Raw genomic sequence first — 57,671 nt, 5'->3', positions numbered from 1 at the left:
TTCAGCCAAGTTTGTTTATGATGGGGATAAATTGTTGGATACCCAAGTTGATTTCTATGAATAAAGGAGAAAGCAGATGCTACTAATCAAAAATGGTCGTGTAATGGATCCCAAGTCTGGTTTGGATCAAGTGTGTGATGTCTTAGTTCAAGATGGGAAAATTATAAAAATTGCGCCTGAGATCACGGAAGAAGGAGCAGAAATCTTAGATGCTAGTGGTCTTGTAGTTGCTCCTGGCTTGGTCGATATTCATGTTCATTTCCGTGAACCGGGTCAAACACATAAAGAAGATATTCATACTGGTGCCCTAGCAGCCGCTGCAGGTGGTTTTACAACTGTTGTCATGATGGCTAATACTAGTCCAACCATTTCGGATGTGGAAACTTTGCAAGAAGTTCTCCAGTCAGCTGCCAAAGAGAAGATTCATGTCAAGACGGTTGCGACCATTACTAAAAACTTTAATGGCCAAGATTTGACAGACTTCAAGGCACTCTTAGAAGCTGGTGCGGTTGGTTTTTCTGATGACGGCATTCCGCTTGAAAGCAGTAAAGTTGTAAAGGAAGCCATGGAGGAAGCTAAAAAGCTTAATACCTTTATTAGTCTTCATGAGGAAGATCCAGGTTTGAACGGTGTTCTTGGCTTTAACGAAAATATTGCTAAAGAACATTTCCATATCTGCGGTGCGACTGGAGTAGCTGAGTATGCTATGATGGCGCGTGATGTCATGATTGCCTATGCAACCAAGGCCCATGTTCATATTCAGCATTTGTCTAAGGAAGAAAGTGTTAAAGTAGTTGAGTTTGCTCAGGGATTGGGTGCGAAAGTCACAGCAGAAGTAGCGCCACAGCATTTCTCTAAGACAGAAGCACTTCTTTTGACACAAGGTAGCAATGCTAAGATGAATCCGCCGCTTCGTTTGGAATCAGACCGTCGTGCTGTTATCGAAGGTCTTAAGTCAGGTGTCATCACAGTTATTGCGACAGACCATGCGCCTCACCATGCGGATGAAAAAAATGTCGAGGATATTACCAAAGCGCCATCTGGTATGACTGGCTTAGAAACATCTCTATCTCTTGGATTGACTTATTTGGTCGAAGCTGGTGAGTTAAGCTTGATGGAATTACTCGAAAAAATGACATACAACCCATCCAAGCTTTACAACTTTGAAGCAGGTTACTTGGCTGAGAATGGTCCAGCTGACATCACTATTTTTGATGCTAAGGCTGACCGCCTTGTGGACTCCCATTTTGCTTCGAAAGCAGCTAATTCACCATTCATCGGTGAAACCTTAAAAGGGCAGGTTAAATATACCATCTGTAAGGGACAAATTGTCTATCAAAACTAGGTGGGAGTCTGCTCTGTAAACAAAAAGAATAGAGAGCTTATATGTACCAGACCCATCATTTTAAAGACAAGTTTATCTTATTTTTAAAGATATTTTTCCCTATCCTGATTTATCAATTTGCCAACTATTCTGCATCCTTTGTTGATACGACTATGACTGGCCAATACAATACCATGGACTTGGCTGGTGTGTCTATGGCAACCAGTATCTGGAATCCTTTCTTTACCTTTCTAACAGGTATTGTTTCAGCCTTGGTGCCCATCATTGGTCACCATCTTGGTCGAGGTAAAAAGGAAGAAGTTGCGTCAGATTTTTACCAGTTCATCTATCTGGCCTTGGGCCTATCTGTGGTCTTGCTGGGGATGGTACTTTTCTTGGCACCGCCAATCTTGAATCATATTGGACTAGAAGCACCGGTGGCGGCAGTAGCGGTTCGCTATCTCTGGTTTTTATCTATCGGGATTATCCCCTTGTTGCTCTTTAGTGTCATTCGTTCCTTGCTGGATTCGCTAGGCTTGACCAAATTGTCCATGTACCTCATGCTTTTGTTACTTCCTCTCAATAGTGGATTTAACTATCTCTTGATTTACGGTGCCTTTGGTGTTCCAGAACTGGGAGGGGCTGGTGCTGGTTTAGGTACTTCCTTGGCCTACTGGGTCTTGCTGGGGATTTCTGTTTTGGTTCTATTTAAACAGGAGAAGCTCAAAGCCTTGCATTTTGAGAAACGCATTCCGCTTAATATGGATAAAATCAAGGAAGGAGTTCGTTTAGGTCTACCTATTGGGGGAACTGTCTTTGCCGAAGTGGCTATCTTTTCCGTGGTTGGCTTGATTATGGCTAAGTTCTCGTCCTTGATTATCGCTAGTTACCAGTCAGCCATGAACTTTTCAAGTCTTATGTACGCCTTTCCTATGAGTATCTCATCGGCTATGGCTATTGTCGTTTCCTATGAAGTGGGAGCCAAGCGATTTGATGATGCGAAAACTTATATTGGTTTAGGAAGAGGGACCGCCCTCATTTTTGCGGCCTTCACCTTATCTTTCCTTTACATTTTTAGAGGAAATGTGGCCAGTCTTTATGGTAACGACCCAGAATTTATCGATTTGACAGCGCGTTTTTTGACTTACAGCCTCTTCTTTCAGTTAGCAGATACCTTTGCGGCACCGCTTCAGGGAATTTTACGGGGGTATAAGGATACAGTTATTCCTTTTTACCTTGGTTTGGTTGGTTATTGGGGCGTAGCAATCCCAGTGGCTATGGTATTTGATTCCCTAACAGATTTTGGAGCTTATTCATACTGGATTGGTTTGATTATTAGTCTAATCGTGAGTGGCGTTCTCTACCGTTGGCGTTTGACAGTGATTATGAAAAGATTTGAATCTTTAGCAAAATCTAAACGATAAAAAGTTTGTGAAAAAATATTCTTAATGAGAAAATCCCTTGTTTTCATGGGGTTTTCTTTTTTATTTTGTGAAATTTACTTGAGAAAAACTTTGACAGTCTTTACCAAAAACGGTAGAATAGTAAGGTAAGAAGAAAGTTAGAAAGGCAAGAAGATGTCAACTTTAGATAAAAATCTTTTGCTAGAAATGTTCCGTAAGATGGAAGAAATCCGTCGCATGGACTTAAAAATTGCGCAATTAGTAAAGAAAGGAAAAGTGCCAGGAATGACGCACTTTTCTGTTGGTGAAGAGGCAGCTAACGTGGGGGCTATGTTAGCTCTCAATCCAGATGATCTGATTACCTCAAACCACCGTGGTCATGGACAAGCTATTGCCAAAGGGATTGACCTCAACGGAATGATGGCTGAAATCCTTGGTAAATACACTGGAACCTGTAAAGGAAAAGGTGGATCTATGCATATCGCCGACCTTGATGCTGGTAACCTTGGTGCCAATGGTATCGTAGGTGGTGGTATGGGGATTGCTGTCGGTGCAGCTCTTAGTCAGCAAATGCAAAATACCGGTAAAATCGTTGTCTGCTTCTTTGGAGATGGTGCGACCAATGAAGGTGTTTTCCACGAAGCAGTGAACATGGCTTCTATCTGGAACCTGCCAGTCATTTTCTATTGCATTAACAACGGTTACGGTATCTCTGCGAATATCAAGAAAATGACCAATGTAGAACATATCCATCAACGTAGCGCCGCTTATGGAATTCCTGGAATGTTCATCGAAGATGGAAACAATGTCATCGATGTTTATGAAGGGTTCAAGAAAGCTGTAGATCATGTTCGCAGTGGCAATGGACCAGTCTTGATTGAAAGTGTAACTTATCGCTGGCTTGGTCACTCATCATCTGACCCTGGTAAATATCGTACACGTGAAGAAGTGGAATTGTGGAAACAAAAAGACCCGATCGAAAACCTTCGCAAGTACCTCATTGAAAACACTATTGCAAGTGCCGAAGAATTGGAAGAAATCCAAGCGCAAGTAAAGGAAGCAGTAGAAGCTTCTGTTAAATTTGCAGAGGAAAGTCCATTCCCACCGCTTGAATCAGCATTTGAAGATATTTACGCAGACTAAGGAGAAAGAGATAAAATGGAAACAAAAACAATGTCCTTCCGTGACACCATTATCCTTGCTATGTCTGAGGAAATGCGTCGCGATGAAAATGTGTTCTTGATGGGAGAAGACGTTGGTGTCTTCGGAGGAGACTTCGGAACTTCTGTTGGAATGCTTGAAGAATTTGGTCCAGAACGTGTTCGTGACTGTCCAATTTCTGAAGCAGCCATCTCAGGGGCAGCAGCAGGAGCAGCCATGACAGGACTTCGTCCAATTGTCGATATGACCTTTATGGACTTCTCGGTCATTGCCATGGACAATATCGTCAACCAAGCTGCTAAAACACGTTATATGTTTGGTGGTAAAGGTCAGGTTCCAATGACTGTTCGTTGTGCAGCAGGTAACGGAGTTGGTTCTGCAGCCCAGCACTCGCAATCTCTAGAGTCTTGGTTTACTCACATTCCAGGACTTAAGGTTGTAGCGCCAGGTACACCTGCGGACATGAAAGGATTACTTAAGTCTTCTATCCGTGATAATAACCCTGTTATCATTCTTGAGTACAAGTCAGAATTTAACCAAAAAGGGGAAGTGCCAGTTGATCCAGACTACACAATCCCACTTGGAGTTGGGGAAATTAAACGTGAAGGAACGGATGTAACAGTTGTTACTTACGGGAAAATGCTTCGCCGTGTGGTTCAAGCAGCTGAAGAATTAGCAGAAGAAGGAATTTCAGTTGAAATTGTGGATCCTCGTACCCTTGTTCCACTTGATAAGGATATCATCATCAACTCAGTGAAGAAGACTGGTAAGGTTGTTCTGGTCAACGATGCCCATAAAACAAGTGGCTATATCGGAGAGATTTCAGCTATTATTTCAGAATCAGAAGCATTTGATTATTTAGATGCACCAATCCGCCGCTGTGCAGGAGAAGATGTGCCAATGCCTTACGCACAAAACCTGGAAAATGCAATGATTCCAACCGTTGAAAGCATCAAAGATGCCATCCGAAAAACATATAACAAAGAATAGAATTGCATAAGATAAATTATGTAAAATAACGGTTGTTTTTAACTTTAGTAACTTGAGATATGTATTGTACCCAAGTTATTTGCAAATTTGCGACAGGAGAGAGTCGAATCGATAATATTCGACGAATGAATTAGTAAGTCTACTAGGTTGATCGCCTAATAGCGGCAACCGTAGCAACTTGAGATACGTGTTGTATCCAAGTTGTTTCTAAAGTTGCGACATGAGAGAGTCGAATCAGTAATATTCGACGAATGAATTAGTAAGTCTACTAGGTTGACCGCCTGATAGCGGCAACCGTAGTAACTTGAGACACGTTCCGTGTCCAAGTTACTTGTAGAGTTGAATTCGGACGGAGGTCTGTGAAAAAAAGATAGATTTCCTTGTGTTCATCGAACACATCGTCAATCTCCTATTTTTTCATTGCCCTCTGCGTCCTTAATATCTTAGTATAGAATTGGAGAGGTCATGGCTGATGACAAGCTAAGAGCGACTCCTGCAGCTAGAAAGTTAGCGGATGATTTAGGAATCAACCTCTACGACGTTTCTGGCTCAGGTGCAAACGGTCGTGTCCACAAAGAAGACGTGGAAACTTATAAAGACACAAACGTGGTTCGCATTTCGCCACTTGCAAAACGAATTGCCCTCGAACATAATATTGCTTGGCAGGAAATCCAAGGAACTGGTCATCGTGGTAAAATCATGAAGAAGGATGTTTTGGCCTTGCTTCCTGAAAATATCGAAAACGATACCATCAAGTCTCCTGCTCAGATTGAAAAAGTGGAAGAAGTTCCTGATAACGTAACACCATACGGTGAAATTGAACGTATTCCAATGACACCAATGCGTAAGGTTATTGCCCAACGTATGGTTGAATCTTACCTAACTGCGCCAACCTTCACGCTCAACTATGAAGTTGATATGACTGAAATGTTGGCTCTTCGTAAGAAGGTGCTTGAACCAATCATGGGAGCAACCGGGAAGAAGACTACTGTAACAGATCTTCTTTCACTTGCTGTTGTGAAAACCTTGATGAAGCATCCTTATATCAACGCTTCATTGACAGAAGATGGCAAGACCATTATCACTCATAACTATGTCAACCTTGCCATGGCAGTTGGTATGGATAATGGATTGATGACACCTGTTGTTTACAATGCTGAGAAGATGAGTCTTTCAGAACTGGTTGTAGCCTTTAAGGATGTTATTGGCCGTACCTTGGATGGTAAATTGGCTCCAAGCGAACTGCAAAATTCAACATTTACTATCAGTAACTTGGGAATGTTTGGCGTTCAGTCCTTTGGTCCGATCATCAACCAACCAAACTCAGCTATCCTTGGTGTGAGTTCGACAATTGAGAAGCCGGTTGTCGTCAATGGTGAAATTGTGATTCGCCCAATCATGAGTCTTGGTTTAACAATTGACCACCGTGTCGTAGATGGTATGGCTGGTGCTAAGTTCATGAAAGACTTGAAAGAATTGATAGAAAATCCAATCTCAATGTTGATTTAAGAACAAGAGTATTCATTTTAAAGATATAGATAAAGGAAGGAAGACATGGCCTTAGAAGTAATTATGCCAAAAGCCGGCGTGGATATGACAGAAGGACAAATCGTCCAATGGAATAAAAAAGTCGGAGAATTTGTAAAAGAAGGAGAAATCCTTTTGGAAATCATGACTGACAAAGTCAGCATGGAATTGGAAGCCGAAGAAGATGGGTACTTGATTGCCATTCTCAAAGGAGATGGTGAAACTGTCCCTGTAACGGAAGTTATCGGTTACCTTGGTGAAGAAGGGGAAAACATCCCAACAGCTGGAGCAGCAGCCCCAGAAGCTAGCCCTGCACCTGCAGCAAGTGCCTCAAACGATGATGGTAAGAGCGATGATGCTTTTGATATCGTTGTGATTGGTGGAGGTCCTGCTGGTTATGTTGCAGCCATCAAAGCTGCCCAACTCGGCGGTAAGGTTGCCCTTGTTGAGAAATCTGAACTTGGTGGAACCTGCTTGAACCGTGGCTGTATCCCAACTAAGACCTACCTTCATAACGCTGAAATTATCGAAAACATCGGTCATGCCGCAAACCGTGGTATCGTAATCGAAAATCCAAACTTCACTGTAGATATGGACAAACTTTTAGAAACTAAATCTAAAGTTGTTAATACTCTTGTTGGTGGTGTTGCAGGACTTCTTCGTAGCTACGGAGTTACTGTTCATAAGGGTATCGGTACTATTACTAAAGACAAGAATGTCTTGGTAAATGGTTCAGAATTGCTTGAAACCAAGAAAATTATCCTTGCTGGTGGTTCAAAAGTCAGCAAGATCAACGTTCCTGGTATGGAATCGTCACTTGTCATGACCAGTGACGATATTCTTGAAATGAACGAAGTTCCAGAAAGTCTCGTTATCATTGGTGGTGGGGTTGTCGGTATCGAGCTTGGTCAAGCCTTCATGACATTCGGTTCAAAAGTAACTGTTATCGAAATGATGGATCGCATTGTCCCAGCAATGGATGCGGAAGTATCTAAGAACCTTCGCTTGATCCTTGAGCGTAAAGGAATGACCATCTTGACTGGTACTAAACTGCAAGAAATCATCGAGGAAAATGGTCAACTTCGTATCAAGGTTGAAGGAAAAGACGATATTATCGCAAGCAAAGCTCTCCTTTCAATCGGTCGTGTTCCGGATCTTGAAGGTATTGGTGATGTTGAGTTTGAATTGGATCGTGGTCGCATCAAGGTCAACGAATACATGGAAACTTCTGTTCCAGGTATCTACGCACCAGGTGACATCAACGGTACTAAGATGTTGGCTCACGCAGCCTTCCGCATGGGTGAAGTTGCTGCTGAAAACGCCCTTAAAGGAAACCATGCTGTTGCCAAGTTGAATTTGACTCCTGCAGCTATCTACACACTTCCAGAAGTAGCGGCAGTTGGTTTGACTGAAGAACAAGCCCGTGAGAAATATGATGTCCAAATCGGTAAATTCAACTTTGCTGCTAATGGTCGTGCCATTGCTTCTGATGCTGCTCAAGGTTTCGTAAAAGTCATTGCAGATAAGAAATACGGGGAAATTCTTGGTGTTCACATCATTGGTCCTGCAGCTGCAGAATTGATCAATGAGGCGTCAAGCATTATCGAAATGGAAATTACTGTTGAAGAAATGCTGAAGACTATCCACGGACACCCAACCTACTCTGAAGTGATGTACGAAGCATTTGCGGATGTTCTAGGAATGGCTATCCATTCACCTAAGAAAAAATAAAAGAAAGATAGATTAGACTGGAAGGTTATTTCCAGTCTCTATCGTATAAAGGGATATCATGAAATATATTATTAATCATTCAAACGACACTGCTTTTAATATCGCCTTGGAAGAATATGCCTTTAAACATCTTTTGGATGAGGATCAAATCTTCCTTCTTTGGATCAATAAACCATCTATCATTGTTGGTCGTCACCAGAACACTATCGAAGAAATTAACCGTGATTATGTTCGAGAAAATGGTATTGAGGTGGTCCGCCGTATCAGCGGTGGTGGAGCTGTTTACCACGATTTAAATAACCTCAACTACACGATCATTTCAAAAGAAGATGAAAATAAGGCATTTGACTTCAAGAGCTTCTCGACTCCAGTCATCAATACACTAGCTCAACTTGGGGTTAAAGCTGAGTTCACAGGCCGTAATGACTTAGAAATTGACGGTAAGAAATTCTGTGGCAATGCCCAAGCTTATATTAATGGCCGTATCATGCACCATGGTTGCTTGCTCTTTGACGTTGATTTGTCAGTCCTTGCTAACGCCCTCAAGGTTTCAAAGGACAAATTTGAGTCAAAAGGTGTGAAATCCGTCCGTGCTCGTGTAACCAATATTGTCAATGAATTGCCAGAAAAAATCACGGTTGAAGAATTCCGTGATTTACTCTTGGAATACATGAAAAAAGAGTACCCAGAGATGACTGAATACGTTTTTTCTGAGGAACAATTGGATGAAATCAATCGCATCAAGGATACTAAGTTTGGTACTTGGGACTGGAACTACGGTAAATCACCTGAATTTAACGTCCGTCGTGGAACAAAATTCACTAGTGGTAAGGTTGAAGTTTTTGCTAATGTCGTCGAATCAAAAATCCAAGACATCAAGATTTATGGTGACTTCTTTGGTATCGAGGACGTTGTAGCTGTAGAAGATGTCCTTCGTGGAGTGAAATACGAACGCGAAGACGTCCTTAAAGCCCTAGAAACTATTGATATCACACGCTACTTTGCTGGTATTAGCCGCGAAGAAATCGCTGAAGCGGTAGTAGAGTAAAGAAAAGCTATTTGTTAGTCATTGTGGGTTGCAGAAAAGATATTATCTGGATAGGACAAGTCTTAAAACCTGCTGAACGAGAATCAAAAAGAACTCACTTCCAGTGCTTAATAAAAAAACTCGGAAGTTTGTTCTGAGTCAACTAAATACGACTATTTGCAATTGAATATAGAGATGAGAAGGTCAGTAGTAGATTGTCTGCAAGGTGACACAGACATGAGTTGTTTTTGATTTCCGCATAGTATTAACACCCCAAAAGACTATTATCTCTTATAGTTGAACGATACCTCAAAAGTTAGATAGAGAAAATCTAATTTTTGGGGTATTTTGCAGTTCTTAATTTAGGCTTTTTTAGTATCAAAAGATGTTTCATAAAATATGGACTCAACCTTTCAACTTAATCCTATTTATTACTTACTATCTCCAATAAAAGTGAAAAGGATGGAAAAAAGGTTGCATTTATGATATAATTTATTTTAAAGACCTTATTAGAAATCTTGAAAGAGTATTAAAAACTTAGAATGAGAAAAATTGTTATCAATGGTGGATTACCACTACAAGGTGAAATCACTATTAGTGGTGCTAAAAATAGCGTTGTGGCCTTAATTCCAGCTATTATATTGGCTGATGATGTGGTGACTTTGGATTGCGTTCCAGATATTTCGGATGTAGCAAGTCTTGTCGAAATTATGGAATTGATGGGAGCTACTGTTAAGCGTTATGACGATGTCTTGGAGATTGATCCAAGAGGTGTTCAAAATATTCCAATGCCTTATGGTAAAATTAACAGTCTTCGTGCATCTTACTATTTTTATGGGAGCCTCTTAGGCCGTTTTGGTGAAGCGACAGTTGGTCTACCGGGAGGATGCGATCTAGGTCCTCGTCCGATCGACTTACACCTTAAGGCATTTGAAGCCATAGGTGCCACTGTTAGCTACGAGGGAGATAACATGAAGTTATCTGCTAAAGATACAGGACTTCATGGTGCAAGTATTTACATGGACACGGTTAGTGTAGGGGCAACGATCAATACGATGATTGCTGCGGTTAAAGCGAATGGTCGTACTATTATTGAAAATGCAGCCCGTGAACCTGAAATTATTGATGTAGCTACCCTCTTGAATAATATGGGAGCCCATATCCGCGGTGCAGGAACTAATATCATCATTATTGATGGTGTTGAAAGATTACATGGAACCCGTCATCAGGTGATTCCAGACCGTATCGAAGCTGGAACATATATTTCTTTAGCTGCTGCAGTCGGCAAGGGGATTCGTATAAATAATGTTCTTTACGAACACCTAGAAGGATTTATTGCTAAGCTGGAAGAAATGGGAGTGAGAATGACTGTATCTGAAGACAGCATTTTTGTCGAAGAGCAGTCTAATTTGAAAGCAATCAATATTAAGACAGCTCCTTACCCAGGCTTTGCAACTGATTTGCAACAACCGATTACTCCACTTTTACTAAGAGCGAATGGTCGTGGTACAATTGTCGATACGATTTACGAAAAACGTGTAAATCATGTTTTTGAACTAGCAAAGATGGATGCGGACATTTCGACAACAAATGGTCATATTTTGTACACAGGTGGACGTGATTTGCGTGGGGCCAGTGTTAAAGCGACTGACCTACGAGCTGGGGCTGCACTAGTCATTGCTGGGCTTATGGCTGAAGGTAAAACTGAAATTACCAATATCGAGTTTATCTTACGTGGTTATTCTGATATTATTGAAAAATTACGTAATCTAGGAGCGGATATTACACTTGTTGAGGATTAAACCGTAGAGGTGTTTATGAATATTTGGACCAAATTAGCAATGTTTTCTTTTTTTGAAACGGATCGCTTGTATTTGCGTCCTTTCTTTTTTAGTGATAGTCAAGACTTCCATGAGATAGCCTCAAATCCTGAAAATCTTCAATTTATTTTCCCAACTCAGGCAAGTCTGGAAGAAAGTCAATATGCATTAGCAAATTACTTTATGAAGTCCCCTTTGGGAGTGTGGGCAATTTGTGACCAGAAAACTGAAAAAATGATTGGTTCTGTTAAGTTTGAAAAGTTAGATGAAATTAAAAAAGAAGCAGAACTTGGCTATTTTTTGAGAAAAGATGCTTGGTCTCAAGGATTTATGACAGAGGTTGTTAGAAAAATTTGTCAACTTTCTTTTGAGGAATTTGGTTTAAAACAATTGTCCATTATTACCCACCTTGAAAATGAAGCTAGCCAAAGAGTTGCTCTTAAGTCTGGATTTCGTTTGTTCCGTCAGTTTAAGGGAAGTGATCGCTACACAAGAAAAATGCGGGATTATCTTGAATTTCGGTATGTAAAAGGAGAATTCAATGAGTAAGCATCAGGAAATTCTAAGCTATTTGGAGGAATTACCAGTAGGTAAAAGGGTCAGTGTTCGTAGCATTTCCAACCATCTGGGAGTCAGTGATGGAACGGCCTATCGTGCTATCAAAGAAGCTGAAAATCGTGGAATTGTGGAGACCCGCCCAAGAAGTGGTACTATCCGTGTTAAATCCCAGAAAGTTGCGATTGAAAGATTAACTTTTGCTGAAATTGCAGAAGTGACTTCTTCTGAGGTTTTGGCTGGGCAAGAAGGTTTAGAGAGAGAATTTAGTAAGTTTTCAATTGGTGCCATGACTGAACAAAATATCTTGTCTTACCTTCACGATGGGGGACTCTTGATTGTCGGAGACCGTACCCGTATCCAACTGTTAGCACTTGAAAATGAAAATGCTGTTCTTGTGACAGGAGGATTTCATGTTCATGATGATGTGCTTAAACTGGCCAATCAAAAAGGAATTCCTGTTCTGAGAAGCAAGCATGATACTTTCACTGTCGCGACCATGATTAATAAAGCCTTGTCAAATGTTCAAATCAAGACTGATATTCTGACAGTTGAGAAACTTTATCGTCCGAGTCATGAGTATGGTTTTCTGAGAGAGACCGACACCGTTAAAGATTATTTGGATTTGGTTCGTAAGAATCGTAGCAGTCGTTTCCCTGTTATCAATCAACATCAGGTCGTTGTTGGGGTTGTTACTATGAGAGATGCGGGTGATAAGTCACCAAGTACCACAATTGATAAGGTCATGTCTCGTAGTCTATTTTTAGTTGGATTATCGACAAATATTGCCAATGTGAGTCAACGGATGATTGCTGAAGACTTTGAAATGGTACCGGTTGTCCGGAATAATCAAACCTTGCTTGGAGTTGTGACACGGCGAGATGTCATGGAGAAGATGAGTCGTTCTCAAGTTTCGGCTCTACCAACTTTTTCTGAGCAGATTGGTCAAAAACTCGCTTATCACCATGATGAAGTAGTGATTACAGTGGAACCCTTTATGCTTGAGAAAAACGGTGTTTTAGCTAACGGTGTATTGGCAGAGATACTGACTCATATGACCCAAGATTTAGTTGTGAATAGTGGTCGCAATCTCATCATCGAGCAAATGCTGATCTACTTTTTGCAGGCTGTTCAGATAGATGATATACTGCGCATTCAAGCACGCATTATCCACCATACTAGACGATCAGCTATTATTGATTACGATATTTATCATGGTCATCAGATTGTTTCAAAGGCAAATGTGACTGTTAAAATTAATTAGAAACTAGGAGAAAAAATGATAACATTAAAATCAGCTCGTGAAATCGAAGCTATGGACAAGGCCGGTGATTTTTTAGCAAGTATCCATATTGGCTTGCGTGATTTGATTAAGCCAGGCGTAGATATGTGGGAAGTTGAAGAGTATGTCCGACGTCGTTGCAAGGAAGAAAATTTCCTTCCACTTCAGATTGGGGTTGACGGTGCCATGATGGACTATCCTTATGCTACCTGCTGCTCTCTTAACGATGAAGTAGCTCATGCCTTCCCTCGTCACTATATTTTGAAAGATGGTGATTTGCTCAAAGTTGATATGGTTTTGGGAGGTCCTATTGCTAAATCTGACCTGAATGTCTCAAAATTAAACTTCAACAATGTTGAGCAAATGAAGAAATACACTCAGAGCTATTCTGGTGGTCTTGCAGACTCATGTTGGGCTTATGCTGTAGGTACACCGTCCGAAGAAGTGAAAAACTTGATGGATGTAACCAAAGAAGCTATGTACAAGGGGATTGAGCAAGCTGTTGTTGGGAACCGTATCGGGGATATCGGTGCGGCTATTCAAGAATACGCTGAAAGCCGTGGTTACGGTGTAGTGCGTGATTTGGTTGGTCATGGTGTTGGCCCAACTATGCACGAAGAACCAATGGTTCCTAACTATGGTATTGCTGGTCGTGGACTCCGTCTTCGTGAAGGAATGGTCTTAACCATTGAACCGATGATTAATACAGGCGATTGGGAAATTGATACAGATATGAAGACTGGTTGGGCGCATAAGACCATTGACGGTGGCCTATCTTGTCAATATGAACACCAATTTGTCATTACTAAGGATGGTCCGGTAATCTTGACTAGCCAAGGTGAAGAAGGGACTTATTAAAATAAGTAAAAGTAGATTGAAGAAAAAGTGGCTCTTTGGACAATTTTCTTCAATTTTTTCTTTTATCTATAGTGAAATGAAAAAACCGAACAATTTGATTGAGAAATTCAAATCAATTTCTAACAATGTTTTAGAAAACATAGTGTACTATTAAAGGGTTTGTTTCATATAATATAATGACAAAAACAGTTAACCGTAGCAAACTTGATACAAATTTTAATATTTATAGTACAATAGGTTTAAATTCTTAAGAAAGTTGGTTCTTTATTGGAAACGCTAGTATTTTCAATCTCCGTTTTTTTAGCAGGGGTCTTGTCCTTCTTTTCTCCCTGTATTTTTCCTCTTCTGCCAGTTTATGCTGGAATTTTATTGGATGATCAGGAAAGCGCAAAAAGTTTTTCTTTATTTGGGAGAAAGGTTCTCTGGTCAGGTTTGATTCGAACACTTTGCTTTATTGCAGGTATCTCTCTCATTTTCTTTATCTTAGGATTTGGTGCTGGTTACTTTGGTAATATTCTCTATGCAAATTGGTTTCGATATATCATGGGAACAATTATTATCATTTTGGGACTTCACCAGATGGAAATTTTTCATTTTAAGAAATTAGAGATTCAAAAAAGCTTTACCTTCAAGCAATCAGCAGCCAATCGTTATTGGTCAGCCTTTTTACTTGGTATTACCTTTAGCTTTGGTTGGACGCCTTGTATTGGTCCAGTTTTAAGTTCTGTTTTAGCACTTGCGGCTTCTGGAGGCAATGGCGCTTGGCAAGGGGCTATCTATACTCTTATTTACACTCTGGGTATGGCCATTCCTTTCTTGGTCTTGGCCCTAGCTTCAGGAGTAGTGATGCCTTATTTTAGTAAACTCAAGCGCCATATGATGCTACTAAAGAAAATTGGTGGTTTCCTCATTATTTTAATGGGAATTTTGTTACTATTAGGACAAGTAAATGTTCTAGCTGGAATTTTTGAATAAAGGAGAAAAAGATGAAAAAAGTAATGTTTGCTGGTTTAAGCTTTTTATCATTAGTTGTATTGATGGCCTGTGGTGAGGAAGAAACTAAAAAGACTCAAGCAGCACAACAGCCAAAACAACAAACGACTGTACAACAAATTGCTGTTGGAAAAGATGCTCCAGACTTCACCTTGCAATCCATGGATGGTAAAGAAGTTAAGTTATCGGATTATAAGGGTAAAAAAGTCTATTTGAAGTTTTGGGCTTCCTGGTGTGGTCCATGTAAGAAAAGTATGCCTGAGTTGATGGAATTAGCTGCAAAACCAGATCGCGATTTTGAAATTCTTAGTGTCATTGCACCGGGTATTCAAGGTGAAAAAACTGTCGAGCAATTCCCACAATGGTTCCAAGATCAAGGTTATAAGGATATCCCAGTGCTTTATGATACCAAAGCAACCACCTTCCAAGCTTATCAAATTCGAAGCATTCCTACAGAATACCTGATTGACAGTCAAGGAAAGATTGGAAAGATACAATTTGGTGTTATCAGCAACGCGGATGCAGAAGCAGCATTTAAAGAAATGAACTAGCATAGATAAAGAGAATCTGATTACAAATTTCATGGTATAATAGATGGTAACCGTAACGTTGCCGTCTTTTTTGTCGGCCAATAGAAAGAGAAGAGAATGTTAAAGAAAAATGATATTGTAGAAGTTGAAATTGTTGACTTGACCCATGAAGGCGCAGGAGTTGCCAAGGTGGATGGTTTGGTATTTTTTGTAGAGAATGCTTTACCGAGTGAAAAAATCCTTATGCGTGTCCTTAAGGTTAATAAAAAGATTGGTTTTGGTAAAGTTGAAGAATACCTTGTCCAGTCACCACACCGTAATCAAGATTTAGATTTGGCTTACCTGCGTTCAGGAATCGCGGATTTAGGTCATCTTGCCTATCCAGAACAGCTCAAATTTAAAACCAAGCAAGTCAAGGACAGTCTCTACAAAATTGCTGGAATTGCAGATATAGAGGTTGCTGAAACTTTGGATATGGAAAATCCAATCAAGTACCGCAACAAGGCACAGGTGCCTGTTCGTCGTGTTAATGGTGTCTTGGAAACAGGCTTTTTCCGTAAAAATTCGCATGACCTCATGCCTCTTGAAGATTTCTTTATTCAGGATTCTGTCATTGACCAAGTTGTGGTAGTTCTTCGAGATTTGCTTCGTCGTTTTGACTTGAAACCTTATGATGAAAAGGAACAATCTGGCTTGATTCGAAACCTTGTGGTGCGTCGGGGGCACTATTCAGGACAAATCATGGTCATTTTGGTAACAACTCGTCCCAAAGTTTTTCGTGTTGACCAATTGATTGAACAATTAATCAAGCAGTTCCCAGACATTGTGTCTGTTATGCAAAATATCAACGACCAGAACACTAATGCTATTTTTGGCAAGGAATGGCGCACACTTTATGGACAAGATTTTATCACTGACCAGATGTTGGGAAATGACTACCAAATCGCTGGACCCGCTTTTTACCAAGTCAATACTGAAATGGCTGAAAAACTTTATCAAACAGCCATTGATTTTGCGGAATTAAAAGAAGATGACGTGGTTATTGATGCCTATTCTGGTATCGGGACGATTGGCCTCTCTGTTGCGAAACATGTCAAGGAAGTTTATGGTGTTGAGGTAATTCCAGAAGCGGTTGAGAATAGCAAGAAGAATGCCCAACTGAACAATATTTCAAACGCCCACTATGTTTGTGACACAGCTGAAAATGCCATGAAGAATTGGACCAAAGATGGAATTCAACCAACCGTTATTCTAGTGGACCCACCAAGAAAAGGCCTCACAGAAAGCTTTATCAAGGCAAGTAGCCAAACAGGTTCTGACCGCATCGCTTATATCTCATGTAATGTCGCAACTATGGCGCGTGATATCAAACTCTATCAAGAATTGGGATATAAATTGAAGAAAGTCCAGCCGGTGGACTTGTTTCCGCAAACGCATCACGTCGAATGTGTAAGCTTGTTGGAGAAACGTAGTTAATCCTCAAAAGATTCCCCAAACCTTTTGAGTCAAGCAGACGCATCATGTTGAGACAATTGTGTTGCTTTCCAAACTAGATTCTAAGAAATATATTAGTATGGAACTTCCGATGGATATATTGATTTAACGAGTGCTGAAAGCAAGGCAACATATAAACAAATTCAAAACTATGTTTTTGAAACGTTTGGGTTTAAGGTATCGACACTTTATATTGCACAAGTGAAGAAAAAGCATGGTTTAGAGGTTAAGGAACACTATAATATTTCAAAAAATGAGAATCAGAAAGTTCCACAGTATCCAATTGAAAAGGAAGAAGCTATTTTGGATGCGTTTAAGCATTTTAAGATGTTGTAATATTAAAACAATAGGGGGATTATAGACAGTGGCTAATATTGAAAGTATTAAACAAAAAATACTACAACTGGATGCAGGTTCATTTCAAAATCTTTGTGATTCTTATTTATATAAAACGGGCTATCCGAGTATAGTATCTCTTGGTGGAGAAGCGGGTACACGTAAGACTACTTTAGGTACACCTGATACATATTTTATTGCATCAAATGAAAAGTATGTTTTTGTTGAATACACAACTCAAAGGACAAATTTATTTGCAAAAATTAGGGATGACCTTGAAAAATGTCTTGATACAGCAAAGACAGGTGTTCCATATGACAAAATCTCTGAAATTATTTATTGTCATACTTCATCAAACCTTACACCCTTTCAAGATAGTGAAGTAAAAAAACTGTGTGAAGATGTTGGAATTAAGCTTGTAATTATTGGAATTGATAAGCTTGCAGAAGATATATATCTTTTTCATCATAATCTTTCACGTGATTTTTTGGGAATATCAATAAGTACAGATCAAATTCAATCATATGATGAATTTATTAATAGTTACAATGCAAATAGAATGGCTGCTCCAATTGACACTAAATTTCTATTCAGAGAAAAAGAATTTCAAGATATCATCAATGCTTATCTTAAAGTGGATGTTGTTATACTTAGTGGTTCATCAGGTACGGGGAAAACACGTTTAGCTTTGCATTATGTAAAAAATCATGCAGATGCTAAGAATGAAAAGATTTACTGTATTCATAGTAATGCATTACCAATATACGAGGATTTAAAACTTTTTTTAGATAAACCAGGAGATTATTTTCTTTTTATTGATGATGCCAATCAATTGTCAGGACTGCAGCATGTTATCCGATACATTAGTATGAAATCAGAGGGATATAATGTAAAAATACTTATTACAGTAAGGGATTATGCACTTCAAAAAGTGATAAACGATGTTCGAGCAATCACTTCTTATGAAATTGTGAATGTAAATGTATTTTCAGAGAATGAAATTAAGGAATTACTTGAAGCTTCATTGGGCATTTTGAATTCAGAATATCAAGAACGAATTATAAGAATTGCAGAAGGAAATACTCGTATTGCTATACTTGCTGGGAAAGTAGCATGCAGTTCAAATCGTTTGGAGTCTATTGATGATGTGTCACAATTATATGAAGATTATTATGGTTCTAATTTAGAAAATAATCAATTTTTTATAGACAAAAATCTGTGTATAACTTCTGGTATAATTGCTTTTCTTGAAGCAATTCATTTAGATTATATTGATGCACTTTTACCAATTTTACAGGAAAAAGGTTTAAATCGAGATAGTTTTATTGAAAATATCCGTATGCTTCACGAGCGGGAGATTGTCGATATTTGTAATGATAAAGCTGTTCGTTTTTCTGATCAATGCTTGTCTAATTATTTGTTAAAATATATTTTCTTTGACAAAAAATTACTTAGTTTGTCGAAAATGATTAAAGCTTGCTTTTCAAGTTACAGAGAGAGAACTGTATCTTCTGTTAATACGTTACTTAATATTTTTAAAAATAAGGCACTTTTAAATTTTGCTGAGAAAGAAATAAAGTTATTATGGGATGAATTATCAACAGAAAAATCGCCAATCTTCTTTGAATTTGTAAAAGTCTTTTTTCGCATTAATCCTACGGAAACACTTTTGCTCTTGCAAAATGAAATTGAATCTGAAGAAAGAGTGATTTGTGAATGGATCGATATAGATACTGAAAAAAGAAAAAATTATCAACATGTGGAAAATGATATCATTAAAATTCTTGGTGGATTTGCAGATATGACTGATTTGCCAACCGCTTGTGATTTGTTTTTTCAATATTATCTAAAGCGACCAGATTTATTTATGGAATTTTACCATGCAGTTAATATATATTTTGGTATTCAGAGGGCTTCTTTTCGTAATAGTTTTTATACTCAAATAACTTTTTTTGAAAAAATAATAGAATATTCAAATAATTGGAAACAAGAATTTATTGTAATAATTTTTTTGCAGATAGCAGAAAAATTTCTGAAGTTAAATTTTTCTCCAGCGGAGGAAGGACGAAAGAATGCAATAACCATATATCAGATTCCACTAACTATATCTAAAGGTGTTGAAAAATATCGTGAGTTCATTTGGGAATCGTTAACTTCTTTGAGTAAAATTGAAAAGTATAGAGAAAAAGTTAGGGAAATTCTTAGTTCTTATGGTGGCATTGTTGACGATATAAGCATTCCTGTTTTACAATTTGATTTAAAATATATTGAATTAATTTTGAAGTTAAATTTTCCACCAGATAAATTGGCAAATTACCTTTTAGCAGACAAAATAGTGCAAGTTTTTAACAGAATGAATTATTCTTGTGAATCCTTGTTTTCTGAATATTTTGAAGGAGAGGGCTTTCAATTATATTGTCTTCTTAAAGGACCAGATTATAAAGAAACTGGTTATGAAGAAAATAGAAAACAAAAGCAGCAATCAATTAATCATTACACTTTGAATTGTGATTTACAGATATTTAAGAAGTTAATTGATGTTTGCAACGGTATTTCTGAGCTAGATAACCATTCATATTGGGAGGTCGGTGAAGGATTAGGCATTGCCTTTGATGCTATTTCCGATAAAGCAGATTGGTATGTTGATGCAATTAAATATTATATCAAAAACGATACACCAAACAATTTACATCCATACCATCTAGTAGACAATTTATTTTCATTATTATCCGATTCAGAAGTGTATGAAATTATTATTAGTGAAGAATATAGTCAGAAAAATGCTTGGACATATGCATATTATCATGAATTACCGCTGGGATTAATTACAGAAAAACATTTACAAGGGCTTTATGATTTTTTGAAAGATACTTCTGACAGATATATTACCTCATCATCAATGCGTGATATAGATTTTCTGGATAAGTATAATGCAATAGATGAATTAGCATTAATAGAAGGTTGCAAAATTATTTTGGATAAAAAAGAGTATTCCTCTTTTATTGTGGATATTTATTTTGGCTTGTTATTTAATTATCATCATAATACACCAAGGGAAGTGATTCAAAAATTTAATTGCAATTTAGAATTGCTTGAAGAAATATACTATGCTATGTTGTCATATGATAAAGATCATGATTATGACGGACAATTTTTGAAGGAAATATATTCGGTTAGACCTTCTATACTGGACAAGTATATAGATTATTTAATAAATAGTGACTCCTTTAGCGACCATCAAGAAAAGCATTGTTGCTTTTTTGATTTGGACGATTTTGTAGAAATATATAATAAAATCTTTGAGCAGTTGATAAGAAACTATCAATATTCTAGGTTGTCAGTACCGTATTTTTTAGAATCTTTATTATTGCCAAAGCAAAATGAGAAAAAGCTGTTAGAAAGACAAGATATGTGGATTCGACAATGTATTCAACGATTCTGCAATGATAAAGCAAAAATGTATTGCCTATTTTCAGTTGTATCAAAATTAGAGATCAAAAGAAAAAAAGAGTATATCTTGCTCTTTCATGAGAATAATCCGTTGTTTGAAGACTTTGAAAAAATACCATTAACACCTACTTCTTGGAGTTGGTCAGGTAGTGTAGTACCTATGTATTCAGCTTGGATTGAATTTCTCGAATCATTGTTACCAAATTTTATAGGTTTAAAGTGGATAAAACATAAAAACTATATTGAAACAAAAATTGATGATTTACAAAAACAAATCGAAGCGGAGCAGATAGACGAGATTTTAAGAGGATGATTTATAAATACAAAAAGACTGTATAAATATATAAGTAAAACTATCTGTGAATTGACATTTCATGATGGTTTAACCTACAAATAAATTTATCTAAATCTTATTTAAGGTTTAAAAAATATTATGGATGTTGGAGATGTTATTAAGACTGGTTTGGACAATGATGAGCAAGTTGCATATGTATGATTGCTGGTGCGATCTTAGTCAGTCAATAATAAAATGATATGTTTTAAGAAAAATTATAATTTCAAAACGTGAATAAACTTGTTTAAACTTTATGTATCTTTAGAAAGTGTGTTAACTTGAAAGAATAAATTTTTTTGATGGGTGGGAATCCCCTAATAAAGAAACATAGCATTGTTGATAAAATTGTATTATCAAGCAAGATTGAAAGAATTGTTATTTTTACAGTTTTTCGAGATAATTGGCAACCCTATATGAAAAAGTACACGGAAGTTTTCCGAAGCTATTTTTCTAACCTAAACACTGATTACTTACTCTTGGATACTAAGCAGATTAATTTTGATAGCTATCTAGATGCTGATCTAATTATTATCGGTGGTGGAAATACGGAAAAATATATATCTATTTATGTCAATCAGGAGTTCAAAAATTATATCGATCATATGCTTAATAAAGGGGCGAAAGTTATGAGATTTGCTGCAGGAGCCCTATTATTAGGAGAAAAAGTCTATGTTTCACCTAATGATAATTCAGATCATCAGATAAAAATAAAAAATGGATTAGGACTCTTTAGTCAGTTTTTAATTAGTGTCCATTATGATTCCTGGAACGATAAAGCTAATAAGGATAGAGCTGAAGAATTCGTTAATGTTCCCATAATTCCACTAAATGATCCTTCCTGTCTTGTATTAGATAAACTTGGAAACATTATTGAGAAAATTGACTAGTTTTAATCATGCGAATCTGAATCTACGAAACTAAAGTATTGACGAAATGAATAATGAAAAGCCTTGATTTTAAGGCTTTTTTTGTGTTTTTGTGATAGAATAAAGGTAGTTATAATCGAGAGCAACTAAGAAGCAGTAAAAAATATTATACGTAGAATAGTCAAGATTAGGAAGATAAAATGACAGGAAATGACAAAAGGAATTTAAAAAATTATCTTTATTGTACATTTGGAATTACTTATATAGCTTGGGGGATTCTTGCCATCTTTACGCAATCTCATATTTTGGGATTAGAAACGATTATAGGAAGAACATTACATATAGTAGGTGCACTTGGACCAGCTATTGCAAGTGGCTTTTATTTGAAAAGGAATAATATAAAATTTAAACATTTTGTATTTAGTAAGAAAGAAAATACTAGTATTTATTTCATTATTCATTTGTTAGCAATTTTGATACTATTTTCTGTATCTTCCTTAGAATTAAACGGAGTATCAATTTATCTGATGCCGCTATTCTTTATACAACTAATTTTTTTTGGTGGTGGACATGAAGAATTAGGATGGAGAGGAATATTACAGCCATTACTTGATAAAAAATATACTTATTGGCAATCTAATTTGATTGTAGGATCAATTTGGGGAATATGGCATCTGCCTTTATGGTTTATAGTTGGAGAAAGTCATCAAGGATTTCCTTTTATTTTATTTTTTATATATACATTATTTTTAAGTTTTGTTTTAGGGCTTCTTTATCGTCAAACGAAATCTGTGGGATACTGTGTATTATTTCATGCGTTCGCAAATGTGTTAAATCTCTATTTTGTGTTAAAAATTAATTTTATTTTTATTATCATTTTTATTGTTTATTTAATCTATACTATATTGGCAAGTAACAGAATTAGTAAGGAAAAGTAATTTTAACTTTAGATTAATATATCTATTATTGAAAGTAACGTGTGGTCATTCTAGATAATAAATGTTAGAGACTTTTCTATTTGATGAGGCATTACTGCTTGTTCAAACTGATTTAACAAGTATTTATCTAGTGAAAGTCCTACAGTAAGGAGTTTAAACATGAAATTCCATGAATTTGGTGATAAGAATTTGCCTCCTATTTTATTGATACATGGTGGTGGTAGTTCTTGGTGGAATTATCTTCGTCAAGCACGAATCTTGTCAAAAGAATACCGTATTATTCTACCCACTTTGAATGGCCACGGTGAGGAATATCAACTTGATTATGTTTCTACTGAAGATTCTGCTTTGGAGATTCTAGACTATATCAAAGCAAACTGTGGTGGGAAATTGTTTGCAATCGGTGGTGTTTCACTTGGTGGTCAAATTGCCATGGAGCTTTTGTCTTTAGATAGTGAAATTGCTGAGAAGGGCATTATAGACGGAAGCCTCTGTATTCCTCAACCAAGGTTATCTAAAATCAGCATCTTTCTAGTGTCTCTATTTGGTAAACTGATGTTCAATAAATTCTCTTGCAAACTTCAGTTAAGCATGATGAACAAACTCTATCCTAAACTGGCTTATCCAGAGGAAATAAAAGCTTATTATTTGGAGGATCTGCCAAGGACGCCTGTTAAAACATTGGTGACCATTTACAAAACCTATATGGGGCATTACAAGCTGAAAGATATGATTTCTGCTAGCAAGGCTCAGGTTCTGTATATCTATGGTGAAAAAGAATTGAACTGTGTGAAAAAATCAGCGAAATTATTTCATCAGCTACATGCAAATACAATTTTGTATGAAGCAAAGGGCTATAATCACGGTTATTTATCATCTTACCTACATCAGGAGTGGATTGATTTAGTTGAGCCATTTTTAAAGAGCAATCCATTGGGAATGTGTAATGAATCTGATATTTCACAAGGAGGAATCTGATTCTTGGAGCAATTATTGGAGATATTGTCGGTTCTGTTTACGAATGGAACAATATCAAAACAAAGGACTTTCCTTTATTTCGGAAGGACTGCTTTTTCACGGATGATACGGTAAGTCCGAACCGTTGAATGTGTAAGCTTGTTAGTGAAACGTAGCTAATCCTCAAAATAAAGAAATTAAAACTCCATTATTTTGAGATGACAACCTAAATTGGTTTTAAGGAGGTATTATATTGATAGAAAGCAGGCCTGAGTTTGATAAAGTCACATCCTTTGATGAATTTAATAAATTCTATTGGTATCGGGATGAACTTTCACAGATATGCAAGTCATTAGGGCTTGAATATAGAGGTACCAAACAAGAACTCAATCATATTATTGAGCAGTACTTTAAGGGTAATTTGATTAAAAAATCATCAATAAAAAGGAAAAAGAAACGAGTAGAAGTCGTTACCTTAAATATGCCCTTACTTGAATGTGGATTTTCCTTTAACACTCACTTTAGAGAATATTTCTCAACTTTAACAGATGTTTCACCCTTTAAATTTACTGCTGATGTGGCGACTGCTTGGAGAAAAGTAAAAAGAGAAAATGATTTGAGTTTTACAATCCAAGATATGCTAAAAGTTTATTATGGAAATTCAGATTATGCCAAGTATGATCATTCGGTTTGTCAATGGAACCAATTTTTAAAGGACTTCTGTGCAGACGAAAATAGTCGTAACTACTCAAACAAGTTAAAAGTAGCTTCTATTCTTTGGAAAGAAGTTAGAAATTCAAAAGCTGAAAAAATTTATTCAAAGAATCTTTTGACTGAATATGCTGATAAAATAAAAGAGTATGACAAGTAGAAACTCCATCTCACTTGGTGGCGATAGTGATACACTTGCTGCAATAACTGGTAGCATTGCAGAGGCAGCTTACGGCATTCCTAATTGGATAAAGGATAAGACCTACTCTTACTTGGATGAACACTTAAAGGATGTAGTTATGCGATGGGAAAATAAAAGTCTATTAATCTCCAGTACGTCAGATTTCTCTTTTCTGTATTTTCATTGTATAATGAGGGTATAGTTAGATGCGTATGATAAAATATAAACATTTCTTATGAATATTAAGGAGAAAATTAATGAAAAAAGCAATGGTAATTATCAACCCTACTTCTGGTGGGGAAAAGGCTTTGGATTACAAAGAAAAGCTGGAGAATAAAGCAAAAGAATATTTTGAGCAAGTAGAAACCAAAATTACCGAAAAAGCTTTGGATGCAACACATTTTGCTGAGGAAGCTTCTAGTGAAAAGTACGATGCAGTGGTTGTGTTTGGTGGAGATGGGACTGTCAACGAAGTCATTTCGGGTATTGCTGAGAGAGACTACATTCCTAAGTTAGGGATTATCCCAGGTGGGACGGGTAACCTCATTACGAAACTGTTGGAAATCAATCAAGACATTGATGGCGCGATTGATGAACTGGATTTCAACTTAACCAATAAGATTGATATTGGAAAAGCGAATGACAATTATTTTGGTTATATCTTTAGTATCGGTTCACTTCCTGAGGCGATTCACAATGTTGAAATCGAGGACAAGACAAAATTCGGTATTTTAGCCTATGCTGTAAATACTATGAAGTCTGTCATGACGGATCAGGTCTTTAACATTAAGGTTGAGACAGAAAATGGAAATTATGTTGGTGAAGCTAGCCATGTTTTGGTTCTCTTGACAAATTACTTCGCTGATAAAAAAATCTTTGAAGAAAACAAGGACGGCTATGCCAATATCTTGATTCTGAAAGATGCTTCAATATTCTCCAAATTATCTGTCATTCCTGATTTACTAAAAGGGGATGTTGTTGCAAATGATAATATCGAGTATATCAAAGCGCGTAATATTAAGATTTCTTCAGATAGTGAATTGGAGTCAGATGTTGACGGCGATAAATCGGATAACCTACCTGTAGAAATCAAAGTCCTAGCTCAGCGAGTAGAAGTATTTTCAAAACCGAAAGAGTAGAAGGTAAAAATTAGTTTATTATTCACAACGAGATTAAGTTCTATATCAAGGATTGGAGGAGGAATGAATTCTCTATTTGATGAATTTCGAACAATTTGTTCTCATTTAAACCAAACCGGAATCACTCCGACGCTCATGGGATCTTTGGGGTTTGAATACCGATCAAATGAAGAATGGGGGCCGTCTGACATTGACATTCATGTGCCTGGTGACCCTAGAGGTTGGGAAGCACCTGATCATCTCAGAATTTATGAGTGGGACAAGATAATGAAAGTGATGAAACACTTAGGCTATGCCTTAATAGATATTCATGAGCATGAATTCAAAAAAGATGGTCTGAGTGTTGAATTCGGAAGTATCGATTCTTTACCTGATTTTGCAGGAGTTTCGGAATCGGATATAGAGCTGATTCATCTCGATGACATCTCTTTTCGAGTTCCAAGTTTGGAACAGTTTTTAAGCATTTACAAGGCTTCTTCCCAAGATTCCTATCGAAATGATCACAATAACAATAAGGATTTTAAAAAAATAGAGTGGTTGCAAAGATATTTGTAAATCATCATTTGAAAAGTAGCAAGTTGTAAGACTGGCTGCTTTTTTATTTATAGAACCAAACCACTAGAATCTACGGACAAGCCTTGAAAATAAAATACGAAAGTAGTATACTAGAATCACAATTGTGAAAACGTTTGCGTGAAATTTGAATTGAAACTTTAGGAGACAAATTGATGGAATTAAGTGCCATTTATCACAGACCAGAGTCGGAGTATGCTTATCTTTATAAAGATAAAACAGTGCATATTCGTATCCGGACCAAGAAAGATGATATTGAAAATATCAACTTGCATTATGGGGATCCTTTTATCTTTATGGAGGAGTTTTATCAGGATACAAAAGAAATGTTCAAGATAGCTTCTGACGCTTTATTTGATTATTGGCAGGTTGAAGTGTCAGTTGACTTTGCACGTATCCAGTATCTCTTTGAACTCAAGGATACAAAAGGTCAAAGTATTTTGTATGGCGATAAAGACTGTGTGGAAAATTCTCTAGAAAATCTTCATGCTATTGGAAATGGATTTAAGTTGCCTTATCTTCATGAGATTGATGCATGCCAGGTTCCTAATTGGGTTTCAAATACGGTATGGTATCAGATATTTCCTGAGAGATTTGCTAATGGAAAAGCTCTATTAAACCCAGAAGGGACTTTAGACTGGGATTCATCTATCACACCTCAGAGTGACGATTTCTTTGGTGGTGATTTACAGGGTATTATTGACCATCTGGATTACTTGCAAGACTTGGGCATTACTGGACTTTATCTTTGTCCTATCTTTGAATCTACGAGCAATCATAAGTACAATACGACGAATTACTTTGAAATTGACCGTCATTTTGGAGACAAGGAGACCTTTCGGGAGCTGGGCAAGCAAGCTCATCAGCGTGGTATGAAAATCATGCTGGATGCTGTATTTAACCATATTGGTTCGCAATCACCTCAATGGCAAGATGTTGTCGAAAATGGTGAGCAATCTGCTTATAAAGATTGGTTCCATATTCAACAATTCCCAGTGACTACTGAAAAGCTAGCTAATAAGAGAGACTTACCCTATCATGCTTTTGGTTTCGAGGACTATATGCCTAAGCTAAATACGGCCAATCCAGAGGTCAAGGACTATCTTTTAAAAGTTGCGACTTATTGGATTGAAGAGTTTGATATTGATGCTTGGCGTTTGGATGTGGCTAATGAGATTGATCATCAGTTTTGGAAGGATTTTCGCAAGGCAGTTTTAACTAAAAAGCCTGATCTTTATATCCTTGGAGAAGTCTGGCATACGTCTCAGCCTTGGCTAAATGGAGATGAGTTCCATGCCGTCATGAATTATCCTTTATCTGATAGTATCAAGGACTATTTCTTACGAGGAATTAAGAAGACAGACCAGTTCATCAATGAAATCAATGGCCAATCTATGTATTACAAGCAGCAGATTTCAGAGGTTATGTTTAATCTCTTGGATTCTCATGATACAGAACGCATCTTGTGGACGGCAAATGAAAACGTTCAACTGGTCAAATCAGCTCTAGCCTTTCTCTTTTTACAAAAGGGAACCCCCTGCATCTATTACGGAACAGAGTTATCCTTGACCGGAGGTCCAGACCCAGATTGTCGTCGTTGTATGCCTTGGGAACGCATATCAAGTGACAATGATATGTTAAACTTCGTGAAGAAGCTAATTAAGATTCGGAAATACGCGTCAGCAATCATTCAGTATGGCAAGTATAGCCTTCAAGAAATCAACCCTGATCTAGTAGCTCTGGAATGGAAATACGAAGGACAAATTCTTAAAGCTATCTTTAACCAATCAAAAGAAGATTATCTTTTAGAGAAGGAAGCCGTAGCACTAGGAAGCAATTGCCAAGAATCGGAGAATCAGCTTGTCATCTCGTCAAATGGATTTGTGATTTTTCATTAAAGAGCAATCATGAGCGACAGGAAAATTGTAGTATAGAGAGCATTTTACAAACAGACTATTTGTCGTCTTGCTACAAATGATATATAATTTAACTTAAAGAAAATAGGAGGACTAATCGAATGGAATTAAAAGATTTTACAGAAAAAGAACAGGAAATGATTAAGAAGGGGCTGACAACGTCTAAGATTAGTGACAAGGAAACTGCTGAGAAGATTCTTGCGCTAGTACCACAAGACTTGATTAAGAGAATCCCATTTTTCGTCAGAAAACATGCTACGACACGTACGATTAAACGCATTTCAATTGAACATCCTGAACTCTACGCTGCAGCCCAAACAAGTGGTGAAATTCCAGAAAAAGAACGCGAAGAATTGCGCCAGATTATCACGACTATCTTTGAACAAAAGATGAATAAGCATAGTATTAAGTAGAGAATGAAAAAATATTTTATTGGCGGTTTGGGAAGCAATGTCTATCATAGCAAGGATTTTTTTCAAGAACTAAATTCGCAGATTTATTTTCTAAATCCATATGAAAAGCATCTTCGAGATGAAACATAATTGAAATCATGGTTTAAAAAATCGATAGAAGAGGAAGAATCTATCTGTCTGATAGGTCATTCTCTTGGAGGAGATTTGGCTCGTTATCTCGCATCGGAATTTTATGAAGTGACAAAACTGATTCTTTTGGATGGTGGCTATCTAGATTTAGATAAGAGTTTACCTTTAGATACAGAGTTAGAGGAAACTAAAAACTATATCAAATCTCAAGTTATTTCGGACTTAAATCTTCTTATTTCTAAAGAAAAATCCGAAGCAAAGTATTGGTCAGAAAATATGGAGGAAGCTGTAAGACAGTCCTATCACTGGAATGCGAAGTATAATAGATATGAGTTGGCTATAAATTATGAAAATATAGAAGCGATCCTCCGCCTACGGAGGAAAATCCAAGCTTTTAAGAGAGAAGTGGGAGATACCTTGTTTATTAGTCCTCGCTATCCTAATGAAGCTACATGGAGAGAGGAAGCCCTAAAAGAATTGCCAGACTATTTTGATACTATTCTTCTAGAGAACTTTGGCCATGAGCTTTATACTGAAGCACCTAAAGAAATCGCTAGTCTAATTAATGAGTGGTTCTCTTATTCTCACTAGGATATTGAACAAATCATCATAATTAATATATAGTTGATTGGAATAAGATATGAACAAATTGATTAGGAATATCAAATTAATTTGGGCTTTTTGTCAACTATAGTAGGTTGAAGTCAGCTAAGATCTAGAAAGGACAAATTTCGTCCTTTCTTTTTTGATATTTGATTCTTTGATATCGAGTGGTCTTGTGATAAAAGTAATGATTCCATATGATTTTTTCTATGGAACTTTTTCTACACAAAATAGACTCCATAATATCCATAGGGGATTTACCCACTACAAATATTATAGAGTCGCTTTTTCTATTCCGGGAGCTTGAAGGGCTATCATCGGACAAAATAGAGAAGGCATGATATAATATAAAGTAGATTTCTATGTAATTAAATAAGAACTGTTTGAACACCATTCATGTGAAAACTCTCTATGTTCAAGCGATAGTAAAATAAAATAGGGTATCTAAACCCTTGCTACGAAAGGAAAAAAACTCAATGGCTACTATTCAATGGTTGGTCTAGAAGAATTAAAATAATAAAACATTGTGAAGTAGAATAAATGCTTAAAACCCTTGAATTTCAAGGGTTTTTGTGAGTACAGATTTTTATTTTTTACATTGTTATAAATGTTTGATTGAGCAATAATCATCAATAAAAACATTTTTTTGGTGTTGAGTTTGGTGTTCAAATATCTATTATGTTACGGAAAGGAATTTCACAATCTTTCCGTTTTTTTATTTTCTGGAGGAAAAATGACAAAAGAATTACAATCATCACGCTATATTGTCATTTCATTTTTAGTACGTGAAATGGGAATTGATATTGTTGAAGCCATCTCTCTTATGGCTGAATTAGAAAAAAATGGCTTGGTTCGATTGGAATCAAGTGGAGATTTAATACTCAAAGAACTTGGAGGAGCGCTATGAAACGAATTACCGCAAATCAATACCAAACTTCAGAACGGTATTACAAATTACCTAAAATTCTTTTTGAGGATGAGAAATATATGGATATGAAACTAGAAGTAAAGGTGGCTTATTCTATTTTAAAAGATCGTTTAGAATTATCTCTTAGTCGTGGTTGGATAGATGAAGAAGGAGCAGTATATTTGGTATTTTCTAATTCTAAACTGATGATGCTGTTAGGTTGTTCGAAGTCAAAATTACTGTCCATCAAAAAAACTCTTAAAGAATATGACCTAATTGATGAAGTCCAACAGTCTTCAAGTGAGAAAGGAAGACTTGCTAATAAGATTTATTTAGGGGAATTATCTTCTACCCCAGTAGGTAATTCAAACAGGCCTAGTGTTAAAAAAAGACTAGGGCAGGTTGAAAATGAAACGGCCCCCGTCTCACATTCAGCCCCTAGTGAGACTGAAGTTAGTGAGACTAAATATAATGAGACTGATTCTTTATTTATTGAGGATGAGGAGGATAGGAATACTCAACCTATTTTAAAAAGAAAAGTAGAAAAGGTCACAAAATATGATCGAGATTATATTTGGGGATTGGTACAAGATCAATTTAGACGAGAGGGTTTTTCTGAAACAGCCAGTGAAATTGCTATGACTGATTTTGAGAGAATCTATCAGTATGCTCTTGACAATGTTCGCTTTGTTAGACGAGCGGAAGTACTTGCTGAATTTGTGTTTAATGGCTTGTATTCCGTTTGGAATAACCGTGTTAGAAAAGGAGGTGGTTAAATGTCGCCAATCGAGTGGATATTAGTTATGCTCATTGTCATTTCAAGTGGTGTGACTATTTGGACATTGATAGTCGATCAGGAAGGGGGGTAAAGAAATGAGATTTATTGATTTATTTTCAGGTATCGGTGGTTTTCGACTAGGAATGGAAAGTGTTGGACACGAGTGTATTGGATTTTGTGAGATTGATAAATTTGCTAGAGAATCTTATAAGTCCATTTTTCAAACGGAAGGAGAAATTGAATTTCATGACATACGAGATGTTTCAGATGACGAATTTAAAAAACTTAGAGGGAAAGTCGATGTCATCTGTGGGGGATTCCCTTGTCAAGCATTTTCAATCGCAGGAAGACGATTGGGATTTGAAGATACTAGAGGAACTTTATTCTTTGAGATTGCTCGAGCGGCCAAACAAATCCAACCACGTTTTCTTTTTCTTGAAAATGTTAAAGGCCTACTCAATCACGATAAGGGACGGACGTTCACCACAATCCTTACCACGCTTGATGAATTGGGGTTTGATGTTGAGTGGCAGGTGTTTAACAGTAAGGATTTTGGCGTTCCCCAAAACAGAGAGAGGGTGTTTATTATCGGACATTCTAGAAAGAGAGGTACCAGACTCTTATTTCCTTTCAGACGAGAAGGTCAAGCAACTAACTCTGAGACTTTGAAAGCACTAGGAAATTTGAATCCATCAAGATGTGGAATGAGTGGTGAAGTCTATTATTCAGAAGGTCTTGCGCCAACATTAGTTCGTGGAAAAGGAGAAGGATTTAAGGTTGCTATTCCTTGTATGACACCAGACAGATTAGACAAGAGACAAAATGGTAGACGCTTTAAGGAAAATCAAGAGCCGATGTTTACTTTAAATACTCAGGATCGTCATGGCATTGTCGTTGTTGGAGATTTACCCACTAGCTTTAAGGAGACCGGTCGCGTCTATGGAAGTGAGGGCTTATCTCCAACACTGACTACGATGCAAGGAGGAGATAAAATTCCCAAAATACTGATTCCAGAACCAATCCAATTTTTAAAAGTCAGGGAAGCAACTAAAAAAGGATACGCTCAAGCAGAGATTGGAGATTCAATCAATTTGGAAAGACCAAGTTCTCAGTATCGGCGTGGTAGAGTTGGAAAAGGTATAGCGAATACGTTAACAACTAGTGGTCAAATGGGAGTAGTGGGTAGCTATGAAGGAGAAGATAAACAAGTTTATCATGTAGCTGGTGTCTTGATAGATGGACAATTTTACCGTCTGAGGATACGACGAATCACTCCTAAAGAGTGTTTTCGCTTGCAGGGCTTTCCTGATTGGGCTTTTGAAGCTGCGAGAAAAGTCTCTAGTAATAGTCAGCTCTATAAACAAGCTGGTAATAGTGTAACCGTTCCTGTGATTGCCGCGATCGCAAAGAAATTAAAAGAAATAGAGGAAAAAGATGAAAGCATTAAATAAAGAATCAATACTAGATTGTGATGAATTAGAAACAGAATTACATGATGCAGAAATCAAACAGCTGGATGAACAATTATTTTTGATGCCCAATTATCCATGTGAGTTTGAAGTAACATTTTTAGATGATTACCATAAAAAACACAACTACCCACTATTTTACGAGTCCTATCTTCAAAACGTTATGGAATTCCTTGAAAGTCAAGACATAAAGAATGGGGTTGATGCCTTTGTAGATGATAATCAGAATCTTGTTTTTGTTTTATATGGACAAGTCTATCGAGCCGAGGGAAAAGAAGGAATACTTACAACCCAAGTAACTGTAAAAGCTTATGATGAAGACAAGAAATCGATTAACTTCTCAAATTCATTAGATTCCTTAATCGTCTCAGAATATCAAATGGAACCGAATCTTTGGGAGGTCTCCCATGATTGATCTCTATCTAAGTAAAAATAGCCAAAGAAATCAACTTCTTTTAGACTTTTTCCAAAACTATGGTATCGAGGTATCTTGTCATTCAGTTTCTGAAATGACAAGGGATAAATTAATAGAGATGATGAGTTATTCTTCAGATTGTTTTGAGTTTTTATCTCCCAATTTATTGCGATTTAAGAACCGTGACAATCTAAGATTAACGGATTTCGTTGAGATGATTTTAAAAAATCCTGAACTAACCATCAGACTTCCTCTTGCGGTTTCAAATAAGCGAGTTTATCCAAATCTGAATTTGGAAGAGGCTAGAGCTCTATTGCCAAGAGATACGAAACAATTGATTTACATGGAACAAACACATTATTTATCTAACTAAAGGAGAAGCAATATGGCTGAACGATTTTGGGAGAACTTGTCCATTATTTTGGCTGAAAGAAATATCAGCTGGATTGAGTTAACCAGAAAAATGTTTGCGGGAGAGTTTCACTATCCAAGTGAATTGAATCGTTTGTATCAAAAGATTCGCCACTATAAGATGGAACAACGAATGCCTCAAAGTCCATGGGTAGAAAGGATTGTGCAGGTATTAGATTTAGATTATGAAGATTTATTTCGGAGGTAACTATGAAAAGAATAATTCCAGTTTATATATTCCAACAAGTAAATGTCTTATTGGTATCTCTATACTTACTGAAATTTTTTTGTATCGGTGAGTTAACTATACTACAGATTCTCTATGGTGCGTCACTCATTTCATTTTTATGGATATATGGTCAACGTAAAAAAGCGCATAAGGTCAGTATGAAATCTAGGATGAAATGGCTTGGTATTGGATTCGTTAGCCTACTGATTATAAGTCTATGTTTTAGCTTAATCCATGCGCAAGGAAGCACGAATCAAGCAAACTTAATTGGCCTACAACATCAGGTTCCTTGGTTTTCATTTTTATTGTTCTTAATCAATGCGAGTATGGTTGAAGAATTTCTGTATCGAGAAATTTTATGGAACTTGGTTAGAAAATTAGATATTCGAGTTGCTTTGACAAGCGTTTTATTTGCCTTAGTACATCATCCAGGAACCATTCTAGCTTGGTGTTTATATGTTTCACTTGGGATGTTTTTAGGGATGGTACGCTATAAATCGGACTTATGGGGCAGTATGGGGCTACATTTGGTGTGGAACCTACTAGTTTATAGTTTGCTGCTTTTTTAAAATAGGTGATCTGATTTATCTCATAAATCAGTAGTTTTTATAGGATTATTTTTAATTCGGAAACAAAAATTTATTAACAGCATAAAATAAAGAAACTAGGAACATTTTTTCTATTTTTTTAGAAATAAAATGTTGTATAGAAATTCCGAAAAAAATAATAAAATCAAAATAAAAATTAATAAAATAGGTATATATGAACATATTACCTGCGACAAATGTAATTGCAAAACATAAAATACAAATAAAAAGAATAAATAATTGTTATATTTTTATATTTGTTTCTCTGTTATAAAATGAAGGAAATTGGAAACTAGTTTCTAAATCATGAAAAATATTGAAAAAAAAAAAAATAAGTGTTAAAATAAAGAATGTAAACGTTTACTTTAACAAAGGAGAGCTCATATGTTACTACAAAAAGAACTAATTCCAATGATAGAAGCTAACTTACCAAATATGGCATATTCTGAAAAAGACATTGCTATATTCTTCTTAAAACAGCAACCTCTGAATAATTATTCATGTGAGGCGTTGTGCGAATGCCTTAATGTATCCAAAGCGACATTGACTCGATTTGCGAAAAAATGTGGTTTTAAAGGTTTTAGACAATTCATTTTCAAATACCAAGAGATGATTCGTGAGAAAGAAAAGTTAGCATTGTATACAGAGGCTACAGAAAAAGTTTTATCCGACTATGAAGAAATGTTGAGGAAAACTTACTCGGTTCTTGATGAAGTTCAACTTGAGCGTATTGCTGAGATGATAGAAACTGCTGAGCGTGTATATCTTTATGGTAAAGGAAGTTCTGTTCTTGCTTTACAAGAAATGAAGATTAGATTTATGCGTCTCGGAGTCATTGGAGAAGTATTATCAGACGAGGATATGATTTTGTGGAATAGCTTATTACTTAATGAAAATTGCCTTGTCATTGGAGCATCCGTTTCAGGTCAAACTGATATTGTACTAAAAGGTCTTCAAAAAGCTGCGGATAAAGGCGCTAAAACAGTTTTAATGACTACAAGAAAATTTGATGAAAAAGATTGTTTCTTTGATGAACTATTGTTATTAGCTTCGACCAATCATCTCTCGTATGGCAATCGCATATCACCTCAGTTTCCAATACTTTTAATTACAGACTGCTTATTCTCTCATTATCTGGAAAGTCCAGAGAGACAATATTATTACAATCAAACTATTATCCATAAGGAGGAATAATAAAATGAGCCAAATTTGGACTAAAGAAAAATTTATAAGTCAAGTCCATGGTGGAGTCATTGTTTCTTGTCAAGCTTTACTCGGTGAACCCCTTTATAATGAAGAATTTAGCTTGATGCCTTTTATGGCTAAAGCAGCTTTTGAGGCAGGAGCAGTGGGCATTCGCGCAAATTCTGTGCGTGATATTAAAGCAATTCAGAAAGTAGTAGATTTACCAATAATTGGAATTATCAAAAGAGATTATCCACCTCAAGAACCATATATTACTGCTACGATGAAAGAAGTAGATGAACTTGTAGAATGCGGAACAACAGTCATTGCATTTGATGCAACTTTAAGACCAAGATATGATGGCTTAGTTGTCAGTGAATTTATCAAAAAAATAAAAGAAAAATATCCTAATCAATTGTTGATGGCGGATGTAAGTAATTTTGATGAAGGTCTCTATGCATTTAAATCAGGCGTTGATTTTGTTGGTACAACATTATCAGGCTACACAAGTACAAGTGTACAATCAGATGAGCCTGATTTTGAACTAATGAAAAAATTGGCTGATTTTAATATTCCGGTAATTGCCGAAGGAAAAATTCATTATCCAGAACAATTAAAAAAAGCTTATAGTTTAGGTGTTACCAGTGTTGTCATTGGTGGAGCGATTACACGTCCAAAAGAAATTGCTCAGCGATTTATTAATGTCATCAAATAAAAAACAATATAAAGGAGAAATCTGATGAAAGATTTAACTAAATACAAAGGCGTTATTCCTGCATTTTATGCTTGCTATGATGAAAATGGTGAAATTAGCCAAGAACGTGTAAAATCTCTGGTGCAATATTTCATTGACAAAGGTGTAAAAGGTATCTATGTAAATGGTTCTTCAGGTGAATGTATTTACCAAAGTGTAGAAGATCGTAAACAAATTATTGAAGCTGTTATGGAAGTTGCTAAAGGTAAATTAACAGTTATCAACCATGTTGCATGTAATAACACGAAAGATAGTATTGAATTGGCAAAACATTCAGAAAGTGTTGGAGTCGATGCTATTGCTGCTATCCCACCTATTTACTTCAAATTGCCAGAATATTCAATCGCGGCATATTGGAATGCAATGAGTGAAGCTGCGCCAAATACAGATTTTATCATTTATAATATTCCACAATTGGCAGGGGTTGCGTTGACTGGTAGTTTGTATGCAACAATGCGTCAAAATCCTCGTGTGATCGGAGTTAAAAATTCTTCTATGCCTGTACAAGATATTCAAATGTTTGTAGCTGCAGGTGGAGAAGATTACATTGTATTTAATGGTCCAGACGAACAATATCTTGGTGGTCGCTTGATGGGAGCAGAAGCTGGTATTGGTGGTACTTATGGCGTTATGCCAGATTTGTTCTTGAAATTGGAAAGTTTGATTCAAGAACGAGATTTAGATACTGCTAAAAAACTTCAATATGCTATCAATGAAGTTATCTATAAGATGGTATCAGGTAAGGCAAATATGTATGCTGTAGCAAAAGAGGTTTTGCGTCTAAATGAAAAACTTGATTTAGGTTCTGTTCGTCAACCCTTAGAAGCATTGGCAGAAGGTGACTTGGAAGTTGCAAAACAAGCAGCAAAACTTATTCAACAAGCACGAAAAGAATTTTTATAATAAATAAAATCAATATGGAGATATGTTATGGGCACAACAGGATTTACAATAATTGACTTAATTATCTTGATTGTTTATTTACTTGCGGTGTTGGTTGCGGGTATCTATTTCTCTAAAAAAGAGATGAAAGGAAAAGAGTTCTTTAAAGGAGATGGTTCGGTTCCTTGGTATGTTACTTCGGTATCCATTTTTGCCACAATGCTCAGTCCGATTTCCTTCTTGGGACTCGCTGGTAACTCTTATGCAGGTAGCTGGATTTTATGGTTTGCTCAATTAGGGATGGTTGTAGCTATTCCACTGACAATTCGTTTTATCTTACCTATCTTTGCACGGATAGACATCGATACGGCATATGATTACTTGGATAAACGTTTTAATTCTAAAGCACTTCGTATTATTTCAGCACTCTTGTTTATTATTTATCAATTGGGACGTATGTCTATCATTATGTACCTCCCATCAGCTGGATTAGCAGTATTGACAGGAATTGACATCAATATTTTGATTATTTTGATGGGTGCAATTGCAATTGTTTATTCTTATACTGGTGGTCTAAAATCCGTATTATGGACAGACTTTATTCAAGGGGTGGTTCTGATTAGTGGTGTCGTTGTAGCTTTATTTGTACTGATGGCTAATATTAAAGGTGGCTTTGGTGCAGTAGCAGAAACATTAGTAAACGGGAAATTCCTTGCTGCAAATGAAAAACTTTTCGACCCTAACTTGCTTTCAAACTCCATCTTCTTAATTGTGATGGGTTCAGGTTTTACAATCTTGTCTTCCTATGCTTCATCTCAAGATTTGGTTCAACGTTTTACTACAACACAAAATATTAAGAAACTTAATAAGATGTTGTTCACAAACGGTGTCTTGTCACTTGCAACTGCAACAGTCTTTTACTTGATTGGTACAGGTTTGTATGTATTCTATCAAGTACAAAATGCAGGTAGTGCAGCTAGCGATATCCCTCAAGACCAAATCTTTATGTACTTTATAGCATACCAGTTACCAGTAGGTATCACAGGTTTGATTTTGGCAGCGATTTATGCCGCAGCTCAATCAACTATTTCAACAGGTTTGAACTCTGTTGCAACTTCATGGACATTGGATATTCAAGATGTCATTTCTAAAAATATGTCAGACGATCATCGTACGAAAATTGCACAATTCGTATCTCTAGCAGTAGGTTTATTCTCAATTGGTGTTTCCATTGTCATGGCTCACTCAGATATTAAATCTGCATACGAATGGTTCAATAGTTTCATGGGACTTGTACTTGGTCTACTTGGTGGTGTATTTATTCTTGGATTTGTTTCTAAAAAAGCAAATAAACAAGGTGCTTATGCAGCGCTGATTGTATCAACCATCGTCATGGTATTTATTAAATACTTCCTTCCTCCAACAGCTGTTAGCTACTGGGCATATTCATTGATTTCAATCTCTGTATCAGTAGTTTCAGGTTATATTGTATCTGTTCTTACTGGAAATAAAGTATCTGCACCTAAATATACAACGATTCATGATATTCCAGAAATTAAAGCGGATTCAAGTTGGGAAATTCGTCACTAATAGAAAAGAGAAAATAATATGATTATTTCTGAACAATCTGATTTTAGACGATATGCTTCTGTCAATAAACATTTTTCAAAAGTCTGTGATTTTTTAGAAAATACAAATTTGACAGATTTAGTTGATGGAAAAATTGATATTGACGGGGAAAATGTTTTTGCAAATTGTATGACCTATCTAGCTGATGGAGTTCCAGGAGATATTTTTGAAACTCATAAGAAATATTTAGATATTCATATTGTTGTTGAAAATACTGAAAAAATGGCAGTAACTTCCCCAGTTCGTGCTCAGTCACGTGTACCTTTTAGTGAAGAGAAGGATATTGCTTTTTACGATAGCAAAGACTATCAAATTGTTGAATTGCTTCCAGGGAATATGTTGGTGACTTTTGAAGAAGATCTTCACCAACCAAAGATTCATTGCAATGATGAAAGTGTTAAAAAACTTGTTATCAAAGTTTTAAACGAGGAAAAATAAAATGAAAAAAAATATTAAACAATATGTAACCTTAGGTACTGTAGTGGTATTATCAGCATTTGTTGCTAACTCAGTTGCAGCTCAGGAGACTGAAACTTCTGAAGTATCAACACCAGAGTTGGTGCAACCTGTTTCACCAACGACTTCGATTTCGGAAGTACAACATAAATCGGGTAACTCTTCGGAAGTTACTGTACAACCTCGAACAGTTGAAACTACTGTTAAGGATCAATCTTCCACAGCGGATGCGATTTCGGGAGTACAACCTAAATCGGATAATTCTTCGGAAGTTACTGTACAACCTCGAACAGTCGAAACTACTGTTAAGGATCCATCTTCTACAGCGGAAGAAACTCCTGTCTTAGAAAAAAATAATGTTACTTTAACAGGGGGCGGAGAAAACGTTACTAATGAGTTAAAGGATAAACTTACTAGCGGTGACTTTACTGTAGTGATTAAGTACAATCAGTCTAGTGAGAAAGGTTTACAAGCTTTGTTTGGAATATCTAATTCTAAACCCGGTCAACAAAATAGTTATGTAGATGTGTTCCTTAGAGACAATGGTGAATTGGGAATGGAAGCGCGTGATACTTCTTCCAATAAAAATCACCTAGTATCCAGACCTGCTTCAGTTTGGGGTAAGTACAAACAAGAGGCTGTGACTAACACTGTTGCAGTAGTAGCAGATTCAGTCAAAAAAACATATTCTTTATATGCTAATGGTACAAAAGTAGTAGAAAAGAAAGTGGATAACTTCCTAAGCATCAAGGATATTAAAGGTATTGATTACTATATGCTTGGGGGAGTGAAACGTGCAGGAAAAACGGCGTTTGGTTTTAACGGAACACTAGAAAATATCAAATTCTTTAATAGTGCATTGGATGAAGAAACTGTTAAAAAGATGACAACAAACGCTGTTACTGGACATTTAATTTATACGGCTAATGATACAACAGGTTCTAACTATTTCCGTATTCCAGTTCTGTATACTTTTAGCAATGGTCGGGTATTTTCAAGCATTGACGCTCGTTACGGTGGAACTCATGATTTCTTGAATAAAATTAATATTGCTACAAGTTATAGTGATGATAATGGTAGGACATGGACTAAACCAAAATTAACATTGGCATTCGATGATTTTGCGCCAGTACCATTAGAATGGCCTCGTGAAGTTGGTGGACGTGACTTACAAATCAGCGGTGGTGCAACCTATATTGACTCTGTTATTGTTGAAAAAAAGAACAAACAAGTACTCATGTTTGCTGATGTGATGCCTGCTGGAGTAAGTTTTAGAGAAGCTACTAGAAAAGATTCAGGTTATAAACAAATTGATGGTAATTATTACCTTAAATTAAAGAAACAAGGTGATACTGATTACAATTATACTATTCGTGAGAATGGTACTGTATACGACGATCGTACCAACAGACCAACTGAATTTTCAGTAGATAAAAAATTCGGTATTAAACAAAATGGTAATTATTTGACGGTAGAGCAATATTCGGTTTCATTTGAAAATAATAAAAAGACTGAATATCGTAATGGGACTAAAGTCCATATGAATATCTTCTACAAAGATGCATTGTTTAAAGTAGTGCCAACGAACTATATTGCATATGTTTCTAGCAATGATCATGGCGAATCTTGGTCTGCACCAACTTTATTACCTCCTATAATGGGACTTAATCGGAATGCGCCATATTTAGGTCCTGGACGTGGAATCATTGAAAGCTCAACTGGACGTATTCTTATTCCGTCTTACACTGGTAAAGAGTCTGCGTTCATTTATAGTGACGATAATGGAGCATCTTGGAAAGTTAAAGTAGTGCCACTTCCTTCTAGTTGGTCAGCAGAAGCACAATTTGTAGAATTGAGTCCAGGAGTAATTCAAGCATATATGCGTACAAATAATGGTAAAATTGCATATTTAACAAGTAAAGACGCAGGTACTACTTGGAGTGCACCGAAATATTTGAATTTTGTTTCAAATCCAAGTTATGGAACACAATTATCAATCATCAATTATAGCCAATTGATTGATGGTAAAAAGGCTGTCATTTTAAGTACTCCAAACTCCACAAATGGTCGTAAACACGGACAAATTTCGATTGGTCTAATTAATGATGATAACACAATTGATTGGCGTTATCATCACGATGTTGATTATAGTAACTATGGATACTCATATTCAACATTGACAGAGTTACCAAATCATGAAATTGGATTGATGTTTGAAAAATTTGATTCATGGTCTCGTAATGAACTTCATATGAAAAATGTTGTACCATATTTAACATTTAAGATTGAAGATTTGAAAAAGAATTAAAGCTGAAATTTAAAAATATATAGAAAGAGGATAAAAATTATGGTAAATTACGGTATTGTTGGAGCTGGATATTTTGGAGCTGATTTGGCTCGCTCAATGAACAAAATTGAAGATGCAAAAGTGGTTGCGGTATTTGACCCAAATCATGGAGAAGAAGTTGCTCAAGAGTTGGGATCAGATGTTTGTGCAAGTTTAGATGAACTTGTAGCACGTGAAGATATTGATTGTGTGATTGTAGCTTCACCTAGCTACCTTCACCGTGAACCTGTTGTGAAAGCTGCTCAACATGGCAAACACGTATTTTGTGAAAAGCCAATTGCATTGTCTTATGAAGATTGTAAAGCCATGGTTGACGCATGTAAAGAAAATAATGTTATCTTTATGGCTGGCCACATCATGAACTTCTTTAACGGTGTACACCATGCTAAAGAATTGATTACTCAAGGTAAAATCGGTAAAGTTCTTTATTGCCATGCCGCTCGTACAGGTTGGGAAGAACAACAACCTACTGTATCATGGAAGAAACTTCGTTCTCAATCTGGAGGACATTTGTACCACCATATTCATGAATTAGATTGCATTCAGTTTATCATGGGAGGACTTCCTGAAAAAGCGACAATGGTAGGAGGCAATGTATATCATAAAGGTGAAAACTTTGGTGATGAAGATGATATGCTCATTGTAAACCTAGAATACTCTGATGATCGTTATGCTGTTTTGGAATATGGTAATGCTTTCCGTTGGGGTGAACACTACGTCTTGATTCAAGGAACTGAAGGAGCTATCAAACTTGACTTGTTCAATACTGGAGGTACTCTTCGTGTTAAAGGCGAAGGAGAATCACACTTCTTAGTTCATGAAACTCAAGAGGAAGATGATGACCGTACAGCTATCTATACCGGTCGTGGTATGGATGGAGCAATTGCTTACGGTAAACCAGGAGTACGTTGCCCATTATGGTTGCAAACCTGTATTGATAAAGAAATGGAATATCTACATGACATCATTAAAGGTGGAGAAATTACAGAAGAATTTGAAAAACTTCTCAATGGTGTAGCTGCTTTAGAATCAATCGCTACCGCTGATGCATGTACTTTATCAGTTAAAGAAGATCGAAAAGTAAGTCTTTCAGAAATCACAAATGCTTAACTTTTGTAAAACAGAATAGTAAATTCTTGTCATTATATAATTTCTAAAGTTCTGTGATACAACTCATTGAATAAAGAAATAGAGATGGGACTGGGATAATGCCCAGTCCCATTTTTTATCAAAAAGTAATGAGATCAAAAATGTGGGAGTGTTGAAATGAAGATTATAGGTATCGATATTGGCGGAACAACAATTAAGGCAGATTTATACGATGAGTTTGGAACGAGTTTAAATCATTTCAAAGAGATAGAAACAATTATTGACTATGATTTGGGAACGAATCAGATATTAAATCAGGTCTGTGATTTAATTGGTGAGTATACTTTAAATCATTCAATTGATGGTGTTGGGATTTCCACTGCTGGAGTTGTTAATGCTAATACTGGAGAAATCATCTATGCAGGCTATACAATACCAGGGTATATCGGAGTAAACTTTACTGTAGAAATAGAAAAACGTTTTGGGTTGTATACTTTTGTTGAAAATGATGTTAATTGTGCTGCATTAGGTGAATTGTGGAAGGGACAAGCCAAAGATAAGAAAAATGTAGTAATGGTTACTATTGGAACAGGTATAGGAGGCAGTATTATTGTCAACGGACAAATTGTTAACGGATTTAACTATACTGCTGGTGAAGTAGGTTATATTCCTGTAGGTAATTCGGATTGGCAAAGTAAAGCCTCAACAACCGCATTGATTCATTTATATCAAAAAAAGAGCTTGAAAACTAATCAAACTGGACGTACTTTCTTCACTGATTTAAGATCTGGAGATAAAGTTGCTGAAGAAACTTTTGAAATTTTTGTAGAAAATCTTACAAAAGGTTTATTAACGATTTCTTATCTACTTAATCCAGAAATTCTCATATTAGGAGGTGGGATTCTGGATAGTAAGGATATTTTGTTACCTGAAATTCAAAGTTCTTTAGCTAAAAATGCAATGGATAATAGGTTTTTACCTAAAAATCTTGTGGCAGCTACATTAGGAAATGAAGCTGGTCGTATAGGAGCTGTAAAAAATTTCTTAGATAGAATTTCTAATAAATAGTATGAAAGATAAGGAGGTGTCACAATGACTAACTCTGTATTTTCGACAATGCAAGATATTGAGAATGTTGCAAACGATATTTTAAAATCATATGATAATGAGATTTATACTTATAAAGCTGTTTCCCAAGAAGAATTGGAAAAACTAGAAAAAAGTTATGATGAAAAAAGTCACGAAGAATTAGTTTCAATAGAAAGCAATTTAGAAATGAAACAACAGAACCTTATTGATGAGGTTAATAAAACAATCAAGGAAAATGATGAAAATATTCAGTATATTTCATCAAGTAGGAAAGGAGAATTTGTAGAAAAAATTATTGGTAGGGTGGTAGAAAAATATGGCCATTAGTCAGATGAAAAGAATTTCTCTACTATTTTCTAAAAGTAGTCTTGATGATGTTTTAAAAACTATTCAAGAACTAGAGTCAGTGCAGTTCCGTGATTTAAAGGTTCAGGATAACTGGTCAGAAGCTCTAGAAAAAGATGAAGTTGTATTTCCAACTATTCAAATTTTTCATACTTCTAATTCCAATCATGGGGTTATTGAGGGAAATGATGCCTTGACTTATTTGATGAATCAACAACAACATTTAGAAGCAACTGTAGAGAAATTACAAGAATACCTACCGAAAGAAAACACGTTTAAATTATTGCAGCAACCTCCGATAACTACCTCTTATGAAGAATTAGAGAAATTTGGTAAAGCTAATGTTGCTGAGGGTGTTCTTAAAAAAGTGAATCATCAAATTAATAGAGTTCATGAATTAGAAAGACACATTCAAAGTAATAATGAGGAAATAGAGCGATTAATAAAGTGGGAAAAATTAGAAATTGTTCCTGCAAATTTAGAACAATTTTCTTTCTGTAAAGGAAAAGTCGGAACAATTCCAAGGACTGAAGATAATCGCTTATACAATAGTCTTTTAGAAAACAATATTGAAGTTCAAGAAATATTTTCTAATGATAGAGAGTACGGTGTTGTTGTTTTCTATCAGTCTAGTTACTCTATAGATTTTGATGAATACTTATTTGAACCATTTGATTATTCTAGAAAGGAATTACCGAAGCAGCGAGTAGTAGATTTAGATCAAGAAAACATGCAGTTAATAACTGAAAAAGAGAATATTATCGCATCGTTGCAAGATTCAAAGAAATATTTGATAGATTTACAATGGCAAATAGACTATATTTTATCTATCTATGCTCGTCAAATCTCTAAGAATAACTTTTTGTGCACTCCGCATCTAGTTGCATTAGAAGGATGGATAGAAGAAACTCGTATATTATATTTTATAAAAGTTATGGATGAGCGTTTTGGACATTCTATTTATATTTATGAATCGGAAACATTGACGGATAATCAAGATGAAATACCTATCAAATTAACGAATCATTCTTTAATTGAACCATTTGAATTATTGACAGAAATGTATGCTCTGCCCAAATATTATGAGAAAGATCCTACACCTGTATTAGCACCATTTTACTTTACATTTTTTGGAATGATGGTTGCTGATTTAGGCTATGGTTTACTATTGTTTTTAGGAACAATGTTAGCATTAAAAATTTTTCATCTACCTTCAGCAACTAAGAGATTTTTAAAATTCTTTAATATATTAGGGGTAGCCGTTGCAATTTGGGGTGGAATCTATGGCTCATTTTTTGGATATGAGTTGCCATTTCATCTGATATCTACAACCTCTGATGTCATGACTATATTAGTAGTGTCAGTTGTGTTTGGGTTTATTACAGTATTTGCAGGTTTGTTAGCTTCAGGACTACAAAAAGTAAGAATGAAGAAATATGCAGAAGCATATAATTCAGGATTTGCGTGGTGTGTTATTCTGCTTGGCTTGTTATTTATTGCTGTTGGAATGTTGATGCCTGATATGAGACCGTTATTTGTATTAGGGAAATGGGTATCTATTTTTAATGCTGTGGGGATTTTGATTGTTTCTATTATTCAAGCCAAAAGCTTGTCAGGTATTGGAGCAGGATTGTTTAATCTATATAACATTTCATCTTATATAGGTGATTTAGTTAGTTTCACTCGATTGATGGCATTAGGATTATCTGGAGCAAGTATAGCATCAGCTTTCAATTTAATTGTTGGTTTGTTTCCGGGAATATTGGCTAAACTGACAATTGGATTAGTATTATTCATTCTTTTACATGCGATCAATATTTTTCTATCGTTACTATCAGGATATGTTCATGGAGCACGTCTGATATTTGTTGAATTTTTTGGTAAGTTTTATGAGGGTGGAGGAAAACCATTTCAACCTTTGAAGGCTTCTGAGAAATATATTAAGGTTATTACAAAGAATTAATGGAGGATATATATAATGGAACATTTAGCAACTTATTTTTCAACCTATGGAGGAGCTTTTTTCGCTGCATTGGGAATTGTACTGGCGGTTGGATTAAGCGGTATGGGGTCTGCTTATGGAGTTGGTAAGGCTGGGCAATCTGCCGCAGCTTTACTGAAAGAACAGCCTGAAAAGTTTGCCTCAGCTTTGATATTGCAATTATTGCCCGGAACACAAGGATTATATGGTTTTGTTATTGGAATTTTAATTTGGTTGCAATTAACTCCAGAACTTCCTTTAGAAAAAGGCGTTGCTTATTTCTTTGTAGCCCTTCCAATTGCTATTGTAGGATACTTTTCAGCTAAGCATCAAGGAAATGTAGCAGTAGCGGGAATGCAAATCTTGGCTAAAAGACCAAAAGAATTCATGAAGGGAGCAATTTTAGCTGCCATGGTAGAAACCTATGCAATTCTTGCTTTTGTCGTATCATTCATTTTGACCCTTCGTGTATAAGAAATAAATTTGCAATTCAAAGGAGGTGTCTAAATGAGCAATTTAGAAAACTTACGAGAGTCTGTTATTGAACAAGCTCATGAAAAAGGGCGTATGAAATTATTGGATTCCAAAAAGAAGATTGATGATGAATTTGAAATGCAAAAGTCGCTCATTATAAAGAAAAAAGAAGCTGAACATGAACGAAAGTTAAAAGAATTGCAACAGAAATATCAAATAATTTTTCAACAATTAAAAAATAAGGAACGCCAATCAACGTTAGTATCAAAACAGAAAATATTAAAAGAACTTTTTCAATCTGCTTTACTAGAAATGGAATCTTGGAGTGCAGATAAAGAAATGGAGTTCATCTATCGAATTCTGGAACAATATTCACAACAAGAGGTCATAGTAACTTTTGGGGAACAGACTTTAGCTAAATTCAATTTGGAACAATTAGAGAAATTGAAATTCTCTTTTCCAAATTATTTATTTAGTGAACAACCTATCTCAAATGAATCAGGCTTACTTATTTCAATAGGTAAAATTGATGATAACTATTTGTATAAAACATTAATTGGATCGATTTCTAAGGAAGAAAGTTCAAGTATCGCAAATCAAATTTTTATCAATCAAGGATGAAATTGGTTAATCCTTCTTAGAAATTAGGAGTATTCCAATAAAATTAGAAAGGTATTTTATGGATACTAATCTTTTTTCAAAAATAAATACGACGATTTCGGTAAAAGAAAACGATTTTATTACAGAAGAAAAATTTCAAAAAATTATACAATCCAAAGATACGGAGACATTGGCATTTATCTTAGAATCAACTCCCTATCATTTATCGATTGACATCTTAAAAGATCCTAGTCAGACAGAGATTTCGCTAATGACAAAATTAGTCAATGATTATAGATGGGCCTATGCTGAAAGTCCGTCTGATATAATTGTGACTTTATTTGCTTTACGATATGTTTATCATAATATCAAAGTTTTATTAAAATCTAAGGCGGCAATTAAGAAAGATTTTTCTAAATTATTAATTCCAATAGGGATTTTTGATATAGAAAGTTTAAAACATTTAGTTTCTTCCTTACATTCAGATACACTTCCTGATTTTATGGTTCGTGAAGTAGAATCAATTTGGAATGAGTATGAAACTTTTAATAATATTCGTGTACTTGATGTCGGAGCTGATCTAGCATATTTTAAACATCTGAAACTTTTATCTAATGAGTTAGATGAGGTATTGTCTCAGGTTATTGTCGAAATGATTGACTTTTATAATATTATTACTGTAAAACGTGGTTTATCTCAAAATAAGAGTCATGGGGATATTTTACAATTACTTTCAGATGAAGGAAGTATTTCTGCTAAAGAATTTATATACATTGTAGAAAATCAAGAAATATTTGTGTGGTTCAATAAAATAAATCCAAGCTTAGATTCAATCTTTTCAACTTATGAATTGAAGATGCAGGACGCAACGATTTCATCTTCTGAGTTAGAATTTTTATGTGATTTACTATTGTATAAAACTTTAGATCAAGGAAGGTACAATGTAGATGGGCCGTTAGTTCTTGCTAGATATTTATTGGGATGTGAGTTTGAAGTAAAGAATCTCAGAATGATCATATCAGCTCTTCAAAATACAATTCCCTTTGAATCAATAAAAGAAAGGATACGCCCACATTATGGAAGCTAATAAGTATAAAATTGGCATAATTGGTAGCCGTGATATTATTTTACCATTTAGCATGATTGGGTTTGATATATTTCCTGCCTATCAAGAACAAGAAGCTATAAATACACTAAGAAAATTAGCTCAATCTGATTATGGTGTCATATATATCACTGAAGACATTGCTTCAATGATATTAGATACAATTCGCCATTATGATTCCCAAGTTGTGCCTGCTATTATCTTATTACCGACTCATAAACAAGGTTTAAATTTAGGATTAAAACGTATAGAGGATAATGTAGAGAAAGCAGTAGGACACAATATTTTATAATAATGTACAAAATTGTCTGTAATATTATTCTATAATTTTTGGACTTAGTAAGGAGAATAACTTTGACTCAAGGGAAGATTATAAAAGTATCGGGACCTCTAGTTATTGCATCAGGTATGCAGGAGGCTAATATTCAAGATATTTGCCGTGTAGGTAAGCTAGGGTTAATCGGTGAAATTATTGAAATGAGAAGAGATCAGGCATCTATCCAAGTCTATGAAGAAACATCTGGTCTTGGTCCGGGAGAACCTGTTGTTACAACTGGAGAACCTCTCTCGGTTGAATTAGGGCCTGGATTGATTTCTCAAATGTTTGATGGCATACAACGCCCATTAGATCGATTTAAATTGGCTACTCATAATGATTTTCTAGTTCGTGGAGTAGAAGTTCCAAGTTTGGATAGAGATATTAAGTGGCATTTTGATCCTACTATAGCAATTGGTCAAAAAGTGAGTACGGGTGATATTCTTGGAACTGTCAAGGAGACCGAGGTGGTTAATCATAAAATTATGGTTCCTTATGGAGTATCTGGCGTAGTCGTTTCTATTGCATCTGGCGATTTTACAATTGATGAAGTTGTATATGAAATAAAAAAATTGGACGGTAGTTTCTATAAAGGAACGCTTATGCAAAAATGGCCTGTCCGCAAGGCGCGTCCTGTTTCTAAACGTTTAATCCCAGAAGAACCATTAATCACAGGCCAACGAGTTATTGATACATTCTTTCCAGTAACCAAAGGGGGAGCAGCAGCTGTTCCTGGACCTTTTGGAGCAGGAAAGACAGTTGTACAACACCAAGTAGCTAAATTTGCCAATGTTGATATTGTTATTTATGTTGGTTGTGGAGAACGTGGAAATGAAATGACGGATGTACTGAATGAGTTTCCTGAGTTGATTGACCCTAATACCGGACAATCAATTATGCAACGGACAGTTCTGATTGCTAATACTTCAAATATGCCTGTTGCTGCTCGTGAGGCTTCAATTTATACAGGAATTACCATGGCTGAGTATTTTCGTGATATGGGTTACTCTGTCGCCATTATGGCTGATTCGACTTCACGTTGGGCAGAAGCGCTACGTGAAATGTCAGGACGTCTAGAAGAAATGCCTGGTGATGAGGGTTATCCTGCTTATCTGGGAAGTCGTATCGCTGAATATTATGAAAGAGCGGGACGTTCTCAGGTTCTAGGGCTTCCAGAACGTGAAGGAACGATTACTGCTATTGGAGCTGTATCGCCACCCGGTGGAGATATTTCAGAACCAGTTACTCAAAACACTTTACGGATTGTGAAAGTTTTTTGGGGGCTTGATGCTCCGTTGGCACAGCGACGTCATTTTCCTGCAATTAACTGGCTCACATCTTATTCACTCTATAAAGACAGTGTGGGAACTTATATAGATGGTAAAGAGAAGACAGATTGGAATAGTAAAATAACTCGTGCGATGAACTACTTACAACGGGAATCTAGTTTAGAGGAAATTGTTCGTCTTGTTGGAATTGATTCTCTGTCTGATAATGAACGACTAACTATGGAAATTGCTAAACAAATTAGAGAAGATTATTTGCAACAGAACGCTTTTGATTCGGTAGATACATTCACTTCGTTTGCAAAACAAGAAGCAATGTTAAGTAATATCCTAACTTTTGCTGATCAGGCAAATCATGCTTTAGAGTTGGGTTCTTACTTTACAGAGATTATGGAAGGTACCGTGGCAGTTCGAGACCGTATGGCTAGAAGTAAATATGTTTCAGAAGATAGATTAGATGAAATCAAAATTATTTCAAATGAGATTACACATCAAATTCATTTGATATTAGAAACAGGAGGTCTATAAATGAGTGTTATAAAAGAATACAGAACTGCTAGTGAAGTTGTTGGGCCTCTTATGATTGTTGAACAAGTTAATAATGTGTCTTACAATGAGTTAGTTGAAATTCAACTTCATAATGGAGAAATTCGTCGTGGACAGGTTTTAGAGATCCACGAAGATAAAGCAATGGTTCAGCTTTTTGAAGGATCTAGTGGAATAAATTTAGAAAAGTCTAAAATTCGTTTTGCTGGTCATGCATTAGAATTGGCTGTATCTGAGGATATGGTTGGTCGTATTTTTAATGGGATGGGAAAACCAATTGATGGTGGACCAGATTTAATTCCAGAGAAATATTTAGATATTGATGGTCAAGCTATTAATCCTGTATCTAGAGATTATCCAGATGAATTTATTCAGACAGGGATCTCCTCTATTGATCATTTGAATACTCTTGTACGTGGTCAAAAATTACCAGTATTTTCAGGTTCGGGCTTACCTCATAATGAATTAGCTGCTCAGATAGCAAGACAAGCGACTGTTTTAAATTCTGATGAAAATTTTGCGGTTGTATTTGCAGCAATGGGTATTACTTTTGAAGAAGCTGAATTTTTTATGGAAGAACTCAGAAAAACAGGAGCAATCGATCGTTCGGTTTTATTTATGAACTTGGCAAATGATCCTGCAATTGAACGTATTGCAACTCCCCGCATTGCTTTAACTGCGGCAGAGTATCTAGCTTTTGAAAAAGATATGCACGTTCTAGTTATCATGACGGATATGACTAACTATTGTGAAGCGTTACGTGAAGTCTCGGCAGCTCGCCGTGAAGTTCCAGGGAGACGAGGCTATCCGGGATATTTATATACAAATTTATCAACTCTATACGAAAGGGCTGGTCGCTTAGTTGGTAAAAAAGGTTCGGTGACACAGATTCCTATTTTAACAATGCCAGAAGATGACATAACACATCCAATTCCTGATTTAACTGGATACATTACTGAAGGGCAAATTATTTTGTCGCATGAGTTGTATAATCAAGGTTATCGTCCACCAATCAATGTTTTACCTTCTCTCTCTCGATTAAAAGATAAGGGATCTGGAGAAGGTAAAACTCGTGGAGATCATGCTCCAACTATGAATCAACTGTTTGCAGCCTATGCCCAAGGGAAAAAGGTTGAAGAGTTAGCAGTAGTATTAGGAGAATCGGCTTTATCTGATGTAGATAAATTGTATGTGAGGTTTACAAAGCGTTTTGAAGAAGAGTACATAAACCAAGGATTTTATAAAAATCGAAATATAGAAGATACGTTGAATCTTGGGTGGGAATTACTATCAATTCTTCCTAGAACAGAGTTAAAACGTATCAAAGATGATTTGCTTGATAAATACTTACCTTTGGTAGAAGTTTAATCCGGAAATGGAGTGATTATCGATGGTACGTTTGAATGTAAAACCAACTCGTATGGAATTGAATAACTTAAAGGAACGTTTGAAAACAGCTGAACGTGGACATAAGTTATTAAAGGATAAAAGAGATGAATTGATGAGGCGATTTATTTCTTTGATTCGTGAGAATAATCAACTTCGGAAAGAAGTAGAAAGTTATCTAATTGATAATCTAAAATCCTTTGCAGTTGCTAAATCATTAAAGAATTCTCAAATGGTGGAGGAATTATTTTCAATTCCATCGAAAGAAATTGAATTATTTGTTGAGAAAGAAAATATCATGAGTGTAACAGTTCCTAGAATGCATATGAATATTACTTCTCAAAATGAGAACAGTGAATACAGCTATTTATCTTCTAATAGTGAAATGGATGATGTATTTGCTACAATGAATAGTTTAATTGATAAATTACTAAGACTGGCAGAAGTTGAAAAAACGTGTCAGTTAATGGCTGATGAAATAGAAAAAACACGTAGACGTGTAAATGGTTTAGAATACTCGATTATTCCAAACTTGTCGGAAACTATTCATTATATAGAATTGAAACTAGAGGAGGCAGAAAGAGCCAATTTAGTTCGTATTATGAAAGTGAAGTAGATCCTTTATTTAGATTATTAATTAGATGAACAAATATCAGCTTGGATAAGGCTTTAAGCCTTTCTAAGCTTTTTTATTGACAGTATCAGGATATCTTTTTCAAAATTTTGGTTTGTTAGATAATGAAAATATTTCTACTAATCTAGATTTAGGATTAGTAAATCTTAAATGTAATTATATAGAAAAAGATAAGTTAAAAAAAGATGTATTAGCAAGAGTTGGTCTAACTCATATTCATCTGGAACAAAAGATATATGAATTGTCTGGCGGTGAAGCACAACGTGTTGCTTTAGCGAAAATTATTCTTAAAAATCCACCATTAATACTTGCGGATGAGTTGACTGCATCGCTCGATCCTACGACTTCACAAGGAATTATGAAATTATTATTAGATATGAAAAATGAAAATCGTCTAATCATCATTGCAACTCATAATCCCGATATTTGGAATCAAGCAGATGAAGTTATAAATTTAAATCAATTATAGTTACAGTCAATAGATATCTTCTATATTTTAAAGTTATTTTATCTGAATCCGTAAAAGCAGTTCAATCTTGTACTGCTTTTTTCTTTTACGACTTACGCTGTTTGGTTTCATGAGCAAGTCCCTCAAAGTGAACTAATAAAAAATCATGAGAAGTCATAGTGATGAAATTTCTGTAACGGAAGTAGAGCGAATTGCTGAACCATTAAATGAGTATCTCTCGAAGTAGATGCGTCTATTTTGACTTCTAGTCTGATAGAATGGTAGTTTGAAAATGTAAATGATAGCTACTGTTCATAAAACATAGAAGGTATGTAGGGTGTTGTGAGAGGAGCTAGAAATTAGTACTTACCTGATTTTTCCAACAACTCCAAAGATGTGATAAAAATTTCAACTACTCTTATCTATAATAAAGCTACCTGTTCTTTGAAAATTGAATCCACTCCGTCTTGATTAGCGTGCCTGTGTAAGTAGGGACTGAGAGTTTTTCCCTGTGAAGGGCAACTGGCACAAGACGTGTGTGAGAATTTTCTAACAGACACGGAGTTTATCGTTACCAGACTTAAACGATGCGACAAACTAGATAAAGGAGTTAATCATGAAGGTAGTAAACTTGTATGATTTGAAACAAATGGGAAATAAAGGTGGTTGTACCATCCAATTGATTCATCACTTTCCTTTTGGTATGGGCTTAGGACATCTCAAAAAAGACTACATTGAATTTAAACGTGTTGGTATCGTTGATGGGAAAGCAGTAGAAGTTACTCTTCGAGAACCTTATTCGAGAGATCTACTGCAGGTTGTCAAGTCGATTAAGCAACGTCAGAAATTGATAGCTTATCGTTATAAAGAAGGAAAGCTGCTATTTGTTAAGAAGGAGGTATCAGATGTCCTCTGAACAACAGGAACGAATGGCAGTTCAATATGCGGAGCGTAGTCTTTTATTTACTGTCAAAAGTCTCTTAAAGATTCTAGAATGGTCTAGACGTCAGGCTTTAGCACAGGATTCCGCCTATAAGGTAGGTGTGCAGAAATTAGAAGAATTGCTACAATCTCCTTATTCGATTGATACGATTAATCTGAAAAAAGATTTTTTAGACAAACCAATTGATATAGAGAAATTTAAAGCATTTTTAGAAAAAGAAGAGATTCCTTTAGCCATTGCTTGGCAAGGGGATTCTCTGCATTTCTATACGAAAGACCGTTCGATTCTAGACAATCATTTAGACCATCTATTAGAAAAAATGGTTAATGATCCGGAGAAATTAGCTGATTTTACCATGGATAAGTCATTAGACGATGCAATTGATGAGGCTAAATCCCAAATTACCTTTAGACAAGAAGGTGCCGTCAAACAGAAAGAGATGGTGAGATGATGTACAGTGGAAAGAAATTCCTACTATTCTCACTGTTAGGTATCTTACTAGGCTATCTTTTCATCGTTTGACGCTTTTGTATGATTCCTATACTGGAAATAGCTTAGATAAATGGACTCATCTTCTGATGGAAGGTCAAGATGAAGTTCTTCAGTCGCCATGGAATGTTTCCTTTACTGGAAAATCAAGTGCTTTTTTTCTACTAGGCTTTGTGATGATGTTGCTGGTTTATCTCTATTTAGAGACTGGCAAAAAACAATACCGAGAAGGGGTAGAATACGGGAGCGCCCGTTTTGGAACTCTAAAAGAAAAGAAGCTCTTTTACGGTAAGGAATTTTCTCATGATACAATCTTAGCCCAAGATGTTCGTCTAACTTTGTTAGATAAAAAACCACCCCAATATGATAGAAATAAGAATATTGCGGTGATCGGAGGTTCAGGAAGTGGGAAAACATTTCGCTTTGTGAAACCCAATCTGATTCAGATGAATAGTTCTAATATTGTAGTGGATCCAAAAGATCACTTGGCCGAGAAAACAGGTAAACTCTTTTTAGAAAATGGTTACCAAGTAAAGGTGCTAGATTTAGTCAATATGAAGAACTCAGATGGTTTCAATCCTTTTCGCTATATAGAGACAGAAAATGATTTGAATCGCATGCTGACGGTTTATTTTAATAACACCAAAGGCTCTGGATCTCGTAGTGATCCATTTTGGGATGAAGCTTCTATGACTTTGGTTCGAGCTTTAGCCTCCTACTTGGTCGATTTCTATAACCCACCTAAAACAAGAGAACAGCTCATAGAAGAAAGTCGTTTAAGTCAAAAAGAATACCAAAACTTGTTGAAACGTCAAAAAAAAGAAGTGGAAGAGCGAAAAAAACGAGGGCGTTATCCAAGTTTTGCTGAAATCTCAAAACTCATTAAACACTTATCCAAGGGTGAAAACCAAGAAAAAAGTGTCTTAGAAATTTTATTTGAAAATTATGCTAAAAAGTATGGGACTGAAAATTTTACCATGCGAAATTGGGCAGATTTTCAAAATTATAAGGATAAGACCCTGGATTCTGTTATAGCTGTAACCACTGCTAAATTTGCCCTCTTCAATATTCAAAGTGTCATGGATTTGACCAAAAGAGATACCCTTGATATGAAGACATGGGGCAAGGAAAAATCAATGGTTTACTTAGTTATCCCAGATAACGATAGTACCTTTCGCTTTCTTTCAGCCCTCTTTTTTTCAACCGTATTTCAAACCCTGACAAGACAAGCAGATATTGATTTTAAGGGGCAATTGCCTCTTCATGTGAGATTTTACTTAGATGAGTTCCCAAATATCGGAGAAATTCCAGATTTTGCTGAACAAACCTCAACAGTCCGTTCTCGGAACATGAGTCTCGTTCCTATTCTACAAAATATTGCCCAACTTCAAGGGCTCTATAAAGAAAAAGAAGCTTGGAAAACCATTCTTGGGAACTGTGATAGCTTAGTCTACTTAGGTGGTAATGATGAAGATACCTTTAAATTTATGAGTGGTTTACTCGGTAAACAAACCATTGATGTTCGAAATACTAGTCGTTCCTTTGGCCAGACAGGTTCAGGATCCCTTTCTCATCAAAAGATTGCTCGTGATCTAATGACACCTGATGAAGTCGGAAATATGAAACGGCATGAATGCCTGGTTCGAATTGCCAATATGCCTGTCTTTAAAAGCAAAAAATACAATTCTACTAAGCATCCAAACTGGAAGTACCTAGCCAATCAAGAAACCGATGAACGGTGGTGGAACTATCAAATCAATCCTTTAAATCAAAGACAAGAAAATCATCTTGAAGGCCTTAGAATTCGTGATTTAACTTTTGAATCTAGTTTAAAATAAAAATAGAAAAGAGGAAATAGATGATTACGCATTTTAAAGGTTTTGTCTATGGAGTAGACGCTAGTGCCATGTTTGCACAAGCTATGTCTTTGTTACAGAAGGGATTGATTGCCGTTGGTGCCTTTCTCGTTGTTGTGGGGATTGTCAATCTTGCAACCAACATTAAAGATGGTGGACCAGGTGTTCGGAATGCTATTCTGGAAATTGTCGGTGGAGTTATGGTCGGGGCTGCTGGAGCCTTTGTAACTCAAATTTCAATTTAGGAGGATAAACAATGACATGAATCTTAGTTTAGTCTCACCCTTTGTTTACCTTGCATCTGAAAAAATATCAGCTGAAAATTTATTTGAAGGATTTACTGTAGATTTACAATCTACAGTAGATCTGATTAAATCTCTATCTAGCTACAATCCAACCGTTTGGACTTATATGTCTAGTATTACTAAAAGTGTCATGCAACCTCTTGGAGTTGCGATTTTATCAGTTGTTCTCATCTTAGAATTTTCGAAGATGGCAAAGAAAATTGCTAACTCTGGTGGAGCGATGACCTTTGAGGCATTAGCTCCGATGTTGATTAGTTATATTATGGTCGCAGTTGTAATTACCAACACGACCGTTATTGTAGAAGCTATCATCGGGATTGCGAGTCACGCTATTGAACAAGTTGCTTCGATTGTGGCTCACGGTGGGGCAAAGTATGATACAATCTCTGGATTAAAAGGTTCAGGATTTATTGGCCGTATGATTGTGGGCTTTTTCGCCCTCCTCATTTGGCTTGTTCGGATAGTAAGTGCAGCCATGGTCAATCTTTTGGTATCCATTCGATTTATTCAACTCTACCTCATGATTCCATTTGCCCCTCTTACGATTCCAACATTTTTAAGCGATGAATGGAAGTCCATTGGTATTGGCTATTTAAAAAATATTATGGTCTATGCGGTACAAGGGGTTCTCATTTTTCTGATTGTTTCTCTTGTTCCTTTATTTGAATCTGCTGGGAAAATAGCTGTTTCAAATGGTGCAGGAGTCTTGCAATCACTTGCGATTATGTTTGGTAGTTTGGTACAAGCTATCTTACTGATTATTGCCCTCGTTGGTTCTCAACGTACGGCTCGCTCAATCTTAGGTATGTAATTAGATAAAGGCTAGGAAGTGATTGCTTCTTAGCCTTTTTAGAAAGGAAAGTCATGAATACACGTGTCTTTAAAGACATCTCAAAATACCAACACAGGGCTTGGCTAGGCTTCACCACAAGACAAATCATCTTTGTTTTACCAGCCTTTATTGTCACAATTATTGTTTTGGGCTTGAATCTCTTTTTCTGGCAATTTGGAGATTGGTTTGTTTACGGTTTTGTGTTTGCCTTTACTATTCCCCTCATGCTATTTGGAGTCTATAAACCCAATGATTTATATTTTGAACATTATTTGAAATACCGTCTTCATTTTGAATTAACGGTTCCCCTACGCACAATTACAGGAAAGAAAGGACCTGAACATGAAAAGAAAATCAAATACATTAAAGAAACAAAAAACTTCAATGACTAATAAAAAGGAAGAAGTTAAAGTTAAAAAAGAGGAAGTGTTACCCTCAACGGCTAATACTCTTTCTTATCAAGCCTTGTATCAAAACGGTCTGATGCAGGTAAAAGAAGATTATTTTTCACAAAGCTATTTACTTGGTGATGTCAATTACCAGACCGTTAGTTTAGAAGATAAGGGGGCAATCATTGAGAAGTATTCTGATTTGATTAACTCTTTAGACGACAAAACCAACTTCCAATTGACTATCTTTAATAAAAGATTGAATTTA

The 57,671-nt window shown here is 36.0% G+C and carries 55 protein-coding genes and 4 pseudogenes (2 of these 59 running past the window's edge); all 59 read left to right on the top strand.

The features are described from left to right. Nucleotides 1–64, top strand: the 3' end of a protein-coding gene (locus ACAM22_RS05065; RefSeq protein WP_001135768.1) for an 8-oxo-dGTP diphosphatase. 401 nt of this gene lie to the left of the window's left edge; only the last 64 of its 465 coding nucleotides appear in the window; its start codon lies beyond the left edge, outside the window; its stop codon occupies nucleotides 62–64. A 12-nt stretch (nucleotides 65–76) separates the two neighbouring features. Further along, nucleotides 77–1,345: a dihydroorotase gene (locus tag ACAM22_RS05060; RefSeq protein WP_369606442.1), complete on the top strand. Its 1,269-nt coding sequence runs from the start codon at nucleotides 77–79 to the stop codon at nucleotides 1,343–1,345. Nucleotides 1,346–1,386: 41 nt separating this feature from the next. Beyond that, nucleotides 1,387–2,748 carry a sodium-coupled multidrug efflux MATE transporter PdrM gene (gene pdrM / locus ACAM22_RS05055; RefSeq protein ID WP_369606441.1) on the top strand — a complete coding sequence of 454 codons (1,362 nt, stop codon included), beginning with the start codon at nucleotides 1,387–1,389 and terminating at the stop codon, nucleotides 2,746–2,748. Between the two features lie 153 nt (nucleotides 2,749–2,901). Beyond that, entirely contained in the window at nucleotides 2,902–3,870 is a 969-nt protein-coding gene (locus tag ACAM22_RS05050) for a thiamine pyrophosphate-dependent dehydrogenase E1 component subunit alpha (protein WP_369606440.1), read from the top strand. Between the two features lie 15 nt (nucleotides 3,871–3,885). Then, complete coding sequence (locus ACAM22_RS05045; protein WP_000448714.1) at nucleotides 3,886–4,878, top strand: alpha-ketoacid dehydrogenase subunit beta; 993 nt, start codon at nucleotides 3,886–3,888, stop codon at nucleotides 4,876–4,878. A gap of 465 nt (nucleotides 4,879–5,343) precedes the next feature. Beyond that, a complete protein-coding gene (locus ACAM22_RS05040; protein ID WP_369606439.1) occupies nucleotides 5,344–6,387 on the top strand; it encodes a dihydrolipoamide acetyltransferase in 1,044 nt (347 codons plus the stop codon). A gap of 45 nt (nucleotides 6,388–6,432) precedes the next feature. Then, nucleotides 6,433–8,136: a dihydrolipoyl dehydrogenase gene (lpdA, locus tag ACAM22_RS05035; RefSeq protein ID WP_023942531.1), complete on the top strand. Its 1,704-nt coding sequence runs from the start codon at nucleotides 6,433–6,435 to the stop codon at nucleotides 8,134–8,136. A 58-nt stretch (nucleotides 8,137–8,194) separates the two neighbouring features. Beyond that, on the top strand, nucleotides 8,195–9,184 hold the full coding sequence (locus ACAM22_RS05030) for a lipoate--protein ligase (protein ID WP_101781959.1): 990 nt from the start codon (nucleotides 8,195–8,197) through the stop codon (nucleotides 9,182–9,184). A gap of 521 nt (nucleotides 9,185–9,705) precedes the next feature. Continuing rightward, nucleotides 9,706–10,965 carry a UDP-N-acetylglucosamine 1-carboxyvinyltransferase gene (locus tag ACAM22_RS05025; RefSeq protein ID WP_369606438.1) on the top strand — a complete coding sequence of 420 codons (1,260 nt, stop codon included), beginning with the start codon at nucleotides 9,706–9,708 and terminating at the stop codon, nucleotides 10,963–10,965. Nucleotides 10,966–10,980: 15 nt separating this feature from the next. Next, nucleotides 10,981–11,532, top strand: a complete 552-nt coding sequence (locus tag ACAM22_RS05020) for a GNAT family N-acetyltransferase (protein ID WP_224218725.1) — start codon at nucleotides 10,981–10,983, stop codon at nucleotides 11,530–11,532. Beyond that, nucleotides 11,525–12,802 (top strand): CBS-HotDog domain-containing transcription factor SpxR, encoded by a 1,278-nt coding sequence (gene spxR / locus ACAM22_RS05015; protein WP_064276043.1) that lies wholly within the window; start codon nucleotides 11,525–11,527, stop codon nucleotides 12,800–12,802. The genes ACAM22_RS05020 and spxR overlap by 8 nt, the downstream gene beginning before the upstream one ends. A gap of 15 nt (nucleotides 12,803–12,817) precedes the next feature. Continuing rightward, a complete protein-coding gene (locus tag ACAM22_RS05010) occupies nucleotides 12,818–13,678 on the top strand; it encodes a methionyl aminopeptidase (RefSeq protein ID WP_000631543.1) in 861 nt (286 codons plus the stop codon). A 267-nt stretch (nucleotides 13,679–13,945) separates the two neighbouring features. Further along, the gene (ccdA2, locus tag ACAM22_RS05005) at nucleotides 13,946–14,653 is read left to right on the top strand and encodes a thiol-disulfide oxidoreductase-associated membrane protein CcdA2 (RefSeq protein ID WP_369606437.1); all 708 of its coding nucleotides are present in this window, start codon (nucleotides 13,946–13,948) and stop codon (nucleotides 14,651–14,653) included. A gap of 11 nt (nucleotides 14,654–14,664) precedes the next feature. After that, a complete protein-coding gene (sdbB, locus tag ACAM22_RS05000) occupies nucleotides 14,665–15,222 on the top strand; it encodes a thiol-disulfide oxidoreductase-associated lipoprotein SdbB (RefSeq protein ID WP_369606436.1) in 558 nt (185 codons plus the stop codon). Nucleotides 15,223–15,318: 96 nt separating this feature from the next. Next, nucleotides 15,319–16,677 (top strand): 23S rRNA (uracil(1939)-C(5))-methyltransferase RlmD, encoded by a 1,359-nt coding sequence (gene rlmD, locus ACAM22_RS04995; protein WP_369606435.1) that lies wholly within the window; start codon nucleotides 15,319–15,321, stop codon nucleotides 16,675–16,677. A 382-nt stretch (nucleotides 16,678–17,059) separates the two neighbouring features. Then, the gene (locus ACAM22_RS04990; RefSeq protein ID WP_369606434.1) at nucleotides 17,060–20,794 is read left to right on the top strand and encodes an ATP-binding protein; all 3,735 of its coding nucleotides are present in this window, start codon (nucleotides 17,060–17,062) and stop codon (nucleotides 20,792–20,794) included. A gap of 320 nt (nucleotides 20,795–21,114) precedes the next feature. After that, entirely contained in the window at nucleotides 21,115–21,702 is a 588-nt protein-coding gene (locus ACAM22_RS04985) for a Type 1 glutamine amidotransferase-like domain-containing protein (RefSeq protein WP_261059310.1), read from the top strand. A gap of 179 nt (nucleotides 21,703–21,881) precedes the next feature. Continuing rightward, nucleotides 21,882–22,619, top strand: a complete 738-nt coding sequence (locus ACAM22_RS04980; protein ID WP_369606433.1) for a lysostaphin resistance A-like protein — start codon at nucleotides 21,882–21,884, stop codon at nucleotides 22,617–22,619. 159 nt (nucleotides 22,620–22,778) lie between these two features. Beyond that, nucleotides 22,779–23,597: an alpha/beta fold hydrolase gene (locus ACAM22_RS04975; RefSeq protein ID WP_261059307.1), complete on the top strand. Its 819-nt coding sequence runs from the start codon at nucleotides 22,779–22,781 to the stop codon at nucleotides 23,595–23,597. Continuing rightward, complete coding sequence (locus ACAM22_RS04970; protein ID WP_140832758.1) at nucleotides 23,597–23,725, top strand: ADP-ribosylglycohydrolase; 129 nt, start codon at nucleotides 23,597–23,599, stop codon at nucleotides 23,723–23,725. Before ACAM22_RS04975 ends, ACAM22_RS04970 begins: the two co-directional genes overlap by 1 nt. A 104-nt stretch (nucleotides 23,726–23,829) precedes the next feature. Continuing rightward, nucleotides 23,830–24,447, top strand: a complete 618-nt coding sequence (locus ACAM22_RS04965; RefSeq protein WP_369606432.1) for an SAP domain-containing protein — start codon at nucleotides 23,830–23,832, stop codon at nucleotides 24,445–24,447. Next, nucleotides 24,446–24,670: pseudogene (locus ACAM22_RS04960) on the top strand (hypothetical protein); the annotation flags it as partial. The gene ACAM22_RS04965 and the pseudogene ACAM22_RS04960, both read left to right, overlap by 2 nt. A 55-nt stretch (nucleotides 24,671–24,725) precedes the next feature. Continuing rightward, nucleotides 24,726–25,607: a diacylglycerol kinase family lipid kinase gene (locus ACAM22_RS04955; RefSeq protein WP_261068986.1), complete on the top strand. Its 882-nt coding sequence runs from the start codon at nucleotides 24,726–24,728 to the stop codon at nucleotides 25,605–25,607. A gap of 63 nt (nucleotides 25,608–25,670) precedes the next feature. Then, on the top strand, nucleotides 25,671–26,162 hold the full coding sequence (locus tag ACAM22_RS04950) for a phosphoribosylanthranilate isomerase (protein ID WP_261068985.1): 492 nt from the start codon (nucleotides 25,671–25,673) through the stop codon (nucleotides 26,160–26,162). A 173-nt stretch (nucleotides 26,163–26,335) separates the two neighbouring features. Beyond that, nucleotides 26,336–28,078 carry a glycoside hydrolase family 13 protein gene (locus tag ACAM22_RS04945; protein WP_369606431.1) on the top strand — a complete coding sequence of 581 codons (1,743 nt, stop codon included), beginning with the start codon at nucleotides 26,336–26,338 and terminating at the stop codon, nucleotides 28,076–28,078. A gap of 119 nt (nucleotides 28,079–28,197) precedes the next feature. Next, nucleotides 28,198–28,509, top strand: coding sequence for a hypothetical protein (locus ACAM22_RS04940; protein WP_000420556.1), 312 nt, complete (start codon nucleotides 28,198–28,200; stop codon nucleotides 28,507–28,509). Nucleotides 28,510–28,512: 3 nt separating this feature from the next. After that, nucleotides 28,513–29,229, top strand: a pseudogene (locus ACAM22_RS04935) (alpha/beta hydrolase). Nucleotides 29,230–29,974: 745 nt separating this feature from the next. Next, nucleotides 29,975–30,148, top strand: a complete 174-nt coding sequence (locus ACAM22_RS04930) for a hypothetical protein (RefSeq protein ID WP_000159601.1) — start codon at nucleotides 29,975–29,977, stop codon at nucleotides 30,146–30,148. Further along, the gene (locus ACAM22_RS04925) at nucleotides 30,145–30,924 is read left to right on the top strand and encodes a replication initiator protein A (protein WP_369606430.1); all 780 of its coding nucleotides are present in this window, start codon (nucleotides 30,145–30,147) and stop codon (nucleotides 30,922–30,924) included. The genes ACAM22_RS04930 and ACAM22_RS04925 overlap by 4 nt, the downstream gene beginning before the upstream one ends. A 97-nt stretch (nucleotides 30,925–31,021) precedes the next feature. Continuing rightward, entirely contained in the window at nucleotides 31,022–32,377 is a 1,356-nt protein-coding gene (dcm, locus tag ACAM22_RS04920; protein WP_369606429.1) for a DNA (cytosine-5-)-methyltransferase, read from the top strand. Beyond that, nucleotides 32,361–32,810, top strand: a complete 450-nt coding sequence (locus ACAM22_RS04915; protein ID WP_369606428.1) for a hypothetical protein — start codon at nucleotides 32,361–32,363, stop codon at nucleotides 32,808–32,810. Before dcm ends, ACAM22_RS04915 begins: the two co-directional genes overlap by 17 nt. After that, complete coding sequence (locus ACAM22_RS04910) at nucleotides 32,803–33,183, top strand: arsenate reductase family protein (RefSeq protein WP_048773324.1); 381 nt, start codon at nucleotides 32,803–32,805, stop codon at nucleotides 33,181–33,183. Before ACAM22_RS04915 ends, ACAM22_RS04910 begins: the two co-directional genes overlap by 8 nt. A 12-nt stretch (nucleotides 33,184–33,195) precedes the next feature. After that, a complete protein-coding gene (locus ACAM22_RS04905; protein ID WP_000840776.1) occupies nucleotides 33,196–33,429 on the top strand; it encodes a hypothetical protein in 234 nt (77 codons plus the stop codon). 2 nt (nucleotides 33,430–33,431) lie between these two features. Further along, the gene (locus ACAM22_RS04900; RefSeq protein WP_261232721.1) at nucleotides 33,432–34,019 is read left to right on the top strand and encodes a CPBP family intramembrane metalloprotease; all 588 of its coding nucleotides are present in this window, start codon (nucleotides 33,432–33,434) and stop codon (nucleotides 34,017–34,019) included. A 402-nt stretch (nucleotides 34,020–34,421) separates the two neighbouring features. After that, nucleotides 34,422–35,231 (top strand): MurR/RpiR family transcriptional regulator, encoded by an 810-nt coding sequence (locus ACAM22_RS04895; protein ID WP_261143945.1) that lies wholly within the window; start codon nucleotides 34,422–34,424, stop codon nucleotides 35,229–35,231. A gap of 4 nt (nucleotides 35,232–35,235) precedes the next feature. Beyond that, complete coding sequence (locus ACAM22_RS04890) at nucleotides 35,236–35,937, top strand: N-acetylmannosamine-6-phosphate 2-epimerase (protein WP_049540229.1); 702 nt, start codon at nucleotides 35,236–35,238, stop codon at nucleotides 35,935–35,937. 24 nt (nucleotides 35,938–35,961) lie between these two features. Next, nucleotides 35,962–36,879, top strand: a complete 918-nt coding sequence (locus ACAM22_RS04885) for an N-acetylneuraminate lyase (RefSeq protein ID WP_049522110.1) — start codon at nucleotides 35,962–35,964, stop codon at nucleotides 36,877–36,879. Nucleotides 36,880–36,906: 27 nt separating this feature from the next. Next, nucleotides 36,907–38,448, top strand: a complete 1,542-nt coding sequence (locus ACAM22_RS04880) for a sodium:solute symporter (protein WP_261232718.1) — start codon at nucleotides 36,907–36,909, stop codon at nucleotides 38,446–38,448. Nucleotides 38,449–38,466: 18 nt separating this feature from the next. Continuing rightward, a complete protein-coding gene (locus tag ACAM22_RS04875) occupies nucleotides 38,467–38,925 on the top strand; it encodes a YhcH/YjgK/YiaL family protein (protein WP_261232716.1) in 459 nt (152 codons plus the stop codon). 1 nt (nucleotide 38,926) lies between these two features. Then, nucleotides 38,927–41,251, top strand: a complete 2,325-nt coding sequence (locus tag ACAM22_RS04870) for an exo-alpha-sialidase (RefSeq protein WP_261232715.1) — start codon at nucleotides 38,927–38,929, stop codon at nucleotides 41,249–41,251. 39 nt (nucleotides 41,252–41,290) lie between these two features. Beyond that, nucleotides 41,291–42,400 carry a Gfo/Idh/MocA family protein gene (locus ACAM22_RS04865; protein WP_000248710.1) on the top strand — a complete coding sequence of 370 codons (1,110 nt, stop codon included), beginning with the start codon at nucleotides 41,291–41,293 and terminating at the stop codon, nucleotides 42,398–42,400. 156 nt (nucleotides 42,401–42,556) lie between these two features. Further along, on the top strand, nucleotides 42,557–43,447 hold the full coding sequence (locus ACAM22_RS04860) for an ROK family protein (RefSeq protein ID WP_369606427.1): 891 nt from the start codon (nucleotides 42,557–42,559) through the stop codon (nucleotides 43,445–43,447). A 24-nt stretch (nucleotides 43,448–43,471) separates the two neighbouring features. Continuing rightward, the gene (locus ACAM22_RS04855; protein ID WP_261232711.1) at nucleotides 43,472–43,795 is read left to right on the top strand and encodes a hypothetical protein; all 324 of its coding nucleotides are present in this window, start codon (nucleotides 43,472–43,474) and stop codon (nucleotides 43,793–43,795) included. Continuing rightward, on the top strand, nucleotides 43,785–45,776 hold the full coding sequence (locus ACAM22_RS04850) for a V-type ATP synthase subunit I (protein ID WP_369606426.1): 1,992 nt from the start codon (nucleotides 43,785–43,787) through the stop codon (nucleotides 45,774–45,776). Before ACAM22_RS04855 ends, ACAM22_RS04850 begins: the two co-directional genes overlap by 11 nt. Before the next feature lie 15 nt (nucleotides 45,777–45,791). Then, nucleotides 45,792–46,268 carry a V-type ATP synthase subunit K gene (locus tag ACAM22_RS04845; RefSeq protein ID WP_000400484.1) on the top strand — a complete coding sequence of 159 codons (477 nt, stop codon included), beginning with the start codon at nucleotides 45,792–45,794 and terminating at the stop codon, nucleotides 46,266–46,268. A gap of 33 nt (nucleotides 46,269–46,301) precedes the next feature. Further along, a complete protein-coding gene (locus tag ACAM22_RS04840) occupies nucleotides 46,302–46,889 on the top strand; it encodes a hypothetical protein (protein ID WP_101776869.1) in 588 nt (195 codons plus the stop codon). Nucleotides 46,890–46,947: 58 nt separating this feature from the next. Beyond that, complete coding sequence (locus ACAM22_RS04835; protein ID WP_101776870.1) at nucleotides 46,948–47,955, top strand: V-type ATPase subunit; 1,008 nt, start codon at nucleotides 46,948–46,950, stop codon at nucleotides 47,953–47,955. Then, nucleotides 47,945–48,265 carry a V-type ATP synthase subunit F gene (locus ACAM22_RS04830; RefSeq protein WP_000387941.1) on the top strand — a complete coding sequence of 107 codons (321 nt, stop codon included), beginning with the start codon at nucleotides 47,945–47,947 and terminating at the stop codon, nucleotides 48,263–48,265. The genes ACAM22_RS04835 and ACAM22_RS04830 overlap by 11 nt, the downstream gene beginning before the upstream one ends. A 62-nt stretch (nucleotides 48,266–48,327) precedes the next feature. Beyond that, a complete protein-coding gene (locus ACAM22_RS04825) occupies nucleotides 48,328–50,103 on the top strand; it encodes a V-type ATP synthase subunit A (RefSeq protein WP_261232703.1) in 1,776 nt (591 codons plus the stop codon). Beyond that, the gene (locus tag ACAM22_RS04820) at nucleotides 50,104–51,489 is read left to right on the top strand and encodes a V-type ATP synthase subunit B (protein ID WP_000111248.1); all 1,386 of its coding nucleotides are present in this window, start codon (nucleotides 50,104–50,106) and stop codon (nucleotides 51,487–51,489) included. 22 nt (nucleotides 51,490–51,511) lie between these two features. Beyond that, nucleotides 51,512–52,123: a V-type ATP synthase subunit D gene (locus ACAM22_RS04815; protein WP_000251932.1), complete on the top strand. Its 612-nt coding sequence runs from the start codon at nucleotides 51,512–51,514 to the stop codon at nucleotides 52,121–52,123. 88 nt (nucleotides 52,124–52,211) lie between these two features. Beyond that, nucleotides 52,212–52,610, top strand: a pseudogene (locus ACAM22_RS04810) (ATP-binding cassette domain-containing protein); the annotation flags it as partial. A 595-nt stretch (nucleotides 52,611–53,205) separates the two neighbouring features. After that, nucleotides 53,206–53,505 carry a hypothetical protein gene (locus tag ACAM22_RS04805; RefSeq protein ID WP_033685091.1) on the top strand — a complete coding sequence of 100 codons (300 nt, stop codon included), beginning with the start codon at nucleotides 53,206–53,208 and terminating at the stop codon, nucleotides 53,503–53,505. Beyond that, nucleotides 53,495–53,983: a hypothetical protein gene (locus tag ACAM22_RS04800; RefSeq protein WP_000093683.1), complete on the top strand. Its 489-nt coding sequence runs from the start codon at nucleotides 53,495–53,497 to the stop codon at nucleotides 53,981–53,983. The genes ACAM22_RS04805 and ACAM22_RS04800 overlap by 11 nt, the downstream gene beginning before the upstream one ends. Next, nucleotides 53,983–55,859 (top strand): annotated as a pseudogene (locus tag ACAM22_RS04795) (VirD4-like conjugal transfer protein, CD1115 family). Before ACAM22_RS04800 ends, ACAM22_RS04795 begins: the two are co-directional and overlap by 1 nt. A gap of 20 nt (nucleotides 55,860–55,879) precedes the next feature. Then, on the top strand, nucleotides 55,880–56,122 hold the full coding sequence (locus ACAM22_RS04790) for a hypothetical protein (protein WP_000627865.1): 243 nt from the start codon (nucleotides 55,880–55,882) through the stop codon (nucleotides 56,120–56,122). 16 nt (nucleotides 56,123–56,138) lie between these two features. Next, nucleotides 56,139–56,993 carry a conjugal transfer protein TrbL gene (locus ACAM22_RS04785; protein WP_224208676.1) on the top strand — a complete coding sequence of 285 codons (855 nt, stop codon included), beginning with the start codon at nucleotides 56,139–56,141 and terminating at the stop codon, nucleotides 56,991–56,993. A 53-nt stretch (nucleotides 56,994–57,046) separates the two neighbouring features. Continuing rightward, complete coding sequence (locus tag ACAM22_RS04780; RefSeq protein WP_001097589.1) at nucleotides 57,047–57,406, top strand: PrgI family protein; 360 nt, start codon at nucleotides 57,047–57,049, stop codon at nucleotides 57,404–57,406. After that, nucleotides 57,357–57,671, top strand: the beginning of a protein-coding gene (locus tag ACAM22_RS04775) for a VirB4-like conjugal transfer ATPase, CD1110 family (RefSeq protein ID WP_369606425.1). The gene runs 2,043 nt beyond the window's last position; the window shows 315 of its 2,358 coding nt (coding positions 1–315); its start codon is at nucleotides 57,357–57,359; the stop codon falls past the right edge of the window. Before ACAM22_RS04780 ends, ACAM22_RS04775 begins: the two co-directional genes overlap by 50 nt.

Origin of the sequence: Streptococcus sp. SN-1 (assembly GCF_041154385.1) — a bacterium.
GTDB classification, from domain to species: domain Bacteria; phylum Bacillota; class Bacilli; order Lactobacillales; family Streptococcaceae; genus Streptococcus; species Streptococcus mitis_CT.
The sequence above is the reverse complement of the archived record's forward strand: the minus strand, read 5'-3'. Positions and strand labels throughout refer to the sequence as shown.

Coding starts and splice junctions, on each gene's coding strand:
- ACAM22_RS05060 (WP_369606442.1), top strand. CDS start 77: ATGCTACTAATCAAAAATGGTCGTGTAATGGATCCCAAGTCTGGTTTG.
- pdrM (WP_369606441.1), top strand. CDS start 1,387: ATGTACCAGACCCATCATTTTAAAGACAAGTTTATCTTATTTTTAAAG.
- ACAM22_RS05050 (WP_369606440.1), top strand. CDS start 2,902: ATGTCAACTTTAGATAAAAATCTTTTGCTAGAAATGTTCCGTAAGATG.
- ACAM22_RS05045 (WP_000448714.1), top strand. CDS start 3,886: ATGGAAACAAAAACAATGTCCTTCCGTGACACCATTATCCTTGCTATG.
- ACAM22_RS05040 (WP_369606439.1), top strand. CDS start 5,344: ATGGCTGATGACAAGCTAAGAGCGACTCCTGCAGCTAGAAAGTTAGCG.
- lpdA (WP_023942531.1), top strand. CDS start 6,433: ATGGCCTTAGAAGTAATTATGCCAAAAGCCGGCGTGGATATGACAGAA.
- ACAM22_RS05030 (WP_101781959.1), top strand. CDS start 8,195: ATGAAATATATTATTAATCATTCAAACGACACTGCTTTTAATATCGCC.
- ACAM22_RS05025 (WP_369606438.1), top strand. CDS start 9,706: ATGAGAAAAATTGTTATCAATGGTGGATTACCACTACAAGGTGAAATC.
- ACAM22_RS05020 (WP_224218725.1), top strand. CDS start 10,981: ATGAATATTTGGACCAAATTAGCAATGTTTTCTTTTTTTGAAACGGAT.
- spxR (WP_064276043.1), top strand. CDS start 11,525: ATGAGTAAGCATCAGGAAATTCTAAGCTATTTGGAGGAATTACCAGTA.
- ACAM22_RS05010 (WP_000631543.1), top strand. CDS start 12,818: ATGATAACATTAAAATCAGCTCGTGAAATCGAAGCTATGGACAAGGCC.
- sdbB (WP_369606436.1), top strand. CDS start 14,665: ATGAAAAAAGTAATGTTTGCTGGTTTAAGCTTTTTATCATTAGTTGTA.
- rlmD (WP_369606435.1), top strand. CDS start 15,319: ATGTTAAAGAAAAATGATATTGTAGAAGTTGAAATTGTTGACTTGACC.
- ACAM22_RS04985 (WP_261059310.1), top strand. CDS start 21,115: ATGGGTGGGAATCCCCTAATAAAGAAACATAGCATTGTTGATAAAATT.
- ACAM22_RS04980 (WP_369606433.1), top strand. CDS start 21,882: ATGACAGGAAATGACAAAAGGAATTTAAAAAATTATCTTTATTGTACA.
- ACAM22_RS04975 (WP_261059307.1), top strand. CDS start 22,779: ATGAAATTCCATGAATTTGGTGATAAGAATTTGCCTCCTATTTTATTG.
- ACAM22_RS04955 (WP_261068986.1), top strand. CDS start 24,726: ATGAAAAAAGCAATGGTAATTATCAACCCTACTTCTGGTGGGGAAAAG.
- ACAM22_RS04950 (WP_261068985.1), top strand. CDS start 25,671: ATGAATTCTCTATTTGATGAATTTCGAACAATTTGTTCTCATTTAAAC.
- ACAM22_RS04945 (WP_369606431.1), top strand. CDS start 26,336: ATGGAATTAAGTGCCATTTATCACAGACCAGAGTCGGAGTATGCTTAT.
- ACAM22_RS04940 (WP_000420556.1), top strand. CDS start 28,198: ATGGAATTAAAAGATTTTACAGAAAAAGAACAGGAAATGATTAAGAAG.
- ACAM22_RS04930 (WP_000159601.1), top strand. CDS start 29,975: ATGACAAAAGAATTACAATCATCACGCTATATTGTCATTTCATTTTTA.
- ACAM22_RS04925 (WP_369606430.1), top strand. CDS start 30,145: ATGAAACGAATTACCGCAAATCAATACCAAACTTCAGAACGGTATTAC.
- dcm (WP_369606429.1), top strand. CDS start 31,022: ATGAGATTTATTGATTTATTTTCAGGTATCGGTGGTTTTCGACTAGGA.
- ACAM22_RS04915 (WP_369606428.1), top strand. CDS start 32,361: ATGAAAGCATTAAATAAAGAATCAATACTAGATTGTGATGAATTAGAA.
- ACAM22_RS04910 (WP_048773324.1), top strand. CDS start 32,803: ATGATTGATCTCTATCTAAGTAAAAATAGCCAAAGAAATCAACTTCTT.
- ACAM22_RS04905 (WP_000840776.1), top strand. CDS start 33,196: ATGGCTGAACGATTTTGGGAGAACTTGTCCATTATTTTGGCTGAAAGA.
- ACAM22_RS04900 (WP_261232721.1), top strand. CDS start 33,432: ATGAAAAGAATAATTCCAGTTTATATATTCCAACAAGTAAATGTCTTA.
- ACAM22_RS04895 (WP_261143945.1), top strand. CDS start 34,422: ATGTTACTACAAAAAGAACTAATTCCAATGATAGAAGCTAACTTACCA.
- ACAM22_RS04890 (WP_049540229.1), top strand. CDS start 35,236: ATGAGCCAAATTTGGACTAAAGAAAAATTTATAAGTCAAGTCCATGGT.
- ACAM22_RS04885 (WP_049522110.1), top strand. CDS start 35,962: ATGAAAGATTTAACTAAATACAAAGGCGTTATTCCTGCATTTTATGCT.
- ACAM22_RS04880 (WP_261232718.1), top strand. CDS start 36,907: ATGGGCACAACAGGATTTACAATAATTGACTTAATTATCTTGATTGTT.
- ACAM22_RS04875 (WP_261232716.1), top strand. CDS start 38,467: ATGATTATTTCTGAACAATCTGATTTTAGACGATATGCTTCTGTCAAT.
- ACAM22_RS04870 (WP_261232715.1), top strand. CDS start 38,927: ATGAAAAAAAATATTAAACAATATGTAACCTTAGGTACTGTAGTGGTA.
- ACAM22_RS04865 (WP_000248710.1), top strand. CDS start 41,291: ATGGTAAATTACGGTATTGTTGGAGCTGGATATTTTGGAGCTGATTTG.
- ACAM22_RS04860 (WP_369606427.1), top strand. CDS start 42,557: ATGAAGATTATAGGTATCGATATTGGCGGAACAACAATTAAGGCAGAT.
- ACAM22_RS04855 (WP_261232711.1), top strand. CDS start 43,472: ATGACTAACTCTGTATTTTCGACAATGCAAGATATTGAGAATGTTGCA.
- ACAM22_RS04850 (WP_369606426.1), top strand. CDS start 43,785: ATGGCCATTAGTCAGATGAAAAGAATTTCTCTACTATTTTCTAAAAGT.
- ACAM22_RS04845 (WP_000400484.1), top strand. CDS start 45,792: ATGGAACATTTAGCAACTTATTTTTCAACCTATGGAGGAGCTTTTTTC.
- ACAM22_RS04840 (WP_101776869.1), top strand. CDS start 46,302: ATGAGCAATTTAGAAAACTTACGAGAGTCTGTTATTGAACAAGCTCAT.
- ACAM22_RS04835 (WP_101776870.1), top strand. CDS start 46,948: ATGGATACTAATCTTTTTTCAAAAATAAATACGACGATTTCGGTAAAA.
- ACAM22_RS04830 (WP_000387941.1), top strand. CDS start 47,945: ATGGAAGCTAATAAGTATAAAATTGGCATAATTGGTAGCCGTGATATT.
- ACAM22_RS04820 (WP_000111248.1), top strand. CDS start 50,104: ATGAGTGTTATAAAAGAATACAGAACTGCTAGTGAAGTTGTTGGGCCT.
- ACAM22_RS04815 (WP_000251932.1), top strand. CDS start 51,512: ATGGTACGTTTGAATGTAAAACCAACTCGTATGGAATTGAATAACTTA.
- ACAM22_RS04805 (WP_033685091.1), top strand. CDS start 53,206: ATGAAGGTAGTAAACTTGTATGATTTGAAACAAATGGGAAATAAAGGT.
- ACAM22_RS04800 (WP_000093683.1), top strand. CDS start 53,495: ATGTCCTCTGAACAACAGGAACGAATGGCAGTTCAATATGCGGAGCGT.
- ACAM22_RS04790 (WP_000627865.1), top strand. CDS start 55,880: ATGATTACGCATTTTAAAGGTTTTGTCTATGGAGTAGACGCTAGTGCC.
- ACAM22_RS04785 (WP_224208676.1), top strand. CDS start 56,139: ATGAATCTTAGTTTAGTCTCACCCTTTGTTTACCTTGCATCTGAAAAA.
- ACAM22_RS04780 (WP_001097589.1), top strand. CDS start 57,047: ATGAATACACGTGTCTTTAAAGACATCTCAAAATACCAACACAGGGCT.